Annotated in this window: 39 protein-coding genes (2 of these 39 only partly in view); 15 read left to right on the top strand and 24 right to left on the bottom strand. The window is 35.5% G+C overall.

The features are described 5' to 3' along the window. From SJY30_RS07010 to SJY30_RS06975, 8 genes are all read right to left on the bottom strand, one after another. Window positions 1-415, bottom strand: partial view of a glycosyltransferase family 4 protein gene (locus SJY30_RS07010; protein ID WP_396634856.1) — the start only. It extends 689 nt beyond the left edge of the window; only the first 415 of its 1,104 coding nucleotides appear in the window; the start codon lies at window positions 413-415; its stop codon lies beyond the left edge, outside the window. Window positions 416-605: 190 nt separating this feature from the next. Beyond that, window positions 606-2,537: a hypothetical protein gene (locus tag SJY30_RS07005; RefSeq protein ID WP_396634855.1), complete on the bottom strand. Its 1,932-nt coding sequence runs from the start codon at window positions 2,535-2,537 to the stop codon at window positions 606-608. 554 nt (window positions 2,538-3,091) lie between these two features. Then, entirely contained in the window at window positions 3,092-4,372 is a 1,281-nt protein-coding gene (locus tag SJY30_RS07000; RefSeq protein WP_396634854.1) for a nucleotide sugar dehydrogenase, read from the bottom strand. 288 nt (window positions 4,373-4,660) lie between these two features. Next, window positions 4,661-5,653, bottom strand: a complete 993-nt coding sequence (locus SJY30_RS06995; protein WP_396634853.1) for an SDR family oxidoreductase — start codon at window positions 5,651-5,653, stop codon at window positions 4,661-4,663. Between the two features lie 89 nt (window positions 5,654-5,742). Further along, complete coding sequence (locus SJY30_RS06990) at window positions 5,743-6,672, bottom strand: hypothetical protein (protein WP_396634852.1); 930 nt, start codon at window positions 6,670-6,672, stop codon at window positions 5,743-5,745. A gap of 1 nt (window position 6,673) precedes the next feature. After that, on the bottom strand, window positions 6,674-8,092 hold the full coding sequence (locus tag SJY30_RS06985) for an MBOAT family O-acyltransferase (RefSeq protein ID WP_396634851.1): 1,419 nt from the start codon (window positions 8,090-8,092) through the stop codon (window positions 6,674-6,676). 51 nt (window positions 8,093-8,143) lie between these two features. Further along, on the bottom strand, window positions 8,144-9,163 hold the full coding sequence (locus SJY30_RS06980; RefSeq protein ID WP_396634850.1) for an NAD-dependent epimerase: 1,020 nt from the start codon (window positions 9,161-9,163) through the stop codon (window positions 8,144-8,146). Continuing rightward, window positions 9,160-10,557 carry a nucleotide sugar dehydrogenase gene (locus tag SJY30_RS06975; protein ID WP_396634849.1) on the bottom strand — a complete coding sequence of 466 codons (1,398 nt, stop codon included), beginning with the start codon at window positions 10,555-10,557 and terminating at the stop codon, window positions 9,160-9,162. The genes SJY30_RS06980 and SJY30_RS06975 overlap by 4 nt, the downstream gene beginning before the upstream one ends. 301 nt (window positions 10,558-10,858) lie before the next feature. Between SJY30_RS06975 and SJY30_RS06970 the strand changes: the two genes are divergently transcribed. The 6 genes from SJY30_RS06970 (at window position 10,859) to SJY30_RS06945 (ending at window position 27,871) form a co-directional block, all read left to right on the top strand. Further along, window positions 10,859-11,845 carry a UDP-glucuronic acid decarboxylase family protein gene (locus tag SJY30_RS06970; protein WP_396634848.1) on the top strand — a complete coding sequence of 329 codons (987 nt, stop codon included), beginning with the start codon at window positions 10,859-10,861 and terminating at the stop codon, window positions 11,843-11,845. A gap of 303 nt (window positions 11,846-12,148) precedes the next feature. Continuing rightward, window positions 12,149-13,237, top strand: a complete 1,089-nt coding sequence (locus tag SJY30_RS06965; protein ID WP_396635313.1) for a DegT/DnrJ/EryC1/StrS family aminotransferase — start codon at window positions 12,149-12,151, stop codon at window positions 13,235-13,237. Next, the gene (locus SJY30_RS06960; protein ID WP_396634847.1) at window positions 13,234-15,171 is read left to right on the top strand and encodes a polysaccharide biosynthesis protein; all 1,938 of its coding nucleotides are present in this window, start codon (window positions 13,234-13,236) and stop codon (window positions 15,169-15,171) included. Before SJY30_RS06965 ends, SJY30_RS06960 begins: the two co-directional genes overlap by 4 nt. Before the next feature lie 38 nt (window positions 15,172-15,209). Then, complete coding sequence (locus tag SJY30_RS06955; RefSeq protein WP_396634846.1) at window positions 15,210-15,980, top strand: polysaccharide biosynthesis/export family protein; 771 nt, start codon at window positions 15,210-15,212, stop codon at window positions 15,978-15,980. 39 nt (window positions 15,981-16,019) lie between these two features. After that, complete coding sequence (locus tag SJY30_RS06950; RefSeq protein ID WP_396634845.1) at window positions 16,020-18,386, top strand: GumC family protein; 2,367 nt, start codon at window positions 16,020-16,022, stop codon at window positions 18,384-18,386. Window positions 18,387-18,844: 458 nt separating this feature from the next. Further along, complete coding sequence (locus tag SJY30_RS06945) at window positions 18,845-27,871, top strand: putative Ig domain-containing protein (protein ID WP_396634844.1); 9,027 nt, start codon at window positions 18,845-18,847, stop codon at window positions 27,869-27,871. 214 nt (window positions 27,872-28,085) lie between these two features. Here SJY30_RS06945 and SJY30_RS06940 read toward each other — a convergent pair whose 3' ends face one another. After that, window positions 28,086-28,826 carry a tyrosine-protein phosphatase gene (locus SJY30_RS06940; protein WP_396634843.1) on the bottom strand — a complete coding sequence of 247 codons (741 nt, stop codon included), beginning with the start codon at window positions 28,824-28,826 and terminating at the stop codon, window positions 28,086-28,088. A 192-nt stretch (window positions 28,827-29,018) separates the two neighbouring features. Beyond that, window positions 29,019-29,771 (bottom strand): helical backbone metal receptor, encoded by a 753-nt coding sequence (locus tag SJY30_RS06935; protein WP_396634842.1) that lies wholly within the window; start codon window positions 29,769-29,771, stop codon window positions 29,019-29,021. Between the two features lie 320 nt (window positions 29,772-30,091). Between SJY30_RS06935 and SJY30_RS06930 the strand changes: the two genes are divergently transcribed. Both SJY30_RS06930 and SJY30_RS06925 read left to right on the top strand, forming a co-directional pair. Then, window positions 30,092-33,469: a methylmalonyl-CoA mutase family protein gene (locus tag SJY30_RS06930; RefSeq protein ID WP_396634841.1), complete on the top strand. Its 3,378-nt coding sequence runs from the start codon at window positions 30,092-30,094 to the stop codon at window positions 33,467-33,469. A gap of 147 nt (window positions 33,470-33,616) precedes the next feature. Next, on the top strand, window positions 33,617-34,198 hold the full coding sequence (locus tag SJY30_RS06925) for a tRNA-(ms[2]io[6]A)-hydroxylase (protein ID WP_396634840.1): 582 nt from the start codon (window positions 33,617-33,619) through the stop codon (window positions 34,196-34,198). 126 nt (window positions 34,199-34,324) lie between these two features. On the opposite strand, the gene SJY30_RS06920 is transcribed toward SJY30_RS06925, so the two are convergent. Both SJY30_RS06920 and SJY30_RS06915 read right to left on the bottom strand, forming a co-directional pair. Continuing rightward, window positions 34,325-34,522, bottom strand: a complete 198-nt coding sequence (locus SJY30_RS06920) for a hypothetical protein (RefSeq protein WP_396634839.1) — start codon at window positions 34,520-34,522, stop codon at window positions 34,325-34,327. 108 nt (window positions 34,523-34,630) lie between these two features. Continuing rightward, window positions 34,631-34,825 carry a helix-turn-helix domain-containing protein gene (locus SJY30_RS06915; protein WP_396634838.1) on the bottom strand — a complete coding sequence of 65 codons (195 nt, stop codon included), beginning with the start codon at window positions 34,823-34,825 and terminating at the stop codon, window positions 34,631-34,633. Between the two features lie 458 nt (window positions 34,826-35,283). Between SJY30_RS06915 and SJY30_RS06910 the strand changes: the two genes are divergently transcribed. The 3 genes from SJY30_RS06910 to SJY30_RS06900 are packed head-to-tail and all read left to right on the top strand — an operon-like array spanning window position 35,284 to window position 40,349. After that, window positions 35,284-36,015 carry a DUF6088 family protein gene (locus tag SJY30_RS06910; RefSeq protein WP_396634837.1) on the top strand — a complete coding sequence of 244 codons (732 nt, stop codon included), beginning with the start codon at window positions 35,284-35,286 and terminating at the stop codon, window positions 36,013-36,015. After that, window positions 36,012-36,989, top strand: coding sequence for a nucleotidyl transferase AbiEii/AbiGii toxin family protein (locus SJY30_RS06905; RefSeq protein WP_396634836.1), 978 nt, complete (start codon window positions 36,012-36,014; stop codon window positions 36,987-36,989). Before SJY30_RS06910 ends, SJY30_RS06905 begins: the two co-directional genes overlap by 4 nt. A gap of 57 nt (window positions 36,990-37,046) precedes the next feature. Further along, the gene (locus tag SJY30_RS06900; RefSeq protein WP_396634835.1) at window positions 37,047-40,349 is read left to right on the top strand and encodes a hypothetical protein; all 3,303 of its coding nucleotides are present in this window, start codon (window positions 37,047-37,049) and stop codon (window positions 40,347-40,349) included. 113 nt (window positions 40,350-40,462) lie between these two features. On the opposite strand, the gene SJY30_RS06895 is transcribed toward SJY30_RS06900, so the two are convergent. From SJY30_RS06895 to mnmE, 10 genes are all read right to left on the bottom strand, one after another. After that, window positions 40,463-40,936, bottom strand: a complete 474-nt coding sequence (locus tag SJY30_RS06895; protein ID WP_396634834.1) for a DUF6730 family protein — start codon at window positions 40,934-40,936, stop codon at window positions 40,463-40,465. A gap of 12 nt (window positions 40,937-40,948) precedes the next feature. Beyond that, window positions 40,949-41,818: a relaxase/mobilization nuclease domain-containing protein gene (locus tag SJY30_RS06890; protein ID WP_396634833.1), complete on the bottom strand. Its 870-nt coding sequence runs from the start codon at window positions 41,816-41,818 to the stop codon at window positions 40,949-40,951. Between the two features lie 3 nt (window positions 41,819-41,821). Beyond that, window positions 41,822-42,118, bottom strand: coding sequence for a mobilization protein MbpA (gene mbpA, locus SJY30_RS06885; RefSeq protein ID WP_396634832.1), 297 nt, complete (start codon window positions 42,116-42,118; stop codon window positions 41,822-41,824). Further along, the gene (locus tag SJY30_RS06880; protein ID WP_396634831.1) at window positions 42,115-42,912 is read right to left on the bottom strand and encodes a toprim domain-containing protein; all 798 of its coding nucleotides are present in this window, start codon (window positions 42,910-42,912) and stop codon (window positions 42,115-42,117) included. Before SJY30_RS06880 ends, mbpA begins: the two co-directional genes overlap by 4 nt. A gap of 366 nt (window positions 42,913-43,278) precedes the next feature. Then, a complete protein-coding gene (locus SJY30_RS06875) occupies window positions 43,279-44,481 on the bottom strand; it encodes a VapE domain-containing protein (RefSeq protein WP_396634830.1) in 1,203 nt (400 codons plus the stop codon). Between the two features lie 5 nt (window positions 44,482-44,486). Next, window positions 44,487-44,771, bottom strand: coding sequence for a helix-turn-helix transcriptional regulator (locus tag SJY30_RS06870; RefSeq protein ID WP_396634829.1), 285 nt, complete (start codon window positions 44,769-44,771; stop codon window positions 44,487-44,489). Between the two features lie 623 nt (window positions 44,772-45,394). Beyond that, complete coding sequence (locus tag SJY30_RS06865; protein WP_396634828.1) at window positions 45,395-45,544, bottom strand: hypothetical protein; 150 nt, start codon at window positions 45,542-45,544, stop codon at window positions 45,395-45,397. Then, window positions 45,531-49,877: a hypothetical protein gene (locus SJY30_RS06860; protein ID WP_396634827.1), complete on the bottom strand. Its 4,347-nt coding sequence runs from the start codon at window positions 49,875-49,877 to the stop codon at window positions 45,531-45,533. The genes SJY30_RS06865 and SJY30_RS06860 overlap by 14 nt, the downstream gene beginning before the upstream one ends. 180 nt (window positions 49,878-50,057) lie before the next feature. Beyond that, window positions 50,058-51,212, bottom strand: coding sequence for a phage integrase SAM-like domain-containing protein (locus SJY30_RS06855; RefSeq protein WP_396634826.1), 1,155 nt, complete (start codon window positions 51,210-51,212; stop codon window positions 50,058-50,060). Between the two features lie 171 nt (window positions 51,213-51,383). After that, on the bottom strand, window positions 51,384-52,781 hold the full coding sequence (gene mnmE / locus SJY30_RS06850; RefSeq protein WP_396635312.1) for a tRNA uridine-5-carboxymethylaminomethyl(34) synthesis GTPase MnmE: 1,398 nt from the start codon (window positions 52,779-52,781) through the stop codon (window positions 51,384-51,386). 110 nt (window positions 52,782-52,891) lie between these two features. Between mnmE and SJY30_RS06845 the strand changes: the two genes are divergently transcribed. Both SJY30_RS06845 and SJY30_RS06840 read left to right on the top strand, forming a co-directional pair. Further along, on the top strand, window positions 52,892-53,170 hold the full coding sequence (locus SJY30_RS06845) for a hypothetical protein (protein WP_396634825.1): 279 nt from the start codon (window positions 52,892-52,894) through the stop codon (window positions 53,168-53,170). 221 nt (window positions 53,171-53,391) lie between these two features. Next, entirely contained in the window at window positions 53,392-53,760 is a 369-nt protein-coding gene (locus SJY30_RS06840) for a DUF4870 domain-containing protein (RefSeq protein WP_396634824.1), read from the top strand. Between the two features lie 69 nt (window positions 53,761-53,829). Here the strand turns inward: SJY30_RS06840 and dnaN are convergent, their stop codons facing one another. Further along, window positions 53,830-54,948 carry a DNA polymerase III subunit beta gene (gene dnaN / locus SJY30_RS06835; protein ID WP_036153600.1) on the bottom strand — a complete coding sequence of 373 codons (1,119 nt, stop codon included), beginning with the start codon at window positions 54,946-54,948 and terminating at the stop codon, window positions 53,830-53,832. A 278-nt stretch (window positions 54,949-55,226) separates the two neighbouring features. Further along, the gene (locus SJY30_RS06830; protein ID WP_036153604.1) at window positions 55,227-56,057 is read right to left on the bottom strand and encodes an S-adenosyl-l-methionine hydroxide adenosyltransferase family protein; all 831 of its coding nucleotides are present in this window, start codon (window positions 56,055-56,057) and stop codon (window positions 55,227-55,229) included. Between the two features lie 130 nt (window positions 56,058-56,187). Here SJY30_RS06830 and SJY30_RS06825 point away from each other — a divergent pair, with 130 nt between their 5' ends. Both SJY30_RS06825 and SJY30_RS06820 read left to right on the top strand, forming a co-directional pair. Continuing rightward, window positions 56,188-57,141: a PhoH family protein gene (locus tag SJY30_RS06825; RefSeq protein WP_036153605.1), complete on the top strand. Its 954-nt coding sequence runs from the start codon at window positions 56,188-56,190 to the stop codon at window positions 57,139-57,141. A gap of 8 nt (window positions 57,142-57,149) precedes the next feature. Next, on the top strand, window positions 57,150-57,671 hold the 5' portion of the coding sequence (locus tag SJY30_RS06820) for a phosphoribosylaminoimidazolesuccinocarboxamide synthase (protein ID WP_396634823.1). 435 nt of this gene lie beyond the right edge of the window; the window shows 522 of its 957 coding nt (coding positions 1-522); it begins with the start codon at window positions 57,150-57,152; its stop codon lies off the right edge, out of view.

Raw genomic sequence — 57,671 nt, 5'->3', positions numbered from 1 at the left:
TTTTTCGCATTACTTTCCAAAATTTAGAAAGGTTGGCGAGAGGTGGATAATTCCGTTCGCTTACAATTACAGGTATTTTTATTGATTTTGCTGTCAAAATAGCTAAAACATTAGATTCTGTCATAAAACCAATAATAATATCTATAGAATGATTTCTGCAAACTTTTTTTATATTCTTATATATATGAAAGTTTGCCTGTAATGAGTTTATAAGTTTATTATTCGATTTAACCCTGTTTTCGTGACATGAGATAAGGTTAATATTGCTTTTTAATTGATAAAATGGTTTGTCTTTTGTCAAAGTGATAATAGTAACATTGAAGTTATTGCACAATCCATTCGCTAGAGTGGATACGACCCTTTCTGCACCACCAGAATTTAAGGAATAAATTAAAAAGGCAATATTTTTTTTCATTTGAATATTTAAATAATAGTTTTAAAAAGTTTTTTACGGAATGCAATGGATTGATCAATCTAGGATTTTAAAATAGTGTATAATTATTTAATAATTTTCAGTATATAACGTTGAAAATTGTTATAAATTATTTGTAAATAAAAAAGACGTTCTTTTGAACGTCTTTTTTATTTACAAGGTTGTTTTAAGTTTATTTTGTTAATGAGGCAAAAAATACTTCAATATTTGTATAGCCATCACCATCATGATCATCATTAGGATTTTTACTCAGATTACCAAAATAATTTTTTTCCCAATCATCAGCCATACCATCATTGTCTGTGTCATAAGTAGAAGGGTGGGTGGAACTAGGTTTTACAGGTATTGATAATGAACTAAAAGAACCTTCGTTATTAGTATAGTCAGCAATAGCTTTTTCATCGGTGAAATCTCTAAATAGACTATTCCCAACACCACTAAATACTCTATTTTCAATATCGTTAATAGAAGTTTCCCAATTGGTAATTAAACTATTATTAATAATTCTGTTAGAAGAATTGTAATTTTTGACATTGGTTCCATGCATATCATGAGAATGAGGGTTTAATTGATAATTGTCAGCGACATAAAAACCTCCATCCGTAATCTTTGAACCAGGACTATTAATTTCATTTTGTTTCCAAGCTATAGCAATATTTCGTGGTAGGTTATCTACAAAAGATTTGTAAATATTTCCTATAACATCAACTCTGTTTCCCCAGACCATATGCATACCTTCTTCATACCCGTAGGTGATATTATTAATATATTCTGAAGATTCTCGGTTAGAACCATACCCAACTAGAACATTTCTTTCACCTGTATGAGACATGTAATTTCCTGTAAATGAGAAATTAAAGTTGTTTTTTCCAAATAAGAAAGTGTAACTATTATTTGCATTGGTAATCATGGAATTTTGAAATGTGAAATTTGAAACACCATGGCAACTTAAATTTTCATCATCACCATTAGATAGGGAAACGTGGTCAATTATAACATTGTTCATATCGTAACCTGATTCATCCCAATTTTTTAATCTAATACAATCATAATCTGTATCAATGTTGCTATTATCGTTAACTCTAACGCTAATGTACCTTATAATAACTTCTTTACAATTTACATCAATTCCCGCTCCTTTAATTGTTATGCCTGGGTATGGAGCTGTTTCACCTGCAATTGTAATAAATTCTTCATTTTTATTTTTTTCTGGTTGTGCGCTTCCAATATTAAGCAGTGATTTTAATTGAATATCACCTCCAACATCAAAGACAATAGTTCTAGGTCCAGCAGTTTCAATAGCTTCTCTTAGGCTACCATTACCATCGTCGTTTAGGTTAGTTACATGAATTATTTTACCTCCGCGGCCGCCAATTGTATTTTTTCCAAATCCTTCTGCACCCGGAAATGCAAATAATTCTCCCATATTAAAATTATCGTTATTACCTAAAGAAGATTCGCTTGATTCTGGTTCAGTGCTTATTGTAACTGTAGCTTCTTCTTGGGTAACCGTACCAGTTTCTTCGTCTACGACTTCTGCCGTATATGTAAATGTGTCTTCTGTTGGTGTTTCTTCTTCCTGTCTATTCGCATCTTCTGAAGAAGTTGTTTCCTCCGGTGTTGCTTCCTCTGGAGTTGTTTCCTCTGGAGTTGTTTCCTCTGGAGTTGTTTCCTCTGGAGTTGTTTCCTCTGGAGTTGTTTCCTCTGGAGTTGTTTCCTCTGGAGTTGTTTCCTCTGGTGTTGTTTCCTCTGGTGTTGTTTCCTCTGGTGTTGTTTCCTCAGGTGTTGTATTCCCAGTTCTATAGGTTAATGTATTGTCGTCATTTATTGTAACAATTCCGTTTAACGGGGTTGATGTTTCTATTATAGTAACATTAGAGTTAGCACTTAAGTTATCATTATTCAAAACATCCATTAAAATAGTATTTTGATCAACAGACATGTAAAACCTATCGTTGGTAAGAATGGTTAGACTCTGTAAATCATCATTATCATTAATGACATATTCAGATAAAAGATCGGCATCTTTACTACAGGAAAACATTAAAATTGAGGCAAATGATGACAGAGCCAACTTTGAGGTGAAATTTAGAAACTTTGACATAAGTAGGTACTTTGTTTTAGAATTAAAAATATTACTATTTGGGTTGCAATAATAATCTAATATTTATTTGTATCGATGAAATAACTAATTTTTTCGATGAACTACATGTTGGTTTTTGGGGTACTTGTAGTCTAACGCTCTTAATAATTTTTTATTTGTTAAAAATCATGTTAATCGATTAAAAGTAAATAGCTTGGCAATAAATTAAATTTTTATTAGCAACCCTTGTGTTACGGTGAAAGTCGGTTTATTGGATGTTTTTAATCGATGAAATACATCATTTTTATCATAAAATCGACTAAATACCATTTTTGTTAACATCTTCATAAGAAAAACACCATAATTCTTATCTCATTTACGAATTTGTTTGACTTGATAAAATATATAATTAATACAAAGTTTATTTTAAATCTCTTATGATGTTAAAAATTAAATCCTGTATAAATAAAATTATACAGGATTTAATTTTTTCTCTATGATAGAGATTATAATGTTCTAAGGCAATTTTTAAAATGCCTTTGCACGCATCTTTTGTTTAGATGCTAAATGTGAATTTAAAGTCTAGCGTCAACATCTTTCGTTAAAATGCCTTTAACGTCATATAAAACACCGTCAGGCTTTAAAAGACTCTTTAGTTCCATTTCTAAAAACTGCTTATGGGCTACAGTTAAAACAATGGCATCATATTTTTGAGAAGGTAATTCTTTTACGACCTCCATTTTGTATTCATGGGCAACTTCTTTAGCAGATGCCCAAGGGTCATATATAGTAACATTGGTTCCATAAGATTTTAAATTACTTATAACATCTACAGCCTTAGTATTTCTAACATCTGGGCAATTTTCTTTAAAAGTGATGCCTAATACTAGAATGTTGCTTCCTTTAATTTTTATATCTCTTTGAACCATTAGTTTTATCACCTCTGAAGATACGTATTTGCCCATAGTATCGTTCATTCTTCTACCTGCCAATATAATTTCTGGATGGTAGCCAAACTCTTGAGCCTTTTGTGCTAAATAATAGGGGTCAACACCAATGCAATGCCCGCCAACTAACCCTGGCTTAAATGGTAAAAAGTTCCATTTGGTACCAGCTGCTTCCAACACGTCATGGGTGTCAATACCCATAAGATTAAAGATTTTGGCTAGTTCATTTACAAAGGCAATGTTAATGTCTCGTTGCGAATTTTCAATAACCTTGGCAGCTTCAGCTACTTTAATGGTTGGTGCTAAATGCGTGCCGGCAGTAATTACCGAGGCATATAATGCGTCTACTTTTTTACCTACTTCTGGTGTTGATCCCGAGGTAACTTTAAGAATTTTTTCAACGGTATGTTCTTTGTCACCTGGGTTAATGCGTTCTGGCGAATATCCTGCAAAAAAATCTTGGTTATATACTAAACCTGTTTCTTTTTCTAAGACAGGAATACACTCGTCTTCGGTAACACCCGGGTATACGGTAGACTCATAGATGACAGTGTCACCTTTCTTTAAAACTTTGCTAACAGTTTCCGATGCCTTGTATAATGGAGTTAAAATTGGTCTGTTAGTACTATCTACAGGTGTTGGTACGGTTACGATATAATAATTACAGTCTGCAATATCGGCTATTTGGTTAGTGCAGAACAACCCTGTTTTCATATTAGGACTATCTTGTAAAACACCTTGTAAAATGTCATCCTCAACTTCTAAGGTGCTATCATGACCTTTTCTAAGTTCTGCTATACGACCTTCATTAATGTCAAAACCGACAACTGGGTATTTGGTAGCAAATAATCTGGCAAGTGGCAACCCTACGTAGCCTAAACCAATAATAGCTATTTTTATATCTTTCATAATAATTATACTTTGGTTACCATAAGTAACCTTAATTTATTTAGTAAGTTACGATAAGTAACCATTTAAAATTTATTTTAACTCCTAACTCCTAACTCCTAACTCCTAACTCCTAACTCCTAACTCCTAACTCCTAACTCCTAACTCCTAACTCCTAACTCCTAACTCCTAACTCTTAACTCCTAACTCCTAACTCCTAACTCCTAACTCTTAACTCCTAACTCTTAACTCCTAACTCCTAACTCCTAACTCCTAACTCTTAACTCCTAACTCCTAACTCCTGAAATATTATTTCAAATTCTCCCAGTACCAATTAACCGCCTCTTTAAGTCCGGTTTTAATGTCAAATTGTGGGTCATAATTAAGTAATTCTTTTGCCTTATCGACAGAGGCTAATGAATGTGGTACATCACCGGCTCTTTTAGGGCCGTATATGTTTTTTACATTTTTTATTTTTGGGTCATATTCCCCTAGAAACTCTTTTAATAACTCTGTAAGCTCGTTTAAATCTGTACGTTCACCATAAGCTGTATTATATACGGTGTTCATCGCATTTTGGTTGTTAGATACCATTGCACGTACGTTCATTTGAATAACATTGTCTATATAAGTGAAATCTCTAGAGAAAGAACCATCACCATTAATAACAGGAGATTCATGCTTCATAAGTTGCATGACAAATTTCGGAATAACTGCAGCATAGGCACCGTTGGGGTCTTGCTTTCTTCCAAATACGTTAAAATATCGTAAACCAATGGTTTCTATGTCATAAGTCTTACTAAAAACATCGGCATATAATTCATTTACATATTTTGTGATTGCGTAGGGGGAGAGCGGTTTACCTATAATATCTTCCACTTTAGGCATATTGGTAGAGTCGCCATACGTCGATGAGCTTGCCGCATATATAAAACGTTTTACTTTTGCATCTCTTGCGGCCACCAGCATATTTAAAAAACCAGATACGTTGACGTCATTACTGGTAATAGGATCGTTTATAGATCTTGGTACCGATCCCAGTGCAGCTTGATGTAAAATGTAATCAACACCTTCGCAAGCTTTTTGGCAATCGCCTAAGTTTCTAATATCTCCTTCAATTAAAGTAAATTTAGAATTCTCTGTAAATGGAGCTATATTTTCACGTTTGCCGGTAGCAAAGTTATCCAAGCAGGTAACTCGGTTTCCGTTTGCTAGTAAGGCATGACATAGATTTGAGCCAATAAAACCGGCGCCGCCAGTAACTAATATGTGAAAATTTGAATTAAGTTTGTAAAGGTTCATATATTGGTGTTGAAGTTGTAAATTAAAACTCAGTGTATTGAGTATTATTGTTTAGAGTAGTTGTTTGTTTTCAGCTGAAATTATTTTTTTCATTGTTCTAATCTTGCAATGATAGAATCAGTAAATATTTCAGCACCCTCTGCAGATAAATGCGAATTGTCTCGCCAATAAGATAAGTTTTCGTTTTTCTTGAACATGTTTGTCATATCCCAAAATTCAATATTTTTTTCTTCTAACAGTTTACCTAATATATCATTGTCTTCTTTACAATTGTCGTGATATATTGGGGCGGTAAAGAGAATTAATCTTTTATTGTTTTTTTTACAAAATAGAGAGATTTCTTTTAAATACCTTTCGTAAATGGAGTTCAGCTTAAGTTCGTTTAGGCAAGGCTCATTTATTTTTTTTTCAAGCACTGCTTTGAAAATGCGTTTTTGTTCATCAGTAATATGAAGTGGGTCATACCCAGAATATTTATTGATGTCATAATTGGGAGATAAAAAATTCTTAATTAGACCCATTACCGTACCATTAAAATTTAACGACCAGAATATTTGATTCATGATTTTATTTTTACCTAAAGCAATATATTCTTTCTTTATAGTATTATTTTGATGGTATAGTTTTGATAGGCCAGCAATGTCATCACCTTTGTAATTGCTATCTATTGAATATTTAGGTGAAATGTGTAGAAGAATAGTTTGTTTTTTATTTGCTGGTAGTGTTTTTAATAAAGTTGCAGAAAAGGCTATTTTAGTCCCATCGAGACCCATATTAAAAGAATTCTTTGAAATTTTAATATTATTGACATGATGATTAGCTCTTGAGCTCCCAAGAACTATGAAATCTAAACTATCCTTTTCTTTTAAAAATTGATTTACTTTACCTCCGCTTGCTCCTGTGTAGACATTTTTATTAAGAGTTTCTAGAACAAAATAGACTGCCTTATCTAAAGCGTACGTAACTAAAACTACTAAAAGTGTGAGTTTAAGAATATATAGAAAGCTGTCTTTGTTCATATTAAAATTGAAAATAAATAAAGTTGTTAGAAGTAGAATAGAACAAGCTGGTTAAGACAATTAATATGCTACAAATAATTGCTGTTTTTAAAGGAGTAAAATTCTTTCCTAAATTTTCTAGAGGTAATTCTTTTTTAAATAAGTAATAGTCAAACAAAATACCTAATGTTAAGACAAATAGAGAATTGACTATTACATTAATATCACCAATAAAAGGTATGCCCCCTTCAAAAATTATAATTTTTTCAATTGCTGTGACAGCATCTGTAAATGTTGTAGCTCTAAAGAATACCCATGACATTAGCACTATGAAGAATGTAAGAGGGTAGCCTATTAAAGCAAATCTATTTAAAAAATTAAATCTAGGGTTTGATTTTATGTATTTTTCAATACTTAACACTAAACCATGTATACCTCCCCAAATTATAAAATTCCAAGAACTACCATGCCATAAGCCTCCTAATAACATGGTAATCATTAAGTTTCTATAGGTAATTTTAATACCTTTTCTATTACCGCCAAGAGAAATATATAAATAATCTCTTAACCAAAAGGATAAGGAAATATGCCATTTTCGCCAGAATTCTGTTAACGATTTTGAGAAGTATGGAAGATTAAAATTTTGGTGAAATTTAAAGCCCATAACTTTAGCTGTTCCTATAGCAATATCTGAATATCCTGCGAAGTCAAAATAAATTTGAAAGGCATAGAAGAAAGTAGCTAATAATACTGTACTTGAATTGTATAAACCAGGGTCAGCATAAATAGTGTCAATATATTTTGCAAGGGTATCTGCAATCACAATCTTTCTGAACAGACCAATGAAAATCTGTAAAAGTCCCTCATTGAACCATTCTTTATTAAAAGTTCTTTTCTTTTCTATTTGCGGTAACAAATTAGAAGCACGTTCAATAGGACCAGCTACCAGTTGCGGAAAAAATGCTATATACGTAAAGAAAGAAAGAACACTCTTGGTTGGTTTAAAGCTACCCCTATAAATATCTATGGTATAGCTTAATGTTTGAAACGTATAGAAGCTTATACCAACTGGTAAAATGATATTTAAAGTTAAATCGTTGGGTCGCCAGCCAGTTATAGATACGGCTTGAGTAAAAGACTCTGCAAAAAAATTATAATATTTGAATATAGAGAGAAATCCTAAATTGGCAACCAAACTAACTACTAGCCAAAATTTCTTTTGTTTTTTGGAATTTGCTTTAAAAATAGATAAGCCGGCAACGTAATCTATGACAGAACTTATAATTATTAAAGACAAAAAACGCCAATCCCACCAGGCATAGAAAATGTAACTGGCAGTTAGTAATAATATGTTCTGAAATGTAAGTTTATTATTTAACAGCCAATAAAGGACAAATACAATGGGGAAAAATATTAAAAATTCTACGGAGTTAAATAGCATTTGTTATACTAATCTTAATTTCTATTTGTCACTAAACAAAATTAATCTTATTTAATTTATGTAGTAACTCTTATACCATTCTACAAAACGTTGAACACCTGTTTTTATTGGAGTATTTGGGCTATAATTGTAATCTGCAATTAAATCATCTACATTGGCCCAAGTTTTTTCCACATCGCCTGGTTGCATGGGGTACATGTCTTTTTTAGCTTCGGTATTTAAGCTTTCTTCTATGGCCGTAATAAAATCCATTAATTTTACAGATTTACTATTTCCAATATTATAAATTTTAAATAAATCTTCTTTTTGTTCTATTACTGATTTTTGAATAATTCTAACTACACCTTCAGTAATATCATCTATATAAGTAAAATCGCGTTCTAATTTACCGCTATTAAAAACCTTAATAGGTTTATCATTGACAATGGCATCTGTAAACAAAAACATGGCCATGTCTGGTCTGCCCCAAGGGCCATAAACGGTAAAGAATCGTAACCCTGTTGTTTTAAAACCGTAAAGGTGCGCATAGGTATGTGCCATTAGTTCATTGCTCTTTTTTGTGGCTGCATATAAACTAATAGGGTGGTCTACATTATCACTGGTCTCAAAAGGTATTTTTTCATTTAAACCATAAACACTTGAGCTACTTGCGTAGATCAAGTGTTTTATCTTATTATGACGACAACATTCTAAAATATTCAAAAAACCGACTACATTACTATCAACATAAGCCTCTGGGTTTTCTAAACTATAGCGTACACCTGCTTGTGCGGCTAGGTTGCAAACCTTGTCGAAGGCTTGTTCTTTAAATAGCAAAGGTAAATGTTCGCGATCCTCTAAATTTAAACGAATAAATGAGAATTGTGAATTACGTTCACTAATGGCAATTTTGTTGAAAACTTCAGCATTACTTTTAGTAATACCCAATTCTCTTAGACGGTCATATTTAAGGTTTACATCATAATAATCATTGATGTTATCTAAACCAACAACGGTATGACCGCTTTCTAAAAGAGATTTAGTTACAAAAAAACCGATGAAACCTGCAGCGCCGGTAACTAATATTTTCATGATTGCCCAATTTTGTAATAATTAAAGCCAATGGAATGCATTACTTCATTGTCTAATAAACGTCTTCCGTCAAAAACGAATGCAGGTTTTAACATTTGTTCATAAATACTTTTCCAATCATAGGTCTTAAATTCGTCCCATTCAGTTAAAATAGCAATGGCATGTGCTTCTTTTGTAGCATCTATAGGGTCGTTACTGACTTTCAACAACCTTCTGTTTTCTTCTGGAGAGCGAGTACCTAAATAATCTAAATCTGCATAAATTCTTTCTGCCGTTACCTTAGGGTCGTATACCGTAATTTCTGCGTTCTCATCTAATAAAGCATCTGCAACTGCAATTGCTGGAGACTCTCTTGTGTCATTGGTGTCCTTTTTAAACGCCCATCCGTAAAGAACAATCTTTTTACCTGAAATGGTATTGTATAAGGAGGAGATAATATGTTCTGCAAAACGACTTTTCTGGTAATCATTTGCAATAATAACTTGTTCCCAGTAATCTGCAACCTCTGTAAGGCCATAAGAGCGAGCAATATATACCAAATTTAAAATGTCTTTTTGGAAACAAGAACCGCCAAAACCTACCGATGCATTTAAGAATTTGGATCCAATACGACTATCATATCCTATAGCTCTAGAAATTTCTTGAATGTTGGCATCTGTTTTTTCACATAGTGCAGAAATGGTATTGATCGAAGATACCCTTTGTGCCAAAAATGCATTCGCCACTAATTTTGATAATTCTGATGACCAGACGTTAGTTTGTAATACACGTTCTTTTGGTAACCATTGTTCGTATATTGAACTTAAAGTATCTTTCGCTTCTTGGCCAGAAGGGGTGTCATCACCACCAATTAAAACCCTATCGGCATTTAAAAGGTCGTCAATCGCCGTACCTTCCGCTAAAAACTCAGGGTTGGATAGTATTTCAAAATTTACTTTATTACCCGTATGCTGTAAGATACTTTTTATAGCACTGGCAGTACGAACAGGTAGTGTTGATTTTTCTACTACAATTTTATCGTCTTTAGCTACTTTAGCTATATTTCTTGCACAAAGTTCTACAAATTTTAGATCGGCAGCTTGTCCTTTTCCTTTACCATAGGTTTTGGTAGGGGTGTTTACCGATATAAAAATAATCTGGGCTTCATCAATTGCTTTGTCAACTTCTGTTGAAAAGAAGAGGTTTTTGTTTCTTGCTTTGCCAACAATTTCCTTTAAGCCAGGTTCATAAATAGGAAGGTTGTCTAGGTTGTCGTCATTCCAGCTATCAATTCTTTCTTGATTGATATCTACAACAGTAACTTTAATGTCTGGGCATTGACTTGCAATAACTGACATGGTAGGCCCACCTACGTAACCAGCTCCAATACAGCATATATTTGTAATTTTTTTCATATTTTTAAATTGAAACTTTTGCAAAATTTGCAAAGATAAATGATTAAGTATTATTTAGTCGTTCAAGAGTTGATTTAATAGATTTTACGTTTTTTTTCTTTCAATGAATAATAAGAAGATGTTTAATCAGTTAATCATGTGTAGTAATCAAGGAAAATTAAAATCTTCCTAATGATGAACTGCGATTTTGATAGTTTAGTATGATTTCATCCTATAATTTTGAATTTGAAAGTATTTTCTGTATTCATTTTTTGTGCTTGTTATCATTGATCTATCTTCGTAATATCTAAATAACAATATTTTGAAAAAAGTTTTAATTACCGGTGGAGCTGGATTTTTAGGGTCTCATCTCTGCGATCGTTTTATAAAAGAAGGCTATCATGTAATAGCTATGGATAATCTCATAACAGGAGATATTAAAAATTTGGAGCATTTGTTTCCTTTGGAGCAATTTGAGTTTTTTCATCATGATGTAACCAAGTTTGTTCATATAGCCGGAGATTTAGATTATATCTTACACTTTGCCTCGCCAGCTAGCCCAATAGATTATTTGAAAATACCTATTCAAACTTTAAAAGTAGGAGCGTTAGGTACTCATAATCTTTTAGGTTTGGCAAAAGAAAAGAATGCACGCATTCTAATAGCTTCTACTTCTGAGATTTACGGTGATCCTTTAGTGCACCCACAAACAGAGGAGTACTATGGTAATGTAAATACTATAGGGCCACGTGGCGTATATGACGAAGCTAAGCGGTTTATGGAGTCTATTACCATGGCGTACAATAGATTTCATGGTGTTGAAACAAGAATTGTAAGAATATTTAATACTTATGGTCCAAGAATGCGACTAAATGATGGTCGTGTAATACCTGCTTTTATAGGTCAGGCTCTAAGAGGAGAAGATTTAACGGTATTTGGTAAAGGAGATCAAACAAGGTCTTTTTGTTATGTAGATGATGAAGTGGAAGGGATTTATAGATTGTTGTTAAGTGACTATGATCTGCCTGTTAATATTGGTAACCCGCATGAAATTACAATTAGAGATTTTGCAGAGGAAATCATTAAATTAACTGGCACCACGCAAAAAGTCATTTTTAAGCCTTTGCCACAAGATGACCCTATGCAACGCCAACCAGATATTTCTAAGGCTAAAGAAATTCTAAACTGGGAGCCTAAAGTTCTTAGGGAAGAAGGTATGAAAAAAACATATGAGTACTTTAAATCATTGCCCTCTGATGACCTGTATAAGAGAGATCATAAAGATTTTAGTACTTATAATAAGGTATAGGTTGTTTCGTTATACTATCTAAAAGTACGGCAAATGTTGATTTAGTATAAATTCAACATTGATTGTAGTGTTCTAATTTAATGTTGGTTTGGTTCGTTCATCATATTGAAATAGACAGTTCGGTAAAAGGTAAGAATTTACTTTAAATGTTTTTGCAAAAGTAGTTGAACGATTAATTTTTAGAATTAGACGAATTAAGATATTTCAATTTATGTTTAGTAATAACTTGGCGTACATTTACTTAAATTTTAAAAGAAAAAAGTGGTAGATACAAAGGAAAAAATATGGTTATCCTCTCCTCACATGGGTGGGGCGGAACAGGATTATGTCAATGAGGCCTTTGAAACTAATTGGATTGCACCTTTGGGACCTAATGTTAATGCTTTTGAGCATGCGATTAGAAGTCAATTAGGTGATAACGTGCATGTAGCGGCTTTAAGTTCAGGTACTGCTGCTATTCATTTAGGTCTGCAGCTTTTAGGGGTAGGGCATGGAGATGAGGTGCTTTGTCAAAGTTTTACCTTTTCTGCGTCTGCAAACCCTATAATGTACTTAGGGGCAACCCCAGTTTTTGTGGATAGTGAAGTAGATACCTGGAATATCTCTCCAGAACTTTTAAGAAAAGCCATAGAGAATAGAATTTTAGAGAAAGGTCTGCCAAAAGCTATTATCGCAGTACATTTGTACGGTATGCCTTATAAGGTGGATGAAATTCATGCCATCGCTAAAGAGTACGGTATTCCGGTATTGGAAGATAGTGCAGAAGCTTTAGGTAGTACATATATGGATAAACCCTGTGGAGCTTTTGGCGATATAGGTGTTCTTTCTTTTAATGGCAACAAAATTATTACAACCTCAGGTGGTGGTGCCTTAACCGCTAAAAGCAAAACACTTACAGATAAAGCCATATTTTTAGCTACGCAAGCTAGAGATGATGCGCCGCATTATCAACATTCTAATGTTGGTTATAATTACCGAATGAGCAATGTTTTAGCAGGCATTGGTAGAGGACAAATGGAAGTGTTGCAAAATAGAGTTGACTCTAGAAGAAGTAACTTTGAATATTACCAAAACGAATTGGCTTCTTTGAAAGAAATTGAGTTCATTGATGAAGCAGAAGGTTTTTATTCAAATAGATGGTTAAGTTGTGTGCTTACACCTTCTTTTGAAATTAGAGAAGGAATTCGATTGGCTTTATTGGAAGAAAATATTGAGTCTAGACCATTGTGGAAGCCATTACATATGCAACCTATTTTTAGTCAATATAAAACATTTGTTGACGGCACTTCCGAAGATTTATTTAGTAGAGGATTATGCCTGCCAAGTGGGAGTAACTTAAGTTCTGAAGATTTGAAACGAGTTTCGGATTGTATTAAAAAAGTACTGTTATGATATTAAGATTCTTAAATTATACATCGCAGCGTTATGCCTCTAAGTGGCTGGTTTTATTTATCGACCTGCTTACCGTTGGTTTTTCGTTCGTGTTGTCTTACTTGATCAGATTTAACCTGACCTTTAATTTTGATGTTCAAAACCTAGTTGTACAATTACCATTGGTCATTCTTACGGCGTTAATTTCGTTTGTTATCGTTGGTTCTTACAATGGAGTTGTTCGTCATACGGGAGTTAGGGATGTTTATAATATTTTCAATGCAGTTTGTTTATCTAGTATCATTTTAATATTTATAGTAATAGGGAATAGGGAAGTAGCTTTTATAAATAGTTTTACTGTACCGTTATCTATTATAATTATTAACAGTTTAATCACGTTTGTGGTGTTAACTGCGTCAAGGTTTGCTTTTAAATCATTGTATAATCGAATTAATGGAAGTTTAAAAGTTAGTAAGCATGTATTAATTTATGGGGCGGGAGAATCTGGAGTACTTACCCGTAGCGCTATTACAAACCATTCTAAAAGTAGATATAAGGTAGTAGGTTTTATTGATAGGGATGTCAAAAAAATAGGTAAAAATATCAACGGTGTTCCTGTTTTTGCTAGAAAATCTTTGACAGAGGCTTTTATTGTAAAAAACAATATCTCAGAAATTATATTTTCAATACAGAATATAGATTCAGCAAAACTGCGTAAAACTGTAGAGGGACTAGTAGACTTGCCTATCATCGTTAAAATTGTACCGCCAATTGAAGACTGGATCAATGGAGAACTAAAAGTGTCTCAAATTAAACAAGTTCAAATAGAAGATTTACTTGATAGGGCACCAATCACTATAAAGAATAGTAAAATTGCCATGGAATTGATGAATAAGTCGATTATGGTTACTGGTGGTGCTGGGTCTATTGGAAGTGAGATTGTTCGTCAAATTTGTAATTATTCCTATAAATCGCTGATTGTTCTTGATTCAGCTGAATCTGCTCTTTATGATTTGCAACAGGAACTAAAACAAAACGGCTTTCATAATTTTATTCCTATCGTTACCGATATTAGGGATAAGAATAGAATGAACGCATTGTTCAGTGAACATAAACCAAACGTAGTTTTTCATGCTGCTGCTTATAAGCATGTGCCATTAATGGAATACAATTCTTATGAAGCTATTAAAATTAACATTGGTGGAACAAAAAATGTAGCTGACTTATCTGTTATACATGGTGTGGAAAAATTTGTCTTTGTTTCTACCGATAAAGCTGTTAACCCTACTAATGTTATGGGAGCAACTAAGCGAATTGCAGAAATGTATATTAGCTGCATGCAAAAAGAAAACAAAACAAAATTTATTACGACTCGTTTTGGAAATGTATTAGGTTCTAATGGATCGGTGATACCTTTGTTTAGAAAACAAATTGAAAAAGGAGGGCCTTTGACATTAACGCACAAAGATATAACGCGTTATTTTATGACTATACCAGAAGCTTCGCAATTGGTATTAGAAGCTGGTGCCATGGGTGATGGAGGTGAAATATTTATTTTTGACATGGGAGAATCTGTGAAGATATTTGATCTTGCCAAGAATATGATAAAGCTATCAGGTTTAAGGTATCCAGAAGATATTGATATTAAAATTACCGGATTACGCCCAGGAGAGAAGCTATATGAAGAACTTTTGGCAAATGGTGAGAATACCTTGCCTACATATCATCAAAAAATAAAAATTAGTAAAGTTCGAGATGTAGAATACGCTAAAGTGAGGTCGAAAATTGATGAATTATGTATTACCAATATGTTTTTCAGTGGTAATACGGTTAAGTTAATGAAGGAGATTGTACCCGAATATGTTTCTAAAAATTCAGATTTTTGCGAGTTGGATAAATCAGGCAACCCTACGGATGGAAAGAATATTGCTCCGCTCAAAATAGTTCAGCCTTAATAATCATAACACTAACGATTACAAATATTTTAAGAAGAATGAATTCATTGAAAACAAGAATTAAAAATTACTTACTAATATTAAGCGCAGGTTTATTTATAGCTTCATGCGCCTCTAGACGAGATGTTGTTTATTTTCAAGATGCGCAAGAGTACGAGACTATCGTTAGTGATAATAGCCATGTAAATACATTTAAGATTGATGATGTAATATCCATCAACGTTTCTACTTTGGACTCTGAAGCAAGTCTGCCTTTTAATGTGTTTAAAGGAGTTATGACTAATGGATCGAGACCAGAGCAATTAGATTATATTATTGATAAACAAGGTAATATTGATTTTCCTGTACTTGGTGAGTTAAAGTTAGTAGGACTTACCCCAGAAGAAACAAAAAATTTACTAAAAGAAAAATTAAAGCCCTATTTAAAGGATCCTATTATAAATATAAGACTGGTGAATTTTACAGTTACTGTATTGGGTGAAGTAAATAAACCTGGTACTTATTTTGTAAATGGTGAGCAAATTACTGTGTTAGAAGCAATTGGTTTGGCTAATGATTTAGGTATAAAGGGAATGCGTGATAATGTTTTGGTCATAAGGGATTTTAATGGCACCAAGGTGTATACGCGAATAGATTTAACCAGCAAAGATGCTTTGAACTCGCCTGTTTATTATTTGACACAGAATGATGTAGTGTATGTTGAACCAAATAAATCTGCTGTTACTTCATCTAGTTTAGATGGTAGAGCGGGTATAGCAATTTCAATAGCTTCTCTTTTAATTACAACTACACTGATACTTGTTAGATAGCTTTATTAAAATTGTACTTACCCAAATCGATATTATTCTATGAGTTTTTCAGATAAAAAAGAGGATATAAAAGACATAATTACCACATATTTAAAACATTGGAAATGGTTTGTTTTATGTGGTTTTATTGCGTTGGCATTGGCTTATGTAAACATTAGGTATACAACACCAGAGTATGCCGTAAAATCTCAAATACAGATTGTTCAAGAGAAAAATGCGAATAATCAAATGAGTGTTTTTCAGGATTTGGATGTTTTTGGTGGTTCCTCTAAACAGGTAGAAGATGAAATTGAGATATTATCATCAAGATCTAATTTTATAGAAGTTGTTAAGGAGCTGGGGGCTAATGTAAAGATTATGGCCTTGGGGAATATTATAAACTCAGAAGTTTACTCTAATCCTCCTATAAAGATGAACTTTATTGCCGCAGATTCTACGGTTAATAATGCTAATTATAGTTTTTTTATAGAGTTTTCTTCAGCGAATACGTTTGGTTTTACTGAAAATGAAAACGTGCCGTCTAAGATTTATTCTTACGGTAGTGGTATTTCTACGCCAATTGGAGATATGGTAATTACACCAAACGTTAAAGATCCAAAAAGTTTAATTGGAAAAAGATTTCAAGTCTCTTTGAGTCCTGTTGAAAGAGTAGCACGTAGTTTTAAATCTGCTGTTAATATATCTGTAAGCGCTGAGTTTTCTAATATTCTAGATGTGTCAATGACAAGTGCTATTCCTAAAAAAGCAAAAGACATTATAGACAAGTTAATTGAGATATATAATAGAAATGCAATCGATGAAAAAAAACGTATTGCTGATACAACTTCTGATTTCATTAACAACCGTATTCAATTAATATCTGGTACTTTAACTAATGTAGATAAAGATGCTCAAGAATTATTGACTGAAAAGGGTATGACCGGTTCTGGTATTGAAGTAGGTGCTGCCGTTCAAGTAAGTGCAAGTAGCCGTTCTAATTTAGAGAATGCAAAAGTGCAGCTGCAAATGGTCAGTGGATTAAAAGACTATGTAAGCGGTGAAACTGGTTATGATGAAATGCCTGTAGTTGATGTGGGAAGTGGAGCTTTAAGTCAGGCTACAGTTCAATATAACGCTTTGGTCGCAGAGCGTAAACGATTATTGAAAAGCTCTAATGAACAAAACCCTATGATTGTTAATCTTGATGAGCAATTAGATGGTATTAAAAGTACAATGCAATCTAGTTTAAATTCATTAGAGCGTAACGTAGGTATGAATGTTAGTACGTTGCAAAGTCAATTAGGTAGAATTCAAGGTACAATATACTCTGCTCCTGAAAATCAACGGGAACTTAGAAATATTACTAGAAAGCAAGAAACTACAGAATCTTTGTATTTATATTTATTACAGAAACGTGAAGAGTCACAAATAGCATTTGCTTCAGCTTCGCCTAAATCCAATGTAATCGATAAAGCTTATGTATCTAGCCCAACGCCTGTAAAACCTAAAAAAGCTATCACGTATTTAGCCGCTCTGATGTTAGGATTATTGTTGCCTTTTGGAGTAATTTATGGTAAGGATCAGTTAGATACCAAGATTCAAAATAAGCACAGCTTAGAGAAATTTACCAATGATATTCCTGTTTTGGGTGAATTACCTAGTCTTTCTAAAAAGGATAGTAAAATTATTATTAATGATGATCGGTCTGTTCTTGCCGAAGCATTACGTATTATACGCGCTAACTTAGATTTTCTTATTAAAACCAAGCATGCAAGTAATAGTAATAAAAACAATGTTATTTATATTACTTCAAGTACACCGGGAGAGGGTAAGACATTTGTCTCATCTAACCTTTCAATGATATTGGCGAGTACCAATAAAAAGGTCCTCTTAGTAGGTGCTGATATTAGAAATCCTAAATTATATACCTTCTTTTCGGGTGATTCTGTAGATAAGCTTAAAACGCCATCTAGAAATAAAGATGCTGGTTTAACGGAATACTTGCTAGATGATACTATACTTGTTAAAGATATCATTAGACCTATGTTGGTACATCATAATACTATAGATGTTATTTACTCTGGTAAAATTCCACCAAATCCGGCAGAATTATTAATGAGTTCTAAAATTGAGAATTTGTTAGAAGAAGTGTCTGAAATGTATGATTATGTAATTGTAGATACAGCACCAATGATGGTAGTCAGTGATACTTTATTAATTGCGCCTTATGCAAATCATATTATATATGTGACCAGAGCTGGGGTAACTGATGAATCTGCCGTTAAATTCCCTCTCAACTTACGTGAAGAAGGCAAATTAAAAGGTGTTTCCTTTGTTGTAAATGATGTTAGTTTAGATAGTTTAGGTTACGGCGGTAAATATGGTTACGGTTATAGTAAAAGCGCCAAAAAATGGTGGAAATTCTAAAATTTAGAATCACTAAAAAATAAAAAAGACACGATGATTATTATGATTATCGTGTCTTTTTTATTTATTCAGAACTATTCATTTTGGTAGAATTAATATAGTGCTTTACATATTTTGTGTTTTAATAAACAAATATGTTTAATGGTCTTAACTCCTTGTTCTACAGATTTTTAACATTTTGCACCTCTAATTTTGGTATGATTATTTATCCAAGATTATGAACCGTTCATGTTTTATGGCTTTTTTCCTACTAGTAAAGGTGAATTTTATACTTGTACTTTATCGAGTAACATTCAGGTTTAAACGAATATAAGACGACTAATAATCGTCAATTGTGTTATTGAATTATATTTGTTTTAAAATTAGAATACCGTGTAGAACGGTAAAATATTAGTATCACTTTATTCTCCTAGAATATGAAACAGAATTATTTCAAATCTTTTTTATTAAATCTTTTTATGTTATTCGTCTTAGGTATTACCCAGATGAATGCACAGGTTAACTTTGATCTAAGTGAACTTGATTTCGATGGAAATGGTAACGCTTTAGCTTCCACATCCTTGATGTGGGGTCTCGATGGTAGACTGTACTTTTCTGAGTATCCAGGTACCATAAAAGCATTGACTATTGAAAGAGTTGGTGATAGCAATTTTAAGGTAATAAATACAGAAGTTATAACCGGTATAAATGATATTCAAAATCATAATGATGATGGTTCTGAAGACTCTTCCATATATAGGGAAACTACAGGAATAACTTTAGCAGGAACAGCAGAATTTCCAATAATCTACGCAACTTCTAGTGATTTTAGAGTTGGTGGTGGTGTAACTGGAGGTGTAGGCGATACCGGTTTGGATACGAATTCTGGAATTATAACCAGGTTTACTTGGAATGGAACAACATGGGATGTTGTAGATATTGTAAGGGGATTACCACGTTCAGAGGAAAACCATGCTACTAATGGTCTTGAGTTTGTTACTATAGGGGGTGTGGATTATTTAATTGTAGCTCAAGGAGGAAATACTAATGGCGGAAGTCCATCCCTAAGTTTTAATTATGCTATGGAGTATGCACTTTCTGGAGCTATTCTTTCTGTAAATTTAGATTTAATTGAAGCTATGCCTACACTCAGTGATGAAGGGCGAAGTTATATCTATGATATACCAACTTTAGATGACCCAACTCGTGCTAATGTTAACGGGATTACTGATCCAGATAATCCTGCGTACGATGGTGTTGATGTAAATGATCCATTTGGTGGTAATGATGGTTTAAACCAAGGTATGATAGTTCCTGGTGGACCCGTGCAGATTTTTTCCCCTGGATATAGAAATGCCTATGATTTAGTCGTAACAGAGAGTGGTGCTGTTTATGTTACAGACAATGGTCCTAACGGAAGTTGGGGAGGCTTTCCTGAAAATGAAGGAATGTCAGGAACAGTAACTAATAATTATGTTCCGGGCGAACCTGGAAGTTCTTCATCTTCAGGTGGAGAGCAAATTGTAAACGATGATCATTTACACTTGATTACAACGGATATTCAAAATTATGTTTTTGGAAGTTATTATGGAGGTCATCCAAACCCTGTTAGAGCCAATCCTACCAATGCCGGTTTATATTATACCCCAAGTGCAACAACTAATAGTGATGCAGTTTTTAGAACTTTAATTTATGATCCAGATGGGTCAACACCCGGTTCTACAACAGATGCTAGTCTTGGGTTACCTGCGAATTGGCCGCCAGTTCCTGTTGCCAATGCTAATATTGTTGAAGGTGATTGGAGAGGACCTGGTATTGATAACCCAGATGGTCCTGAAGATGATATTGTAACTATTTGGGATACTAATACCAACGGTATTGATGAGTACACGGCAGACAATTTTGGTGAAGCTATGAAAGGTGATTTGATTGCTGGTAGTGATGATAGTCTGTTGCGAAGGGTAGAACTCAACGCCAATGGTAGTTTGGAAACATTGACATCTGCATTTGCCTCTAACTTGGGAGGTAATGCTCTAGGGATAACATGTAATAGCAATACAGATCCTTTTCCGGGAACCATTTGGGTTGGGATTTTTAGCGGTTCAGCAGAGGATACTAATTCTTCGTCTAAAATTCTTGTGTTGGAACCTGCTGATTTAGTGGACTGTGTAGACCCTAGTGATCCAGAATACGATCCTCTTGCCGATTATGATGAAGATGGGTATACTAATCAAGATGAAGAAGATAATGATACGGAAGCTTGTAACGGTGGGTCTCAACCAGAAGATTTTGATAAATCAGTAACAACTATTCTTGATTCCAACCTTATTGATTTAGATGATGATAATGATGGTATTAATGATGATGTAGATCCATTTCAATTAGGAGATCCTGCTGATTCAGGAAGTGATGCTTTTACAATTCCATTTGTTAATGAGTTGTTTTCAGATACTAGTTTAGGAGGACTTAGAGGTTTAGGGTTAACCGGTCTTATGAATAATGGTGACCCTAATCCTAATTGGCAAAACTGGTTAGATAGAGAAAATGACCCTAATGATCCTAACCCAAATGATGTATTAGGTGGTGCAGCTGGCGCTATGATTATAAACTGGACATCTGGTACGGCTTTAGGGACTACTAATAATCAGGAAAAAGGATTTCAATATGGTATTCAGGTAGATCAAAATACCGACGTGTTTACTGTCACTTCTAGTATGGTTGGGTTTGATGGTCCTTTGCAACTTTACGGAAATACTGATGCACCAAATGGAGAGTTGGGTATTTTTATTGGAGACGGTACACAAAGCAACTATATAAAAATGGTTATTACCCAAAATGGCGTATCTATTTTACAAGAAGTTAATGATGTAATTCAGTCTACACAAGATGTCATTATTGATGTTAACAATCGACCAGATAGTATAGTGTTTTATTTAGTCGTGAATCCTGCAAATGGTGAAGTAATTTGTCAATATAGTTTTACAGGTGGAGGTACTAGAGTAACAGTTGGTACATTAACTGCGACAGGTAGTATTTTATCGGCCTTACAACAAACTACCACAGATTTGGCAGTTGGTATTATAGGAACATCTAATCAAACAGGTAAGGAAATTGGAGTGACATATGATTTTCTTAATGTTTTGGATAGCAAACCTTTTGTATTAGCTGAAATTCCTGATCTTGATAGATATATTAACTCTAATGACGAAATTATTGAATTAGATAATTTCTTTGGTGATGATAATGGGGTATCTAACCTTACTTACACAGTAGAAAATATTACAGACGCCAATGTAGGTGCGGTAATTAGCGCAAATGAATTAACGTTATCATATCCTGGAATTTCTGCATTATCAAATATTACGATAAGGGCAACTGACGTAGATTTGAACTTTGTAGAACAAACATTTGAAGTTAATGTTACTGATTCTCCGTTTGTTTTTTACCGTGTAAATACTGGGGGACCACAAATTACCGCAATTGATGGCGATATCGATTGGGAAGGGGATACTCAAGGTAGTAATTCAACATATTTAGCAAATGCCGGTAGTAATCAAACTTTTTCTTTCGATGCAGATGGTGGGTCTGGTGTTCCTTCAAGTACACCAAATCAAATTTTTAAAACAGAAAGAGCAGATAGTGCACCAGGTGCACCAAATATGACATATTCATTTCCTGTTACACAGAGTGGCAATTATGAAGTGAGATTATATATGGCCAATGGTTGGTTAGGTACTTCAGAAGCAGAGCAACGTCTATTTGATGTTCAAATAGAAGGATTAACATACCCGGCATTAGATGATATAGATTTATCTGCTACCTATGGTCATGAAGTAGGTACTGTTATTAGTCATATTATTCCGGTAACTGATGGTGAGATTAACATTGTATTCGTTCATGGTGCCATAGAAAACCCAATGATCAATGGTATTGAAATTTTAGATGCTTCAGATACCGAAACTCCTATCTATGTAGCAGGTATAGAAGAGCAGAGAACTCCGGTCGGTGAACAGCTTGATGGTAGTTTGGCAGTAACTGCTTTTGGCGGTGATGGAAATAAAAACTATGCAGCTGTAGGTCTTCCTCCTGGATTGGTAATAGAGCCAACAAATGGTCAAATTGGTGGTACGGTAGAAGCTGGAGCTGAGTTAAATAGTCCTTATACAGTAACTATTACTATAGATGATAATGATGGTCTAACAAATGATGCTGTTACAATTACCTTTGATTGGATAATTTTTGAAGCATTCAGTTATAGAGTAAACGTAGGTGGTGATTTGATTACTGCTACGGATACTGCTACTGACTGGAAATTTAATAATACAAATGGAGCATATACCTCTAGTATGTATTCAGTAAATACTGGATTCTCTATTAATTCACTTTTGGAATTTAATAAAAAACATAATACCGTTCCAGCTTACATTGACAACACTACTTTTGATGGAATTTTCGCTAGAGAACGTTATGATGCAGCTGATGGTGAGGAGATGGAGTTTATATTTCCTTTAGAGAATGGTGATTATGTGGTAAATATTTATTTAGGAAACAGTTATGAGCCAGCTAGTGAAATTGGAGATAGAATATTCGATATTTTATTAGAAGGAACGGTAGTGGAAAATGATTTGGATATTATAGCAGAGTTTGGACATTTGAGGGCAGGTATGCTTTCTTTTCCAGTAACCCTTAATGATGGTGAATTAAATTTAGAATTTCTACATGGTGTCGCTGAAAATCCAATTCTTAGTGCTATAGAAATTTTTGAAATAGATGCAGCAAATCCTACTTTATCTATTACGGCAATAGCGAACCAAGTTAGTGATATTGATGCAGTAGTAGATTTTACGGCCTCAGCAGCTGGTGGAGACTCAGGTGAAGATTTAATTTATTATATCTCAGGTCAACCTGACGGAATTAGTATAAATTCTGTTACTGGTCAAGTTACTGGTACTATTGAGGCAACCGCTTCTGTAGGTGGTCCAAATAATAATGGCGCACATGAAGTTGTAGTTACCGCTGTTAGACGTGGTTCTGCTCCAGCTAGTACAGTTTTCAATTGGAATATAGCTTCAACATGGGTTGATAAAGATGAGGATGAAAATTATACGGCAAGACATGAAAATTCATTTGTTCAAGCTGGTGATAAGTTTTATCTAATGGGTGGTAGAGAGAATGCTTCAACTATTGATGTATACGATTATACATCTGATTCATGGAATTCTTTAGTTGATTCTTCACCTTTTGAATTTAATCATTTCCAAGCTACGGAATACCAAGGCTTAATTTGGGTTATTGGTTCTTTTAAAGATAATGCCTTCCCAACGGAAACACCTGCTGAATATGTATGGGCGTTTGACCCGGCAAATGAAGAGTGGATTCAAGGTCCTGAAATACCTGCTAATAGAAGAAGAGGCTCTGCAGGATTGGTAATGTACAACGATAAGTTTTATGTTGTTGCCGGTAACACGCAAGGACATGATGGAGGTTATGTGTCATATTTTGATGAATTTGATCCTGCAACCGGTATATGGACACCATTGACCGATGCGCCAAATGAAAGAGATCATTTTGCTGCGGTGGTTATTAATGATAAATTATATGTATCTGGTGGTCGTCTTTCAGGTGGAGCAGGAGGAGTTTTTGCTCCCACAATAGATGAAGTTGATGTGTACGACTTTACAAATCAAAGTTGGAGTACATTGCCATCAGGTCAGAATATACCAACACCAAGAGGTGGTTCTTCTGCAGTTAACTTCAATGATAAGTTAATGGTTATCGGTGGAGAAAGTGAAACGGCAGGACCAGCTTTAACAACTGTCGAAGAGTATGATCCTTTATCTCAAACATGGACTACTTTACCAGGATTAAATTATCCTAGACATGGAACTCAGGCTATTGTTTCTGGAAATGGAATATTTATTACGGCAGGTTCTCCTGTACAAGGTGGGGATAATCAGAAAAACATGGAATATTATGGAGAGGATGCTCCAGTTGGTAGCCCTAGTGTTGCCAGTGAAATAAATTCTTTAGATGGATTATTGATTGCCGACGGTGAAACAGAAACTATTGATTTGAATATTGAAAATGGAAATGTTGGGGTTATAATAACTTCAATGGTTATCTCAGGTGCTAATGCTAGTGACTTTAGTATAGTTTCAGGTGAATTAACCAATCAATTGTTGAATGCGAATAGTACGCATCCAATAGAAATAAGTCTATCTGGAACGGGAGATAATAGAAGTGCATTGTTAACAATTACATATGGTAATGGTACAACTAAGGAAATAAACTTATCTAATGCTGTAAATGTTCCAGAAATTACGGATCCCGGTACACAGAATAATAGTGAAGGTGATGTGGTTTCCTTACAAATTGATGCAACAGGGGCTTGTACTGACGAAACATATAGTGCAACTGGCTTGCCTGCAGGTTTATCTATAGATCCTGATACAGGTTTAATATCCGGTACAGTTTCTAATGGTGGTGCGGGTACTGGCGCTTATCAAGAGAACAATGGGCTAGTAGTTATTGAGATGGAAAATTTAACATATGGTGCTAACTGGACCGAAGAGACTACCGAACCTGGTTATACAGGTAGTGGATATCTTTTCAATTCAGTTGACAGTTTTAATACTCCGGGTGTTGGAACTATTTCTACTCAGGTTGAAATTACTACACCAGGTGTTTATAGATTCCAATGGTATAATAATATTGGTATCATAGCCCCTTCTGTACCTTCTACAGAGCATAATGATGCTTGGTTACGTTTTAATGATGCCAATGATTTTTATGGTGCTAAAAATGTTGATGGATCTGGTGGTATTGTTTACCCTAAAGGATTGGGTAAAACACCAGAGGTAGAGGGTGCTTCTGCTGATGGTTGGTTAAAAGTATATACCAATACACTAGATTGGAGTTGGAGTACAAAGACAAGTGATAATGATGCTCATTGGGTATTTGTAGAGTTTGATAATGCAGGTACATATACAATGGAAATTTCATCTAGATCAAATGGTCATTTAATTGATCGTGTAGCATTGCATTTGGTGAGTCAAAATTATGACGAAGCTCAATTATTTGCTGCTGCAGAATCTACTCAAGGCAGTATTACAAATGGAGCTTCGGAAGAGAGTCCATATGATGTAGCGGTAACGGTAACAGATGACTGTAGCCCTTCTCAATCAAATACTATTGAATTTGTATGGAATGTTGGGGAAGCGGGTAATGCTGCGCCGGTAGCATTAATAGAGTCTGATGTAATTTCAGGCGATGCTATTTTAACAGTTAATTTTACTGGTGATAATTCTAGTGATGATACGGGAATAGTTGAATATTTATGGGACTTTAAAGATGGTTCTCCAACAGATGCCACTGCCAATCCTGGCCATGATTTTGAAACACCTGGTGTATATGAAGTGGAATTAACGGTAAGCGACGGTGTTCTTACTGATACGACAACTTTAACAATAACAGTTAATGCTCCTGCTAATGAAGCTCCTGTAGTTACTAACCCAGGAGATCAAATTGGAGTTGAAGGTGATATCGTATCATTACAAATTATAGCTACGGATTCAGATGCATTAGCTTATTCGGCAACGAACCTACCTGATGGGTTGACGATAGATACGACTACAGGATTAATAAGTGGAACTATTGCAGTTGGAGAGTCAGCCAACAGTCCTTTCGCAGTAGATGTTACTGTAACGGATGATGGTAGCCCTTCGGAATCGAGTACGGTATCCTTTACTTGGACTGTAACCGATGCTACCGTGAATTTGGCACCTGTAGTTACTAATCCAGGTGAGTTAAACGGAGTTGAAGGAGATGTAGTTTCATTACAGATTGAAGCAACAGATGCTGAAGATGATAATATGACCTTTGCAGCAACGAATCTTCCTGATGGGTTGACAATAGATACGACTACAGGATTGATTAGTGGAACCATTACAGCTGGAGCATCAGCCAACAGTCCTTTCGCAGTAGATGTTACTGTAACGGATGACGGTAGTCCTTCAGAAGAGAGTACTATATCCTTTACTTGGACTGTAACCGATGTTGCCGTGAACTTGGCACCAGTGGTAACAAACCCAGGAGATCAAAACGGAGTTGAAGGAGATGTAGTTTCATTACAGATTGAAGCAACTGATGCGGAAGACGATAATATGACTTATACTGCAACCAATCTTCCAGATGGGTTGACAATAGATACGACTACAGGATTGATTAGTGGAACCATTACAGCTGGAGCATCAGCCAACAGTCCTTTCGCAGTAGATGTTACTGTAACGGATGACGGTAGTCCTTCAGAAGAGAGTACTATATCCTTTACTTGGACTGTAACCGATGTTGCCGTGAACTTGGCACCAGTGGTAACAAACCCAGGAGATCAAAACGGAGTTGAAGGAAATGTAGTTTCATTACAGATTGAAGCAACTGATGCGGAAGACGATAATATGACTTATACTGCAACCAATCTTCCAGATGGGTTGACAATAGATATGACAACAGGATTAATTAGCGGTACAATTGAAGCTGGAGCTTCAGCTGATAGTCCTTTCGCAGTGACAGTTACTGTAACGGATGACGGTAGTCCTTCAGAAGAGAGTACTATATCCTTCACTTGGACTGTAACCGATGTTGCCGTGAACTTGGCACCAGTGGTAACAAACCCAGGAGATCAGAACGGAGTTGAAGGAGATGTAGTTTCATTACAGATTGAAGCAACTGATGCGGAAGACGATAATCTGACTTATATTGCAACGAATCTTCCTGATGGGTTGATGATAGATGCGACTTCAGGATTAATTAGTGGTACAGTTGAAGCTGGTGTATCGGCCAATAGTCCTTTCGTAGTAAATATTACTGTAACTGACGATGGTAACCCTTTTGAAGAGAGTACTATATCTTTTGTTTGGAATGTAACTGATGTCATCGTAGTGATTAACGAGGCACCTGAGGTAACAATCCCTGGAGCACAAGGTGGAATGGAAGGTGAAGAAATTTCATTTCAAATTCTTGCTACTGATGACGATAATTTGACTTTCACGGCAACTAACCTTCCTGATGGCTTGACTATTGATCCGTCTACTGGATTAATTAGTGGGACGATAGCAGCTGGTGCATCTGTTAATAGCCCGTATGAGGTTATGGTTACGGTAAGCGACGACGGTAGTCCTTCAGAATCAAGTACAATAACATTTGATTGGACTATCAGCCAAAATGAAACTTATGATGCAACGATGGATAATATGGTGATATCTCCAAATCCAGCAAGTGAAAATGCTCAAGTATTTATTAATTTGGAAGTTCCGGCGCCATTATTAGGAATCTATATATATGATACTAGCGGTAGGTTAGTTAAGACATATGAATACCTTGAATCGTTCAATGGTAATGGAAGTTATGAATTGTATATAGGCGATTTGAGAAATGAAATCTATACAGTTTACGCTTACATACAAGGTGTAGATATTCCGTTAGTGAAAAAGTTGGTTGTGAGAAATTAAAATAAGAACTTATATTAAAATAGAAAAGCGAAAAATCTAACTTAGATTTTTCGCTTTTTTTTGCTCAAATTATTAAACTGTTTAGAGAATTAATTTAAAATTTAATAATGAAATTTATCCATGATGGTTATAAGATTGTTGTTCAAATAAAAACTCCTTTGAGAAATATAAATTTATAAAGGATAGGTAATAATGGTTTTTAGAAATAACCATTTCATGCAAAATTATAAATTGTCTTTTCAATAATAGGCTTAATAAGCATCAATGTTTTTTCATTGATGCTTATTTTTTTGAGGTAATTCAGTTGAGTGATCTTATGAACATCGCTAGCAATAAAATCTATTAGATTGTTCTTTAGTAAGTATAAAGCAGTTTGTTTAACTTCCTTACCATAGTAATCACCTAAGGATAACATATTCATTTGAAACAATAAACCGTCGTTCTTGTATTTAGAATAAGCTTTTAGATTTTTGTGTAAATATGCATACCGCTCTGGATGAGCGAAAATTGGAAATAATCCTGAACTTTTGATTTTATCTACCGAACTATCAAAATTAATTGACGCTTGTAAATAAGACATTTCTATCAATAAATAATTTTTGGCCAAGGGCATGAATTGTTTGTCCTCAAGAATTTTTTCAAAACCAGAATCGATCATGTGTTCTGCTGCAGCCTCTATATTTACATGTTCTAAACTGTTCATTTTTAAAGCATTTTGGAGTAACGATAATGAGCTTGCAATAGTACTTGGATTATTTGGGTAATAATTTTCCATAATATGTGGTGTACAGATAAAATCTGTTACTCCGAATTCATTAAACCCTTTTATAAGTTGAATAGAATCCTCAATAGTTTTTGCTCCGTCATCTATACCCGGTAAGATGTGATTATGAATATCTATTAATCCGTCTAAATGGTCAATTAAGAAATGTTTTTTGGAGAAAAAGCTGAACATAAAATGAAATTGGGTTTTAGTTATCTGAGGGTTTATAATACATCAAAGTTACTATATATTACCATTATATGCTTTTATGGAATTTACAATGTAATATGGCTTTACTTTTATAACTTGAATAATAGTATATACTCAAAGTTGATAACTATAAAAGGGCTCTATTATTTTAGATCTATCAATTAATAATATAGTTTAGGTGTTTTTAGCTGTAATATGGATTTGTCTAGATCCATACCAAGAATAGAATTCTCCGTCAACTAATTTTACCTCAGTGTTTTTTAGAGAACGCTGTATGGTTTTTAGATGTTTTTCTTTAAATGGGTAGGGCTCAGATGATAATAACACTACGTCAGGTTTATAATCACTTATTTCCTGTAAGGTTACAATAGGGTAGCGGTTTTGCTCTGAAAATAGATTAATATAACCACAACGGTTTAGTATGTCATTGATATAGGTGTCACCACCAATGGTCATATATGGATCTTTCCAGATGAGATATACAGCTTTTTTGACAGGAGCTTTGCATTTTAGATGGTTGTTTAACTGGTTGATGATTTCTTTTGCACGAAAAGAAGTTCCTGTAATTAAACCGATTTGCTCAATCATTTCTAAACTATCGTCAAAAGTCTTAACATCACTTATCCATACAGGTGTGGATTCACTTAAAAATTCAATTTGTATTTTATTGTTTTCTTCTTTGTTAGCTAGTATTAAATCAGGATTTAATTTTACAATCTTTTCTAAATTCAAATCCTTTGTGCCTCCAATCATGTTTTTCGTTAGGTACGGCTTATTTGGGTGTACGCAGAATTTGGTACAACCAACAATTTTATCGCCTAATCCTAAATCGAACAATAATTCTGTAATAGAGGGAACAACAGAAATTATTCGAGCATGGGTATGGTCTATGTCTAATTGGTTTCCTAATTGGTCTAAATAAATCATAGATAAAGCAATGAAAAGGGTAGTAAATCTACTCTTTTTTTTTGGATTGAAGAGATGATTATAGAAACGTAATTCATATTCTTAAAATTAGCAAATCGTTAAAATTCAGGTAAATATTTATCAATAGATCATTTTATGCCTTTGAAATAGCATAAAATTGAAATATTACTAATTAAAATCTTTATTTTCGTATCGGTCTAAAATTGTTGTTGTAGCATCAATATTAATAAAGATTGTAATCTATTGAATGACAATTTTTAAAGTAAATAAATCATTACTCGAAAAAAAAAGACTGCTAAAAATTAAATTGAGCATATAAAATGAACGATATCATACAAACCCCTTATAAACCTCAAAATCATATTCGTATTGTTACCGCGGCTTCTCTTTTTGATGGGCATGATGCGGCAATTAATATAATGCGTAGAATAATTCAATCTACAGGTTGTGAGGTTATTCATTTAGGTCATAACAGATCAGTGCAGGAAATTGTTGATTGTGCAATTCAAGAAGATGTACAAGCAATTGCTATTACTTCATATCAAGGGGGGCATGTAGAATACTTTAAATACATGTATGATTTGTTGAAGGAAAGAGGAGCATCGCAAATTAAGTTGTTCGGTGGTGGTGGCGGTACCATTCTTCCTGAAGAAATAGATGAATTACATGCTTATGGTATAGAGAGAATATATTCACCTGATGATGGTCGTGAAATGGGACTTCAAGGTATGATCAATGACTTGATTAAAAAAAGTGATTTTCCGGTAGGTGAACAACTAAATGGTCAATTTGGTAAGGTAAATGAACTTGGCTATTCGGATATTGCCAGACTTATTTCGTCTGCAGAGAACTTTCCTGAAAAACACGAAGAGGTTCTGAACAATATTAGAAAAAAGGTTGAAACAAAAAAGGTAGCTCCCGTATTGGGTATTACAGGAACGGGTGGTTCTGGTAAGTCATCTTTAGTCGATGAATTGGTACGTCGCTTCTTAACGGATTTCGAGCATAAGAAAATTGCTGTAATTTCCGTAGACCCTTCCAAAAGAAAAACAGGTGGTGCTTTGTTGGGAGACCGTATTCGTATGAATGCTATTTTTAATGATAGGGTTTACATGCGTTCATTGGCTACTCGACAGTCAAACTTAGCCTTATCAAAATATGTAAAAGATGCCGTAGATATTACTAAGGCTGCCGGTTTTGACCTTATTATTTTGGAAACCTCGGGTATTGGACAGTCAGATACCGAGATTACCGAACATTCAGATGTGTCTTTATATGTTATGACTCCTGAATATGGTGCGGCAACTCAGCTAGAAAAAATAGACATGCTTGACTTTGCCAATTTAATTGCTCTAAATAAGTTTGATAAAAGAGGGGCTTTGGATGCTTTGCGAGATGTAAAAAAGCAATACCAGCGTAATCATCAGTTATGGGATACCCCGGCAGAGGAGCTTCCTGCTTATGGTACTATTGCTTCTCAGTTTAATGACCCGGGTATGAATCAATTATATAGGGCGGTTATTGATACTTTAGTGAATAAAACCGGAGCTAACGACTTAAAGTCAACATTTGTAAGTTCCAGAGAAATGTCGGAGAAGATTTATATTATTCCGCCTAAAAGAACAAGATATCTTTCTGAAATAACGGATACTATTCGTGATTATAACGAAAGAGCTGAACATCAAAAAACCGTTGCCCAAAAACTTTTTAGTTTAAAAGAATCTTCTGAAATATTAAAAGATAAGGAAAAGGCATTAGAAGCTATTGAAGCTGCAAAAGAGGAATTACAATTAGACCTTGATCCACATAATAAGAAAATTATAGATGAGTGGAATGCAAAGAAAGCGAATTACGAGGGTGATTTTTTCACCTATGTAGTTAGAGGAAAGGAAGTAAAGGTGGAAACAACATCAAAATCTTTATCACAAACACAGATACCAAAAGTAATTTTACCGAAATATGAAGGCTGGGGAGATATTTTAAAATGGTCTTTGCAAGAAAACGTACCGGGAGAGTTCCCATTTACGGCAGGTGTTTTTCCATTTAAGAGACAAGGAGAAGACCCTACCAGAATGTTTGCGGGAGAAGGCGGACCTGAAAGAACGAATAAACGTTTTCATTATGTGTCTAAAGGATTGCCGGCAGCGCGCTTGTCAACGGCATTTGATTCGGTAACACTTTATGGTGAAGATCCAGGCGATCGACCAGATATTTATGGTAAAATCGGGAATAGTGGTGTTAGTATTTGCTGTTTAGATGATGCTAAAAAGCTATATTCTGGCTTCGATTTATGTGCACCTACCACTTCGGTTTCAATGACAATTAATGGTCCTGCAGCTACTATTGCAGCGTTTTTTATGAATGCGGCTATTGACCAGCAATGTGAGAAGTATATTCAAGCTAACGGATTAGAAAATGAAGTAAATGCTAAAATCAATGCGATTTATAAAAAGTTAGGTGCTAAGCGTCCAACCTATGCAGGTGAGTTGCCAGAAGGTAATGATGGACTTGGATTATTTCTTTTGGGAGTAACTGGTGATCAAGTTTTAAATGCAGATGTATATGCAGAACTTAAGGCTGATGCATTATCGAAAGTAAGAGGAACGGTACAGGCTGATATTTTAAAAGAGGACCAGGCACAGAATACGTGTATTTTTTCTACTGAATTTTCATTGCGATTAATGGGTGATGTACAACAGTATTTTATAGATCAGAAGGTCCGTAATTTCTATTCGGTGTCTATTTCTGGATACCACATTGCCGAAGCAGGAGCAAACCCAATTAGTCAGTTGGCATTTACACTTGCCAATGGCTTTACTTTTGTAGAATATTACCTGTCTAGAGGTATGCATATTGATGCATTCGCGCCTAACCTTTCTTTTTTCTTTAGTAATGGACTTGATCCTGAATATGCCGTAATTGGTAGGGTGGCTAGAAGAATTTGGGCAAAAGCCATGAAGTTGAAATATGGCGGTAATGAACGTTCACAAAAACTAAAATATCATATTCAGACATCTGGTCGCTCTTTACATGCTCAAGAGATTGACTTTAATGATATTAGAACCACGTTACAGGCTCTCTATGCAATCTATGATAATTGTAATTCATTGCATACCAATGCTTATGACGAGGCAATTACCACACCCACAGAACATTCTGTAAGAAGGGCGATGGCTATACAATTGATTATTAATAAAGAGCTTGGGTTGGCTAAAAATGAAAACCCGATGCAAGGATCTTTTATTACCGAAGAGTTGACTGATTTGGTTGAAGAAGCCGTTATGGTAGAGTTTGATAGAATTACCGATCGTGGCGGCGTGCTTGGTGCTATGGAAAGTATGTACCAACGTAGTAAGATTCAAGAAGAGAGTTTGTATTACGAAACAAAGAAACATACGGGTGAATTGCCGATAATAGGAGTAAATACTTTTCTATCTTCAAAAGGATCACCTACTGTAATACCAGATGAAGTTATTAGGGCAACCGAAGATGAAAAGAAATTACAAATCAGTAACCTTAAAGATTTACAGGAAAGAAACAGTACCAGTGCAGAAAAGTCATTAAAAGCTTTACAAGAAGTTGCATTACATAATGAAAATACTTTTGAGCAATTAATGGAGACAACAAAATACTGTTCATTAGGGCAAATTACGCATGCTATGTTTGAAGTAGGAGGGCAGTATCGAAGAAATATGTAAGCATAAATAGCATTATGTTGCTTTGCCTGTAATTAAAATAGGTTTTAGGATTATAAATTGTATTTCCGTCTCTTATTTATAATTATATGGGGTTTTCATTATTGTATTTCGGGTACTGACGCCTACATTTACAAAAAAATGAATACCATGTTACATCTAAAATTAGCTACTGATCCACGTTGGGTCAACATTGTTGAGAAGAATCTCGAAGAGATTCTAACAGATCATGCATGGTGCGAACAAAAGGCAGCAACTAATGCCATTACCATAATTACCCTAAATTCTGAATACCCGGATTTAGTAACAGATTTACTTCTACTGGCGCAAGAAGAATTGGTGCATTTTCAAATGGTGCATGATATTATAAAAGAACGGGGTTATACTTTAGGTAGAGAACGAAAGGATAGTTATGTGAATGAATTATATAAATTCATGAATAAAGGTGGTAACAGGTTACAATCTATGGTAGATAGATTGTTGTTTTCTGCAATGATAGAAGCTAGAAGCTGCGAACGTTTTAAATTATTGTCAGAAGAAATTAAAGATCCAAAATTATCTAAATTTTATAGGGACTTAATGATTAGCGAAGCAGGTCATTACACTACATTTATTGGCTTTGCCCGCAAATATGGTCAAGACGTTGATGTTGATAAACGCTGGCAAGAGTTAGTTGAGTTTGAAGCAGAAGTGATTCAAAATTATGGAAAGGATGAAACTATTCATGGTTGATACTTTTATTTTATTTATTTGCCGATACAGTAAATGACGGATGTATATTCTACGGGGCTTTAGGCACTATGCGACGCAAACGAGATACATAAGTCAAAAACGAGGTACACATTTTTATTTTTCCGACTAGAATTTTACGGGTTTCCAGCCGTTTTTTGCGTCATTTACATCCAAAACTCCTCTTTCTATGGAATCCTTAAAAATTGAAATCGTAGGATTACCGCAGTCACACTTGTCCGTATGTCCGCAATAACAGAGCATATCTCCAAATTCATCCCTGCTCGACTTTCTCAATTCCAACCAGGCTGTGAATTTCTTTTCCATAAGTATGGCATTTATTGCAAAATAATATTACTATTAATATCAATTTTTATTGCCTTCTTTCTTTTTGTATTGAATGACCGCTTGCCTTATTCTTCAGCTATCGTTGTTTTATTTGAATGTGAGTTCCATACCTAGCGAGTTAGCCAGTTTGTTTAAGGTTTTTGCAGTAGGGTTGCCTTTACCGCTTTCAAACTGTTTAAGGGTACGTAGGCCTACATCAGAAAGGTCTGCTAGCATTTCCTGCGTAAAGTGAAGCATTTCTCTCCTTTCTTTCATGATACGTATGAGACTTGTAAAGTGCATTATATGGCTCTTTTGACTATAAAAATAGGTGTTTGCTACGAAAATTATACTAATAGTGCATTTAATTGCACTAATTGACGATTTTCTTTATAGCATTGGTTTACAAACATGAAATAGTGCACTATAATCTCTTCAGTATTAGTGCGACCTAAGGGTTAGTTATCATAGACTACTTCTTATTTTCGCCTATTTAAGTAGCATTATGTCAAGTTTTTTGTGCAAAAAACTTGACCCGTTGGTCGTTTAGTAATATTTCGGAAGAAAAGAAGGGAACAGCTAGGTTGGGAATACACTAAGCAATACTGTGATTCTTTTACCTTGCAGATGATGAAGGAGTCTGCAAGGTAAAAGAATCACATATGCAATACAACTAAAGTTATCAGTACTTATTAAAAAATGTCCAGTTTTTTAATTAATAAACTGGACATTTTAAATATCTTTGTATAAATTAGTTTCCAATGAAAACCTCTGAATACATTGAAGATAAGATTAATAAGTTGCCCAAAGGGTATGTGTTCACCTATATAGATTTTATGAACGAGGTGACTAGGAGGGAAGCCATCATTAAACATCTGAATAGAATGGCTGCTTCCAATAAGATAAACAAGCTCTCTAAAGGTAAATACTTCAAGCCACAAAAAACTGTGTTTGGTACTTTGTTGCCAGATCAACATCAAATTGTAAAAGACTTGTTGGAGGAAGACGGCAAACTTGTAGGGTATATTACGGGGTATAGCGTTTATAATTCCCTAGGGCTTACCACACAAGTAAGTAGCACGATACAGATAGGCAAACGGGAGATACGGCCTTCTTTCAAAAGAGGTCGTTTTAGAATTTCGTTCATCAAACAAAAAAATACTATTAATAAAGAAAATATTCCTCTATTGAGATTGTTGGATGTGATACGTTATATCAAGAAAATACCGGATACCACTATTGAAAAAAGTTGTATTCGATTGATGGTATTATTGCGCGAATTGAAAACTACCGAACAGATAAAACTTATAAAATTGGCTTTTAAATATTCTCCTGCAACCAGAGCTTTATTGGGTGCATTGTTAAAAGAGATCGGTTGCAAGGTAGAGACTGAGCTAAGAGACCTTCAAGATAGTTTAAACCCAATAACTGTTTATAATTTTGATATTTCTGAAAAGTTGCTGTCAAACGCTAAATACTGGAATATAAAATGAAGCTGCACGAGAATGAACAACTTTTCAGACAAGCGGTACAGGTAACTGCAGAGCGGATGGGTATCTTGGATATCTATATTGAAAAGGACTATTGGGTATGCTACGCGCTAAAACTCATCTTTGATAGTGCTATTAAAGATGAAGCCATATTTAAGGGGGGCACGGCCTTGTCAAAGTGTTATAAATTTATTGAACGTTTTTCCGAGGATATTGATTTAGTCGTAATACGAAGAAAAGAAGAGACAGGAAATCAATTAAAGTCTAAGCTTAAAAAAATAACCAAGGAAATAACTGCACCATTCGTAGAAGTAGAAATGGAAGGGATTACCAACAAAATGGGAATGATTCGAAAGATAGCCTATAACTATCCCAAAATTTTCAAAGGAAATTATGGGCAGGTAAGAGACACCATTATCATAGAAGCAACATGGCTAGGCTATTTTGAACCATATACTAAGAGAGTATTGAATACGTATATCTATGATATGATGAATGCCACAAACCAAACAGCATTGGCGGAAGAATATAATCTATTGCCTTTTGACGCACTTGTATTGGATTCTAGAAGAACGCTTTGTGAAAAGATAATGAGTTTGGTTCGGTTCTCACATACTGAAACGCCTATTGTTGACTTGAACGCTAAAATCAGACATGTGTATGATATTCATCAGCTACTGAAGGATAAAGTAGTTCAAGAGTTTTTCAGGTCGGGTGATTTCGATACAATGCTGCTTAAAGTAGCTCATGATGATGTGCAGAGCTTTAAAAATAATAATGATTGGTTGAGGTATCATCCAAAAGAGGCTTTGATTTTCAAAAGCCCTGAAGAAACTTGGGACCAGCTTAAAGATACCTATCAGAATGATTTTAAGTTTTTGGTTTATGGGGAGTTACCAAAAGAAAAGGATGTGTTGACCACGATTTTGAAAGTGGTCGAGCGATTGCGTACGTTTACTTGGATTGTTACTTTTTAGTACTGAGATATTTAAGAATTTATAATGTTCATGCAAAATTTATATTAATTCCGATATATGGAAATTAACGAAAACCAACAGAATATATATAACGGTTTAAAAAGTATAGGAGAAGAGATATCATCTTTTTACATGGATGCATTGGATATTCTTCATAGTGAAAACCTGAAATCAAAATCTTATCTCTTAGCACATGTCGCACGGGAAATAGATGGTGGCTTAAGGGATATTCTTGCGCCAATGAGTGCAAAGGAGAAAATGCTCAAAGAACCTTCACTTAAAGATCGAGGGAATGTAGTATCAATATTAGTGGCTCTAGATTTGCCTATCGATGATAGTTTTGCCAAACAGTATATCGAAGTTGCCACAAAATTTGTAAAGTATGCGCATCGGAGAGGCGCAACAAAATCACCTAGAGATCCAAAAGAAGTTATACAGTTATGGTTTGATTATGAATTAATTCTTTTGAAGTTACTAGGTAGTTTTATTAACCAATTAAAGCAAATTGAACGAATTGTCAGGTTTGAGAGGCCTACAAAACAAATCCTTGCTGCATTAAGTAACATCTTTAAGGACGAACAGAAAGAGAGACATTTTTATATTAGCCTTAAAAAAGTAAGTTGGCTAAAACCTTTACATAATAATGGCTTTTTCTCTCCTGAATATATATTAGATGAGGCCTTATGGAACCAAGCTGAATACTTAGAATTTATATCCATCGAGATTAAAAAGGGTAATGTAGATGATAAAAACTCTGAAGTTTTAATAAAAATTATACTTGAGATATGTAACTACTCCAAAAACATAAAAAAACTTGAAAATTACAGAATTTGGTACTTTCTTCTAGATATACTAACAAATTTACCCAAAGATTACGTAACAGATAAAATAGTTGATTACATACCTAGTTTCTTTAATACAAAATATGAGAATAACCTTCAAAGCGAATCAATTTTTAAGCTCATATATTCTTTTTTCGATAAAGAGGAAATAACTAATAAGGACAAGCAGAAAATTGAAAAATTAGTCAAATTAGTTTTTGAAATATCGGATAAGCAAAAATTTAGAGATCAGTCAAGCTATGAAACTGGCAAGTATTCCCCTGTTATTAGGGCGTATAGATTAAAACATGCTTGTCAGAATCCAGTTTTTTATTCAGGTGTTTCAAAATATTGCTCTAATAAGATTGTTTATTCTATTGCCGATAACCTACTAATTTATTTGAAGGCCGAATATATAAGCGAGTTCTGGATTAAAAGTATATTTCACATCAATGAAGTTGATAAACATTCCTACTCCATTGAAACAATTTATACAATCTTCTTAAAAACTTCATGCGTAGAAATCTCTAAGCAATCTAAAACGCGAATAAGAGAAATTATATCTGCCTTTCTAAGTGATACATATAATCATAAACACTTTATAAAACTTTCTTTGTTTCTGTTTGCGAAAACATGGAAAAATTCAAAACAACTGTTCTTCAATTTTATAAAAAATGACGATGAGAATATGCTATTTTCCAATAACTTTTGGGCTGATGACCTTTATTTTTTGTTAGAAGAAATTGCTGATTCCTTAAGCGAAAGGGAGGCTTCAATAATTGAAAGAATCATTGAAAATGGTTCTCAGGATAAAGATTATTACGACAAGACTAAATACCTAGATGATTATAGACTTCTTTGGTATTCTGCACTAAGTACAAATTTATTATTTGAGAAAAAATTTGAATTGTTTTCCAAGAATTTAAATAAGGACAAAAAGGAAATAAGGCCAAGAGAACAGGGTAATGTAACTTTTGGAAGTACCTCTCCAATTAGTAAGAAAGAATTAAAAACTATTTCAGTAAGTAATTTGGTTGGGATTCTAAAAACATTTGACCCTGAAAGAACTTTTAGGGAGCCCTGCATTGAAGGTTTGGCAACCAACTTGAACACCTTTATTAAAGAATCACCAGAAGTATTTTACAACAATTGTGATTTGTTTTTACAAACACCTTATAGGCACATTTCAGAGATTTGTTTTGCACTAAGTGATGCTTGGAAGAATAACAGTGAAATAAATTGGGAAAATATTCTGAATTTTCTTTATAAGTATATTAAACAGGCTGAATTTGCTACAAATCGCCTACAGTTAAAAAACGCATCTTATAAACATGACCATTTAGATGTTGTCAAGAGTTTTTGTAGACTGCTAAGTGCTGGGATGCGGAGGGATGAACGAGCCTTTGATGCTAAACTATTACCGATAGCTGAGAAAATTATATTTATTTTTTTGGATAAATATATACGTAATGAATTGGAGGACAAAGCTAAAGGAAAATTGGGTTCGGCCATGCACGCCATTAACTCGACATCTGGAGTTATAATAGGTGCATTATTCGACTTATCCTTGAGAAAAGCGCGGTTACTGAGTAATAGTTTGGAAGATAAAAGCTCAAGATGGGCAGATAAGGAAAAAGAAGCCTACGATAAATTAATTGAAAATAATATCCAGGAGTTCTATATGTATCTTGGCTGGCACAGAAACCAATTTTATTTTTTAGATTACACATGGACAAGTAATCAATTACAGTCTATATCTTCAAGAGATAATCAAACCATCAAATCATACTTTGGCGGTCATTTGATTGAATATCCAGATTCAAAATTTGAGTATGAAACATTTAAGGATGTTTATATAAAGGCGATAAAGGAAGATTGGAAAGTCGAGGATTCATCAATGCGTACTGACCCTCTGGAGGTTCATGCAACGATTTTTTACATCTTTGATTTTGAAGATTTAAGAGAAGGCGAAATACTAACTTATATTTTGAATCAAAAGAATATTCACAAAATAAGAAGTATTATTCACTCCTTATCATTTAAATATGACCAATATTTAAAAAATCAGGATGCCGATGGTAAAATCCTATTCAAAAGAAAGATTTTTAAAATTTGGAACCTTACCCTTGAAATACTAGAAGATAGCACAGATCTCGAATCTAAAGATATGCCTACTTTATTTTATCTTATAAAATATATTGAAAAACTTAATGAGGAAAACTATGAGCTTATTGTAAATACTTCAAAGTTCGCGAGGCATGGTAGGGATTTCGACGAATTAATTAAAAATTTAAATAGATTAAAATTACAAGGTGATGTTGTAGAAAGCAGCATTTATGCCTGTGATATTTTCATGGAATCAGTATTTAAGGATTTCTATTATGCCTCAATAATGCAGAAAGAGATTATCGAATTTACTGAATCTATGTACCTCCTTGAAAACGAAAAACTCACAAACTATTCTAACAGGATTTGTAATGAGTTTGCCAAAAATGGACAGTATTTTTTGAGGAATTTATATGAAAAGTATAATTCTTAATGGATAGAATTGTTTGCCCAAATCTTACCATAACTTAAATGCGCGTGGATCCTGTGGAATTTTTGTAGTGTTCCGGCAGATAAGCGTTAAGCAAAAATTCCATAGGGCGCACCCTACTGTTGATTTGGAATACTATCTTTTTGTTTCCTCCATTTTTGGTAGGATTCGTAATGTTCGGGGTACTGGTCAAAATATCCTCTCAGGTCTGAGATTACCTGTTGCTCCCCTGCTACAAAGGCTTCTTCTCGGATATCGCTTATTTGAGATACTTTGAAAGCCAAATAGCCAATGATTAACACAGAACAAAGCCAAATGGAATAGTGAATCCACGATAGTGTTTTAGGAACTAATCTTGCCTTGGAAATCTGCTTTTCCATAACGACAATAGTTTCTTGAAGTTTTGAATTCTTTACTTTTTCAGCATTCAAGTGCTCTTTTAGTATATACTCGATTTCTGAGGTGTCTGGCTTTATTTTGAGATTGTCCGCATTCTTGGTCAGTTTCTCCAGCTTGTCCAATGATTTGTTAAAGCCGTCCAGCTCGTCGGTCAGCAGTTCCATTACCTCGTCCAGTTTTTTGTATCCCATAGTTTTTTGTTTTTAATATCCGATTCCAGTATCGATTGCCCTTTTGATTGTTTTTTTGATGATGTTCTTGGCGATGCTTGCAGCAAGATTAGTGCTCATTTCCAAGGTCTTTCCCAATACTTGAACCGATTTACCAACCTCTATTGGTTTTGCCATACCCCTATGGTGGGAAAGTTGCGCCATTATCCTTCCTCCGGACATGGAGCGGTGCACCTCGCTTGCCTTGAAATTATGGCCTTCGTATTGGAATCGAAATCCCTGCAACTTGTTTGCCTTGTTAATACTCGGAATGACTTTCACGTTCCTTTCATGCATTGCCTTAATATAACTATCTAGCGTTTTTGGCCTATCGCTCTCCATTACTTTCTGGTGGATATTCTTTATTTCGAGACGTACATGTATGGAATCCAGTTCCTTTTCCAATTGCACCTCTTTTACCGTGGTCAGCCCCATTTTCTTAGCTACATTTTCTGCAGCCAGTTGGCTCCGCTTCCCGATAAAGCTATCATTGTAGGCCTTGCCATCAAAACCTATCCGATTGACGTACAGATGCACATGGTTATGTGCCTTGTCCCTATGCACGAATGCAATGGCTTGTCGTTCCTTTAATTGCATTTCTTTTATGAACTTTTGGGTCAATTCCCCGAGTTGTTCCTTGGTTAGTTTTCTGCCGTCTTCCTGTGTCGGGCTGAGTATAAAGCTAAGTGTGTTCTTTTGGCAACGGGTATTCTCTTCTTGTATCAACCTGAACTCCTCGGTTATCTGTTGGGGATCGGTTCCCGCCAAATGTTGGGTATATACGATTTCGGCATCCTTCTCCTGGTTCCAGCCGTATTCGATACTTGTCCCGGTGTGCGCTATGGAAGTTCCTTTCCCTATCATATGTTACTTTTTGAAATTATAGAGGTGTGTCCGTATTTCTTCTGCCAAGGTCTCAACCTCATTGGCAAGCTTCGGATTGTGTTTTTTGAACATATTACCGATACGGGTAAAGTTGCCCTTGTACTTCACCAACATTTTATAATATTCCAATTGTTCCCCGGTCAAACGTTCTATGACCGAATTTCCAAAAGCGGAGCTACGGCAATACTCGGAGAGTGATACACCAGCCCGTTCCGCCCTTTTTCTGAGCAGTTTCTTCTCGTAAATAGAGCATCGGAATTTGATGTAGGTCCGTTTCATTTCTTTTCTTCTTTGCGACCGCCGGGAGTAAAGCGAGTTTGTTTTTGTGGCAACAAAAACACATCTCGCGCTCCCTGCCCAAATCCCTTTTTAGCACTATATATGAGCCATCCGTTTATATCCTTAAAGCCTTCATATAAGACTGATTTGTCTTCGCAGTTGTTAGCGTGCCTCATCAGCTTTTGAGCCGTTCGTTTTCCATTTGCATCGTTGTCCAAATAGAGGACTACACTACGATATGTAATAATAAACTTTACAGCCTTTTCAACAAATGCCGTAGAGTTCAACACCAAAAAATCATACTTGGCACTTAGCTTTTTATCGATTTCCATAAGCGACATTAAATCGAACATTCCCTCAACTACGACAAGCTTTTCATTACCATTTCTAATACAGGTAATGTCTTTTGGGGAACTAGAATTCTTATAATATTTGTTCCGCAGTTCCCAACCTCTGGATTTGTTCTGGAGACCAATTGCAAAATAGTTTCCATCCTTAAAATCATAATGGACTTCTTTAATCAGCTTATTGGCAGTAGAGATTGATATACCCCTAAATTTCAAATACTCTTTAAGTCCAACATGGGTCAAAGGCTTAATCTTCGTTACAATTATTTTGTCGTCATCGTTTTCTTTTAAAATCGATCGCTGCTGAAAGGAAAGAGAGGTCAGGTCCTGTTCGATTAGCTTTAAGGCTTCTTTAACCGTTCCTTTAGTAATCAAGCAGATTAGGTCGATAACATTACCGCCTTTTCCTTCTCCATGGTCGTACCATCGATTCAGTTTCTTGGACACCTTAAAAGAGGCTTGGGTTTCTGAGCGGAGCGGGCTCAGAAACCAAGCTTCTTTGTGGTTTGTCTTGGTCGGAAAGTGCCCGAGTTTTGCCAGCGCCTTTTCGATGGGAAAAGCTCGGGCTCTTTCACACGATAGCTTGTTTGTTCTTTTTTCTTTCATCAGCTTCTTTTTTTTAAATTTCGGTTACCTTTCTACCTAAGCCCTTATTTAAAGTACTTCGCGGATTAGGTCGGTATATAATTGAGCTTACCTATGGTACCTAATAAGGTAGGTTTGGTAATACTTAGGTAACTATTGGTTTATATATCTTACCTGAGAATAGCTCCCGCAAGTGTGGCGATGCAGGTACTTGAGGTAAGTAGGTAATTATAATTCCTTGTTTTTTAGTTCCACTTCCCATGGCGATTGCGCGAAAATAGACTTTGCCAGATACCCGTACACTTGTCGTTTGGGATGTTTTATTCGTTGAAAGTTAAATCCGGACAGCGCCCTCCCCAAGTTTATTTGGTTCAATCGTAGGTTGAGGCAGGTCAGCTTGACCAATACATCCGAGGCGGTAACAAAGTCATTGATATCGTCGGACTTTTCAAAATATTTGGAAACCAGTTCTTCCTCCGTGGTCAACTTCGTGTATTTCTTGTTTCGCTCCTCATTCTCTTGAATATCCTTGATGGATAGTTCGGGATTAAAATTAGGGTCGGTATAAGCTAGATAATACGCTTGTGACCATACCTTGTTAATATCGATTTCTTTCGAGTATGAAAAATCGATTTTACCTTTAAGTTCAAAACACAGCCAACGAACGGAACCGGTCTCGTCATTTAGAAAGGATGCCATATTCGTAGACCCTAAAAAGGAACATATTCGCGGTAGTGTAGTATTCTTTTTATCATACGGTAGCCGTTCATTGATAAAGGTCTTGGAGAAAAATGATTTCAAAGCATTCACATCCTTTTTGGAAAGTACGGCCAGTTTGTCCAGATTGTAAAGGAAGTTCTTGCAGAGCTGAATTCGAGCGTCCTTATCATTGCTAATATCCTCTGCCATATATTCTCCTAATTCGGGTGGGCAAAGAAATCGGCACCAGGTGGATTTTCCGGAATTCTGACCCTTATGGGAAAGCACAAAAGCCTGTTTATTAAAGTACTTCCTTTCCAAAGCGCATTTGATGGTGCGCACCAGCCATTTCTTTAAATGATAATTGAATGCGTCTTTTTCGTAAGTCGGTACGTAGGATGCCAGTCTTAAGATATGGTCCTCACCATCCCATTTCGGTAGGTTCTCAAAGTATTCTTTGATAGGATTGCATTTAGGAATATATTCCGAACGGATAAGAGTCTCTAATTTCCCGTTTGGTATATCGATACCTGCTTTCGCCAGTTCTATAATCAATGAGTTCAAATTCAGATACTGCCATTCTTTAGAACCGCTAAACGCAATCTGAAAGTCATGGGATATCTCATTGTACGTGATGTCATACTTGCCCTCCAAGTACTCCATGGTGTAGTCGTACACGGTTTTTTTCTTGGCGTCCTTTACGTGGTAGAGTTGTTCGCCGTTATCAGCCATACCCATCACCTTTTGTTTTTGAGCGTATAGCTTAATGCTTCGCTGGTAAGTTCAGCTTTTGATTTTCTGCCATTTCGGAGTAGCCAATTGTTCAGCTTCTTCTTTTCGAAAAAAATCATTTTCCCGTTGGGTTTCGAATGCGGGATATTTCCGGAGGCTGTCAGTTTATACAGATAGCTTCTAGATATTCCGGTGTATTCACAGGTTTCCTCGAAGGTGAGTACCTCCTTATTGGCCGTTAAAAGCCTTTCCAAACGATCAAGCCGTTCAAATATTAAAATAGTGTCCATTTGTTTCTTTTTAAGATTATTAAATGAACAAAAGCGCTTTTGTTTTCCTTTGGATAAAGGTAGTAGGAGGGAGGTGGTAAAATTTGTTTAGGATTCAATATTTATCCACAAAATATTGGTATACAACTACTTATACCATATAGAACCAAATAACACCATATAAAATTTTGAAAATTATATTTGGAGCCAAAGCGACTCAAATGGAACCGTTTATTATTTGTTGAAAATGAAGGATTTTAAGTTATTAACAATAGAAAACTGAATTTATATCAAAATAAGGATATTTAAATCGGTAGATACACTAATTGATACTAAAAAAATTTCAACTTTTGATAAACTTATTTTTATAAATTGTTTCATCCTACAATTCCATAAACTGTTTATGGTTGTTGCAGAACTTTAGAGAACTGGACTAGGTCTCTTCAAAGGACATCTTTTTTTGCTGCAGTGATAGTTTTCCGTTCAATAACTTTCGAACCATTTTATCAGTCGGTCTCATTATTACAATTTCAAAACTTGCTACGCATGATGTTTATATTTGTAGTTGAAATGTCTAAATCGCATTTTCATCAATTTCTACAATTCCGTGTCCGTAAATGCAAATATTAATGCCGCCCTTTTTTTTACAGTAATCCAATAAGTCTAAGTAGTCCCCAAATCGGTGTGTAACTAGCACGGCCGTTTACCAAAAGAGCTTTGTCATTAAAGTAAGCTGTTATCCAGCATGAAATGCTATCCGCCATCATCATTTTCCACTGGTCAATTAGAGTCATTATCTCTTTTATTTGAAAAACGGGCGTCCCAAAATTTCTCCCAACTCAATTTACCATCTTTATACCATACTATATATTTTCTGGTCTTCATCGGATGTTCTTCGCTCTTGATACTGTCGTTTAGAGCATTTTTACTGCGATATAAATCAGCAAACCAAACAATCTCCTTCCCATCTGCGCCCAGTTTGGCTAAAAATTCCTTTTTGGGTACCAAGGTCATTTTTTGCTTATCGTAAGAAGGACGACTTAGGATATGATTAATGGCCATGATTCTCCCTTCATCATCAAGAAATAGCTGCTGCGACATCTCAATGATTCCCAACATATCCCTGACTGCCTTAGAAGGTATATATATTTCATCCTCGCCACCCTCGACCGTATTTTTGGTAACGCTGGTTACCGCGTACTGCATGTGTTTTTCTTCCCCGTTCGATGGCAGGTAAAATGTTTCGGTAATATAATTTTCCCCGATCCAATTCATCCAAACAATATCAGATGGATTGCTGTACGTATCTGTATCTGGTGAACCTACCATCCGGTCGATAGACTCAACAAAAGAGCTTTGTCGAGGATGATTTTTAACTATATCTATTAACGCTGGTGCTTGACCCTTTTCTATGAGAACACCACGGATATCCATCCTCGAATTAATGTAGGCTTTGGAATCATGAACTGCAGTGTAATTAAACAGCGCCAGCCACTCTCTATTATTGCCTTCACTGCGCAAATCGCGATCACTGAACTGGACCCAGTTATTAAAATCAATTGCTGGCTCTCCTTCAATTGCTACCTTTATTTGTTCGTCAGCTGTTCCGACTTCCTGCATTTCTGGGGCCAGTGGTCCTTTAACAATCCAGTTGTCTTCAATATCGGGTATCTCCTCATGAATTGTATCTGCCAAGAATTCTGCGGGGTTATCAATGTTAACGATTTTCATATAATCATCCACAAACTTCTCAGTATCTTTATGAGGTAGGTAGTCCGATAAATAGCCTTGGATGTAATGTACAGCCAGCCAGGTATACTTTTCTTCTAGGGTGAATAGCTTACTTTTTGAACCATGACTGGCATCGGTATAGCTGTTGCCATCATCTTTAGTTCGATTAAAGCCTAATGATTTTATGTACGCGATAGCAGTCGAAATCGCCCATTCATAAGCCGAAAGACCCTCAATGCCAAGATGATTAATATAGGCCTTCAAAAATGCCTCTACCTTATTTTCTGGTTCTTTGTCCTTGTCCATAGACTGATATTCCATGAAGTCATCGAATGAGCGTTTAATCACATACCAGGCCAAGTCATGAACTATAGGATAAATTTGCTCGCCACCTTTTTTAAGTGCATCGGCATCGACCGGAATAAATTTCAGCCACTCTATCTGCTGTGGACGTGCCTGAGCGGCCTGCTTATCACTGATTACCCCTGTATAAAATGCCTTTTCAACCAAAGATCGGAAGCCGATTCTGACTATAATATTATGATGATTGCAGGGTTTAGCGAAAACATTGGACAGCGACCATTCCGCCAGTTCCTGTAATGAGGGCTTATCCTTCAATTTGGAGGCAACTCCTAATGCGATAGTCGCCAGATCTTCCCGTATCTGTGGATCATTACATGGGAAAAGTTTGTCTAGTAACAATTTAAACTCCTGCGGTTGTTTGATCGCCCATCTAGTCAGTGCGGTACGTAAACGCTCCCTAAAAGACTGGTCTAGAGTGGCCAGCGCCCAACCAAATATAAGAGGATATTCATTGTGCAGCGAAAGTTCGGGCAGATACAGATCACCTTCGCCATCGGGGTCAAATACCCGACGCAGATTATACCTGAAGTATTTTTGGTTTTTCTCCTTTTCCAGTTCATGAATATCTTGGCGGTCAATCCCAAGCCATATCTTATCGCGCTCTACAGCTGTAGGTTGATTCATCAGTAAGCCATGTAGATATTCTGCACCAAAATAATTGGCTGAGGATGACGCTGAAGGATAAATAAGTGTGCTGAATACGAAATATCGGCTCTTAAGGTCTTTGAAATATAAAATACTGATGTTCGCTTTAAATGAGGCGGCGACATCTGACGGGGCCTGGATTAGGGCTTTTGTATGCAGTTGCTGGATAGTGGCCGGTGCTATCCCTTTGGAAAGGAAATTATCTCGGCCGATCAGTATGCCATGCTTATGAAAGAGCGTATTGACAATCTCCTGAACTATACGTTGATTAACTAACTGCAATTCGTGGGATTTTCCTCTTTCAGGAACTGCAAGCAGGCGTTCTGGTATAGCAGTTATTTCCTCCTTTATAATACCCTCTACATATTTATCCGACATGATTACCTCCATAATAGACTGATAGGTCAGGGTATAAGACACCTGTATTTTTTTAATAGCTCCTTTCTTAACTGGTATCTCGCTCTTAGTCAGAAATGCATTGTTCACTAAAAATTCAATTGCCCTTTCCACCTCCTCGTTACCCAGGTAGTTCAAAGATTCATCCTTCAGTAGGATATACAACTCCGAATGTGATATCTCTGATTGCGCATAAAAAATCTCAGAAATAGCTTCGATGGCATTCCTTACCGGGGTGCGTGCTGCGCCAGGATTTTTAGCTTGCCGAAACTCTTTTTCCATCTGGTTAATTTTTTCATCTAGCAGGTCATGTTCGGCAGTGAGTATCTCGTCCTCTACTGTCAGGTTCTGACCTTCATATAGTTTACAGAATAACCGTAGGGCATAGAGACTATCGATGCCCCGGATTAGTGATCTCGGCTCGACGGTAATGTCGAAATGCTCAAAATAGCGGTCGACTACCGCCTGTACAGGAACATCACCTTCTCGAGGAATTTCAACCATCTGGAAAGCAAGGTCTGACGGCATTTCCTCATCATTCCGGAAATAGGGTCGTGCCGTAAAAGCGAATCGTAACCGTGAGTAGCGGTTCATCAGCGTTCCGCTTTCACGTATCCGAGCATACCACTCCGGCCAGTGTTCGGTATCCTCCTCCAATCCATCTATACAGATTATTACCTTGGCTAGTTCTTTTTTCAATTCATCACCAGGGTTTAAGTCTTTGGCCGACTGGTAGTCGGCACGAACCGCAAGCGTTTCGAGTGCGGATAACATTTCGTTTTTGTTCCAGTTATCGATATCAAGTGCTTTTTGAAATAAAGAAGTCCAGTCATCACATGGCGCCCCTTTAGCCCTGATAATCAGTGCTGGAAATTTCTGATGGTTAAGGCGAATATCCACTGTATTGGAAATCGCATGAGTTTTCCCGGTTCCTGAATTACCTAGGAAAAGTAGCCCTGATTGAGCAACTTCGTCCCGTATCCTGACAATCATAACTGCCAGGTCGAGATTAGCGATTCGGTCGAGCGATTCCAACAACCGCCTTGGTAAGCCCAGCTGTCGGGCGCTGGGCCTCAGTTCCTCCAAAGCTATAAATAAGTCCCTGCTTACCAACATGGGTTGAAGGTTAATTTTGGGTAATTCGCCAATGCCCTCCTGAACTGCTATGATCACCTGCAAAAGGGCTGCCATGTTTTGATCGATATTGTATTGAATGCTTTGCAGTTCTGGTAACATCCCGCTGTCCGCATCTAGCGTATCGCTAAAGCGTGTGATGAGAGAAGTAGAGCTTTGAAGTATTTTGGTAGTTTCCCCGATTCGATTGAGTAATTCTTTCCGGTAATCCTGGCTATATAATATTTGTTCGATATGCTGTTGAATCACACCAGGCCCATGTAGTTCAGGAATGTATCGCTTATCTATCCAGGCCGCCTTTTCCAGCTCGAACTGATCGACCAACTGCTTATGAGTGACCACATCGCGTTCGAACCAAAACTTGTTCATGCCCTCATTGTCGGGTTCCAGCAATTCACTTTGCAAATCCTGCTCGAACCACCAGGTAAATGTTGTTCCAGTATATGCTGCTTGAATTTTAGCAGTAAGCTGTTCCACACGATATTCTTCCGTATTTACCACCGCTACTTGGCCTTTACCTGTTTTGATGGAAGCAAGGGACCGAGGAACACATATGATGTATTCTACAATCTTATTCCGATGTTTCATAGCTGTATTAACAGATTTTTCAATCTGTGTTATCTGTGAGTCCTGCATGCTGGTGCGGAACCATTTGGCCTGCACCGCTATAAGGTCACCGTTCCTCAGCTCGCCATAGGCTTCGATACCCCCATCGCCGCCAGCACCGTTTACCACGCGGAATTTTACAAGGTCACTGCCATATTTCCTACGCAAATACCGCTCAAACAAATGGGTGCATAAGGTTTCAAAGGCATTCTGCGGGCTTTCGCTGTAGGTGTTGAAATTATTAAAATCCATCTAGTAAATAAATTCTGCTTATCTAAGTGGAGCAATTTACAGAATAATATTTTTTGACTAGTGTAATTGGTGTCTAATAGCGTATAATTTTGGAAGGGCAACCCCTTCATAGGTTTTCATATTTTTGGAATCCATCTTTATAAAAGATTTTGTGCTAGTTATAAAACCTTATAATATCTCTTAGTCCATTTTCAAATCCAACTTAGGAATCAAGTTAGCAGCTTCCTTCATTTTCTTATCAATAATCTTTGCATAAATAGCGGTAGTTCGTATCTCCCGATGTCCGAGACGTTTTGATACGGTATAAATATCTGCACCATTTTCTAGAAGTAAGACAGCGTTTGTGTGCCTCGCAGAATGAAAGGTGATATGCTTGTTAATACCGGCATGCATGCACCAACGTAGTAGTTGCATATTCATGTGAGCGCTATACCGAAGCCCCTTAAATACCCTATCATCCTTAGCTCTCCGCTCCCCTAAAAACTCTCTGGCCTGTTTGGATATATATAAATATTCTACGCCATCGGTTTTCTTTTGCTGAAAGACAATTCTGAAAATAGGAGTATTCTCCGAATCCATTCCTTCGTCTCTCACTTCAGACCATTTCATTTTGTTTACGTCGGACCATCGTATTCCCGTTAATGCTGAAAAAAGAAATGCACGTTTTAGAAGTGGTAGTGAACAGGTAGTACTAGCCAATCTTTGAAGCTCGTCCGCGGTAAGGTATTCCCGCTTAGATTCTCCCATGCTAAAGCCTTTCACTTTTTTGATATAGTTCTCTTTTAAATATCCCTCTTCGAATGCTGCATTCAGGCAGGCTTTAAATTTATTAAAATAGGTATGCTTTGTGTTTTGGGATAGCTTCTTCTGACTTTTTGTTACCGCTACCGTATCCAAGTACTTTTTGAAACCTTTAATGAATTTGACATCTACATCATTAAGAGTGATGTGATTGGGGGAGTAGGCTTCTATATGTTTTTGTGCTGCATCCCAATTATCGTAATTGCCCTTTGACTGGTAGCGTTCTTCCTTCATCTCTTCGTAGAACTCCAAAAAACCGACTTTGCCCTTTCTATCATTTTGAATATTATACTTCCCTTGAATAAGCTCTGCTTTTCGAATTGTAAATATCTGTTCTGCCAGCTCTAAATTTTCGCTATTCTTTTTTTTCTGAGCAGGTGTTTCTGGATTGGGGGTGAGATAGAGATCAAGATATTCGAAATCCCTTAAAATTTTATTCTTGCCATCGGGTGTTTTCGTTCGGCCTTTATAATATTCAAGATATAGGCTGATCTTTCCGCTTTTTAATTTTTTTCTTCTGAGATGAATTTTCATACGAGGTACACATTTGTGTATCTCTCAATAAAAATTTATTCACGAGGTACACATGAGAGACACAAAAGTACGAAAATCATACATAAAAGAGAAAATAAAGAAATGCAAATTTTTAACAAACACCTGATTTATAGTCATTTGAGTACAAATGAAACCAAATAAAATGGGAATCTACTTGCCGATACAAAAATTAGCAAATATATTTCCCAACAACTCATCGTTGGTCACTTGACCTGTGATTTCCCCTAAATGATATAGAGCTTCTTTAACATCAATAGCCATGAGGTCGCTTGAAAGTTCTGCTTTCATCCCAAATTGAACTTTTTCTATTTCTTCTAATGCTTTTAGTAAGGAGTTATAATGGCGGGTATTGGTAACTATCGTTTCATTATTGCGTAGAGCTCCTGTATTTACAAATTCTAAAAGGCTATTTTGTAATTCTTCTACACCTTCTCCAGTTTTTGCAGATAGGTATTTTACATCATCTAAATAGGTACCGATTTTATTCTTTTCATCCTCAGAAAGGGTATCGGCTTTATTTACAAGCAATACTAAAGGTTTTAGCGGATTCTGATTTTTTATTTTCTCATAATCGATGACAATATTTTTCAGTTTTTTATCGTCAGCTAAAATCTTTGATCCATCAACTAGTAGTAAAATTACTTGTGCCTGTTCTATTTTTTCGAATGTTCGTTTAATTCCCATGCCTTCTACAACATCTTGGGTCTCACGAATTCCTGCGGTGTCTATGAATCTGAAACCAATTCCACCAATAGATATTTCATCTTCTATAGTGTCTCTGGTTGTTCCGGCAATATCAGATACCAATGCGCGCTCTTCATTTAAAAACGCATTTAAAAGGGTAGATTTACCTACGTTAGGTTCACCTACAATAGCTACTGGTATACCATTTTTAATTACATTACCTACAGCAAAAGAATCTATTAGACCTTGCAATACTTTTTGAATACGGGTAAGTAGTTCCTTAAATTGAGTACGGTCTGCGAATTCTACATCTTCTTCAGAAAAATCGAGTTCTAGTTCTATTAATGAAGCAAAATTCAGGAGTTCTGTTCGTAACTGTTTTATCTCGTTACTGAACCCGCCACGCATTTGTTGCACGGCAATTTGATGGCTAGCGGCATTATCACTAGAAATTAAATCGGCAACAGCTTCTGCCTGACTTAAATCCATCTTACCATTTAAAAAGGCTCTTAGGGTAAACTCACCTGCATCTGCGGTTCTACAACCATTTCTAAGAAATAACTGAATAATTTGTTGTTGTATGTATGGTGAACCGTGGCAGGATATTTCTATTACGTTTTCTCCTGTATAAGAACGTGGATTTTTAAATATGGAAACGAGTGCTTGATCTAGTACATTTTCTCCATCCTTAATATAACCTAAGTGTATGGTATGGCTTTTTTGGTTTTCAAGAATTTTACCTGAAACCGATTCAAATTGTTTAGAAGCAATCGTAATTGCATCTGTGCCTGAAAGTCTTATAACTGCGATTGCTCCTGCGCCTGCTGGAGTCGCTAATGCTATTATAGTATCGGTTTGAATCATCATGCAAAAATAATCAATTATAACTGTTGTAGTTTTCTTAATTTAAACACCTTTTGTTTTCAGTATTCAATTATATAGTAATTTTGCATGTTATAAAATGTAATTTTAATATGAGAAAAGTATTTGTATTGTTAGTATTTATGTTAATGGGTTCTTTAGTTGTAGCCCAAGACGACGCTCCTGTAAATGAAAAGGAAGTTATTGAAGATGTTGAGGAAGAAATGAAGCAGGTGAAGAAAGATGTAAAGGAGGCTAAGGCCGATGCTAAAAAAGAAAAAAAGAAGCAGCTCGACAAAAGAAAAAGGATGCTGCTAAAAAGAAAGAAGAAAAGCTTAAAAAGCAAATTAGTTCTAAAACAAAATCTATTTCTAAAGAAGAAAAACAAATAGCAAAATTAAGAGCTCAGCTCGAGAAAGGAAAATTAAAAGGAACGCTTTCTCCAGTGGATATTCAGAAAATCGAGGATAAAATTGCCAAGAGCCAAATGAAGATCATGAAGGAAAAAGAGAAGCGTACAAAATTAAATAGAAAATTATAATTTCTAATTTTTGTAACATTTATGGGGTTTGTGCGTCTTATTTATAGTATTCATCATTAAAATCAATCAAAAATGGAACTAGTAAATAAAAACGCAGTAGTTGTTCGTGAAGACCGTAATTTGTTGGTCATTACTCATTTGTCTCAATATTTAGATTTTATAACAGGATTTGGCGGACTTATAGTACCGTTGGTGATTTGGTTAACGACCAAAGATTCCGTTATTGGTATGGATGAGCATGGTAAATCTGTCATCAACTTTCAATTAACCCTAATCTTATATTTAGTAATTGGTATTCCTGGTATCTTATTATTCGGTCTCGGAATCTTATTACTGATTTTTGCCGGTATCTTATCAATTGTGATGCCTGCAATAAATGCCATAAAAGCAAGTAAAGGAGAATCTCCTAGTTATTTTGGAACCATACGGTTTATATCGTAAACAAGATATAAAGCATAAAAAAAAGGGTCAGTAATTCAACTGACCCTTTTTTATTTATAGTTTTTAATACTACCCGTTAAGCATAACAGGCATTACCAACATAGTTACAAATTCACCTTCATCCAAACCATCTGTTGGGGTAAGTATACCTGCACGGTTTGGTAAACTCATTTCTAAAGAAACTTCATCAGAACCTAAGTTGTTCAACATTTCGGTTAAGAACCTAGAGTTGAAACCAATTTGCATGTCATCACCTTGGTAAGCACATGTTAATCTTTCTTCTGCTTTGTTAGAATAATCAAGATCTTCAGCAGATATATTTAATTCTGCACCAGCAATTTTTAAACGTATTTGGTGTGTTGTTTTATTAGAGAAAATAGAAACCCTTTTTACTGAGCTCAAAAACTGATTTCTTGCAATCGTAAGTTTGTTCGGGTTTTCTTTTGGTATTACCGCTTCGTAGTTAGGGTATTTGCCATCTATTAGTCTACAAATCAATTCAGTTTCATCAAAACTGAATTTTGCATTACTTTCATTGTATTCAATAAGCACATCAGACTCACTACCAGCTAATATACCTTTCAACAAAGTCAAAGGTTTTTTAGGCATAATGAATTCCGCTACTTGAGAAGCTCTTACATCAGTTCGTTGGTATTTTACCAATTTATGTGCGTCAGTTGCAACGAACGTTAAGTTCTCTGGAGAAAATTGAAAAAATACTCCGCTCATTACAGGTCTTAAGTCATCATTACCTGCAGCAAATATTGTTTTGTTGATGGCTGTTGCCAAAATATCACCAAGTAATGTTGTTGAACTTGGACTTGTTAATTCAACTGCTTTTGGGAATTCAGCTCCATCAGCATATGCAAGCGCATATTTACCGTGGTTAGAACTGATTTCTACTGTATTGTTATCCTCAACAACAAAAGTCAGTGGTTGTTCAGGGAAAGTTTTTAAAGTTTCTAAAAGCAATCTTGCCGGTACAGCTATAGTACCTTCGTTGTCAGAATCTACCTTTATAACTGAACTCATGGTGGTTTCCAAATCGGAAGCTGAGACCGTTAGTTTGTCCTTCTGCAAATCGAACAGAAAATTATCCAGAATTGGTAACGTATTACTGTTGTTGATTACACCTCCTAATATTTGAAGTTGTTTTAGCAAATAGGTACTTGAAACTATAAATTTCATTCTTTAATTTTTATTGATATTTTCCTTGAATTCATCAAGCAAAATAGGTTTAAACTCCTTATTGTTGGCAGTTTTCGTTACCAACAAAGATATTTTAATTGACCTTTTTAAGGAAACAAACTTATTAACAGTTTGTTATCTATTAAGGTAGTGTATAATACTAGGTATTACTACATTAAGATCATATTAATTAATTTCGGGCATTAGTTATTAACTTTTGAACTCTTCTTATATTTTAAAAATACGCTTAAATATTCTTGAAATTGAATTTGCTAATGCTATTCAAAATCTACCATAATAGTATCTCTATAATCCAATCCTAATAGGGTGGAGGCACCGCCTACTGTGGTTAAATTGCTTTTATAAATAGCCAGTTCTATATAATTGGATGAATTAAATATGGCAAGCAGGTCTCCCGCACTCTTACGTTGACTCTTCTCTAGACTATAGTCTATAAATTCATTATAAGCTTTATGGATCGTTTTTATTTTATGATTTCGGGCCATTACGGTATAATCACGGTCTTTCCGATAAGCGTCAAATAAATTTTTACGAATATTGGTAATTACATTTCCATAGTTATCAATATAGATGACACTGCCAATTATTTTCTTTCCGTCTTCAACTATTCTCGGTGCAAATTCTCTTAAATCGTTCAATTCGGTAAATGGTTTGCCCACAAGTTCTAATGTGCCGCCGCGGGCTATATGGCAGGCAACTTGTATGAAAACATTTAATACAGGGAATGAGTTTGCAATAGAATCTGGTAAATTTATTTCAAATACTTTTTCCGGAGTCATTTCAGAGGTGATGAGTCCAATGACACCGGTGTTTGCGCTAATAAAATAGTGTCCGTTTACTAATGCTACAATATGCTTGTTATCCGGGGTTTCTTCAGAGTCTACACCAACAATATGAATGGTTCCTTTTGGGAAACTATTATAAGTATTTGAAAGTATATAAGCACATTCGTGAATGTTGAACGGCATGATGTCATGCGAAATATCAACAATTTTAGCATCGGGCAATTCTGTATATATGGAGCCTTTTAATACAGCTACAAAGTGATCTTTTAATCCGAAATCTGTTGTGAGGGTGATAATTGCCATACAGCAATGTTGATATGTTTTTGGTTAGTCGAACTTAAAATTTGCTTAAATTTGATATACAAAATTAAACAAAAAAATAGCGATTAGAAACTAATCTTCGCTAACTATAAATCATTATAAAACCGACTGTTTGAACGAGATAATTCTAGAACTTACCGAAATTAGCCCGAGAGAGTTTTTTGGGCAGCAAAATGAGCATATTGATTTATTAAAGAAATACTTTCCGAAGTTGAAAATCGTAGCTCGTGGCAACAAAATTAAAGCCTTTGGAGATGAAGAACTACTGGAAGAATTTGAGAGGCGGTTTGATATGTTGACCCAGCATTTCATTAAATACAACAAATTAGATGAAAACAGTATAGAGAGAGTTTTGACAAGTTCTGAGGATGATGAATTAAAATCATCAAAGAATAGTGGTGAAACTTTGGTTCATGGTGTTAGTGGTAGGTTGATAAAGGCACAAACTGCTAATCAACGTCGTTTGGTAGATGCCTCTAAAAAGAACGATATGGTTTTTGCCATTGGTCCGGCAGGTACTGGTAAAACCTATACTGGCGTTGCACTTGCGGTAAAAGCATTGAAAGAGAAACAGGTAAAGAAAATTATCTTGACGAGACCGGCGGTTGAGGCTGGTGAGAATCTTGGTTTTTTACCTGGCGATTTAAAAGAAAAACTAGATCCTTACATGCAACCTTTATATGATGCGCTTAGAGATATGATCCCCGCTGAAAAATTGGTGCATTATATTGAAAACGGTACCATACAAATTGCACCAATGGCATTTATGCGTGGTAGAACTTTAGATAACGCCTTTGTTATTTTAGATGAGGCACAGAATACCACCCACGCACAAATGAAAATGTTTTTGACTAGAATGGGTAGAAATGCCAGATTCCTGATAACGGGAGATCCAGGGCAAATTGACTTGCCTAGAAGAACAATTTCAGGTTTAAAAGAGGCTCTGCTCATTTTAAATAATGTGCCAGGTATAGAGGTTATTTATCTAGATGATAAAGATGTAATCCGTCATAAACTTGTGAAAAAAGTTATTGAAGCTTATAAAACTATAGAACACCACAATTAAGAATTTACATGTCAAAGAATACTATTTACGAAACTGAATTTAATTTCCCGGGTCAGAAAAATGTCTATAAAGGCAAAGTAAGATCGGTATACACTTTAGATAACGATATGTTGGTCATGGTGGCCACTGATAGGTTATCTGCTTTTGATGTGGTGATGCCAAAGGGAATTCCATACAAAGGACAGATTTTAAATCAGATTGCAACCCAAATGATGGCTTCTACAGAAGATATTGTTCCAAACTGGTTAACTGCAACTCCTGATCCAAATGTTGCTGTTGGTGTTGCCTGCGAGCCTTTTAAGATAGAAATGGTTATTCGTGGGTATTTATCCGGGCATGCAGCTAGAGAATATAAGTTGGGCAAAAGAATGCTTTGTGGTGTTGCCATGCCCGATGGTATGAAGGAGAATGATAAATTTCCAAGTCCTATAATTACTCCTGCTACCAAAGCGGAAATGGGTGATCATGATGAGGATATCTCCAAAGCCGATATTTTAAGTAAAGGCATAGTTTCAGCAGAAGATTATGAA

This window comes from Maribacter sp. R86514 (assembly GCF_044597005.1).
Lineage (GTDB): Bacteria > Bacteroidota > Bacteroidia > Flavobacteriales > Flavobacteriaceae > Maribacter.
This window is presented reverse-complemented; position numbering and strand designations above follow the sequence as displayed.

What these genes read in the sequence shown, in the direction of transcription:
- SJY30_RS06935 (WP_396634842.1), bottom strand. Translation starts at nt 29,771, where the DNA reads ATGATTTATTTAGACCAATTAGGAAACCAATTAGACATAGACCATACC.
- SJY30_RS06840 (WP_396634824.1), top strand. Translation starts at nt 53,392, where the DNA reads ATGGAACTAGTAAATAAAAACGCAGTAGTTGTTCGTGAAGACCGTAAT.
- SJY30_RS06870 (WP_396634829.1), bottom strand. Translation starts at nt 44,771, where the DNA reads ATGGACACTATTTTAATATTTGAACGGCTTGATCGTTTGGAAAGGCTT.
- SJY30_RS06990 (WP_396634852.1), bottom strand. Translation starts at nt 6,672, where the DNA reads ATGAACAAAGACAGCTTTCTATATATTCTTAAACTCACACTTTTAGTA.
- SJY30_RS06830 (WP_036153604.1), bottom strand. Translation starts at nt 56,057, where the DNA reads ATGGCAATTATCACCCTCACAACAGATTTCGGATTAAAAGATCACTTT.
- SJY30_RS06865 (WP_396634828.1), bottom strand. Translation starts at nt 45,544, where the DNA reads ATGACTCTAATTGACCAGTGGAAAATGATGATGGCGGATAGCATTTCA.
- SJY30_RS06975 (WP_396634849.1), bottom strand. Translation starts at nt 10,557, where the DNA reads ATGAAAAAAATTACAAATATATGCTGTATTGGAGCTGGTTACGTAGGT.
- SJY30_RS06960 (WP_396634847.1), top strand. Translation starts at nt 13,234, where the DNA reads ATGATATTAAGATTCTTAAATTATACATCGCAGCGTTATGCCTCTAAG.
- SJY30_RS06915 (WP_396634838.1), bottom strand. Translation starts at nt 34,825, where the DNA reads ATGCACTTTACAAGTCTCATACGTATCATGAAAGAAAGGAGAGAAATG.
- SJY30_RS06900 (WP_396634835.1), top strand. Translation starts at nt 37,047, where the DNA reads ATGGAAATTAACGAAAACCAACAGAATATATATAACGGTTTAAAAAGT.
- SJY30_RS06910 (WP_396634837.1), top strand. Translation starts at nt 35,284, where the DNA reads ATGAAAACCTCTGAATACATTGAAGATAAGATTAATAAGTTGCCCAAA.
- SJY30_RS06950 (WP_396634845.1), top strand. Translation starts at nt 16,020, where the DNA reads ATGAGTTTTTCAGATAAAAAAGAGGATATAAAAGACATAATTACCACA.
- SJY30_RS06925 (WP_396634840.1), top strand. Translation starts at nt 33,617, where the DNA reads ATGTTACATCTAAAATTAGCTACTGATCCACGTTGGGTCAACATTGTT.
- SJY30_RS06995 (WP_396634853.1), bottom strand. Translation starts at nt 5,653, where the DNA reads ATGAACCTTTACAAACTTAATTCAAATTTTCACATATTAGTTACTGGC.
- SJY30_RS07005 (WP_396634855.1), bottom strand. Translation starts at nt 2,537, where the DNA reads ATGTCAAAGTTTCTAAATTTCACCTCAAAGTTGGCTCTGTCATCATTT.
- SJY30_RS06855 (WP_396634826.1), bottom strand. Translation starts at nt 51,212, where the DNA reads ATGAAAATTCATCTCAGAAGAAAAAAATTAAAAAGCGGAAAGATCAGC.
- SJY30_RS06895 (WP_396634834.1), bottom strand. Translation starts at nt 40,936, where the DNA reads ATGGGATACAAAAAACTGGACGAGGTAATGGAACTGCTGACCGACGAG.
- SJY30_RS06940 (WP_396634843.1), bottom strand. Translation starts at nt 28,826, where the DNA reads ATGTTCAGCTTTTTCTCCAAAAAACATTTCTTAATTGACCATTTAGAC.
- SJY30_RS06930 (WP_396634841.1), top strand. Translation starts at nt 30,092, where the DNA reads ATGAACGATATCATACAAACCCCTTATAAACCTCAAAATCATATTCGT.
- SJY30_RS06890 (WP_396634833.1), bottom strand. Translation starts at nt 41,818, where the DNA reads ATGATAGGGAAAGGAACTTCCATAGCGCACACCGGGACAAGTATCGAA.
- dnaN (WP_036153600.1), bottom strand. Translation starts at nt 54,948, where the DNA reads ATGAAATTTATAGTTTCAAGTACCTATTTGCTAAAACAACTTCAAATA.
- SJY30_RS06905 (WP_396634836.1), top strand. Translation starts at nt 36,012, where the DNA reads ATGAAGCTGCACGAGAATGAACAACTTTTCAGACAAGCGGTACAGGTA.
- SJY30_RS06955 (WP_396634846.1), top strand. Translation starts at nt 15,210, where the DNA reads ATGAATTCATTGAAAACAAGAATTAAAAATTACTTACTAATATTAAGC.
- SJY30_RS06945 (WP_396634844.1), top strand. Translation starts at nt 18,845, where the DNA reads ATGTTATTCGTCTTAGGTATTACCCAGATGAATGCACAGGTTAACTTT.
- mnmE (WP_396635312.1), bottom strand. Translation starts at nt 52,781, where the DNA reads ATGATTCAAACCGATACTATAATAGCATTAGCGACTCCAGCAGGCGCA.
- mbpA (WP_396634832.1), bottom strand. Translation starts at nt 42,118, where the DNA reads ATGAAACGGACCTACATCAAATTCCGATGCTCTATTTACGAGAAGAAA.
- SJY30_RS06875 (WP_396634830.1), bottom strand. Translation starts at nt 44,481, where the DNA reads ATGGCTGATAACGGCGAACAACTCTACCACGTAAAGGACGCCAAGAAA.
- SJY30_RS07000 (WP_396634854.1), bottom strand. Translation starts at nt 4,372, where the DNA reads ATGAAAGATATAAAAATAGCTATTATTGGTTTAGGCTACGTAGGGTTG.
- SJY30_RS06845 (WP_396634825.1), top strand. Translation starts at nt 52,892, where the DNA reads ATGAGAAAAGTATTTGTATTGTTAGTATTTATGTTAATGGGTTCTTTA.
- SJY30_RS06860 (WP_396634827.1), bottom strand. Translation starts at nt 49,877, where the DNA reads ATGGATTTTAATAATTTCAACACCTACAGCGAAAGCCCGCAGAATGCC.
- SJY30_RS06965 (WP_396635313.1), top strand. Translation starts at nt 12,149, where the DNA reads ATGGGTGGGGCGGAACAGGATTATGTCAATGAGGCCTTTGAAACTAAT.
- SJY30_RS06985 (WP_396634851.1), bottom strand. Translation starts at nt 8,092, where the DNA reads ATGCTATTTAACTCCGTAGAATTTTTAATATTTTTCCCCATTGTATTT.
- SJY30_RS06920 (WP_396634839.1), bottom strand. Translation starts at nt 34,522, where the DNA reads ATGGAAAAGAAATTCACAGCCTGGTTGGAATTGAGAAAGTCGAGCAGG.
- SJY30_RS06980 (WP_396634850.1), bottom strand. Translation starts at nt 9,163, where the DNA reads ATGAAAATATTAGTTACCGGCGCTGCAGGTTTCATCGGTTTTTTTGTA.